The organism is Sagittula sp. (genome assembly GCF_052825245.1).
The window spans coordinates 1-43,999 of sequence record NZ_JBRBWD010000031.1; the positions used below are offsets into that span (position 1 = coordinate 1).

48 protein-coding genes and 3 pseudogenes are annotated in these 43,999 nt (G+C 59.9%); 37 read left to right on the top strand and 14 right to left on the bottom strand.

The window, feature by feature from the left end:
• The first annotated feature begins 4 nt into the window (after nt 1–4).
• Entirely contained in the window at nt 5–1,072 is a 1,068-nt protein-coding gene (locus ACU0DV_RS10740) for a hypothetical protein (RefSeq protein WP_008335981.1), read from the top strand.
• Between the two features lie 329 nt (nt 1,073–1,401).
• Here the strand turns inward: ACU0DV_RS10740 and ACU0DV_RS10745 are convergent, their stop codons facing one another.
• Nucleotides 1,402–1,803 (bottom strand): MerR family transcriptional regulator, encoded by a 402-nt coding sequence (locus tag ACU0DV_RS10745; RefSeq protein ID WP_008335980.1) that lies wholly within the window; start codon nt 1,801–1,803, stop codon nt 1,402–1,404.
• 96 nt (nt 1,804–1,899) lie between these two features.
• On the opposite strand from ACU0DV_RS10745, the gene ACU0DV_RS10750 reads away from it, so the two are divergent.
• From ACU0DV_RS10750 to merA, 6 genes are all read left to right on the top strand, one after another.
• Nucleotides 1,900–2,307, top strand: a complete 408-nt coding sequence (locus ACU0DV_RS10750) for a mercuric transporter MerT family protein (protein WP_176244179.1) — start codon at nt 1,900–1,902, stop codon at nt 2,305–2,307.
• Between the two features lie 12 nt (nt 2,308–2,319).
• A complete protein-coding gene (locus ACU0DV_RS10755; protein WP_009807473.1) occupies nt 2,320–2,625 on the top strand; it encodes a hypothetical protein in 306 nt (101 codons plus the stop codon).
• A gap of 16 nt (nt 2,626–2,641) precedes the next feature.
• Nucleotides 2,642–2,944: a hypothetical protein gene (locus ACU0DV_RS10760; RefSeq protein ID WP_008335977.1), complete on the top strand. Its 303-nt coding sequence runs from the start codon at nt 2,642–2,644 to the stop codon at nt 2,942–2,944.
• 97 nt (nt 2,945–3,041) lie between these two features.
• Nucleotides 3,042–3,272 carry a mercury resistance system transport protein MerF gene (gene merF / locus ACU0DV_RS10765; protein ID WP_050759304.1) on the top strand — a complete coding sequence of 77 codons (231 nt, stop codon included), beginning with the start codon at nt 3,042–3,044 and terminating at the stop codon, nt 3,270–3,272.
• Between the two features lie 63 nt (nt 3,273–3,335).
• Nucleotides 3,336–4,685, top strand: coding sequence for a dihydrolipoyl dehydrogenase family protein (locus tag ACU0DV_RS10770; protein WP_008335974.1), 1,350 nt, complete (start codon nt 3,336–3,338; stop codon nt 4,683–4,685).
• 57 nt (nt 4,686–4,742) lie between these two features.
• Entirely contained in the window at nt 4,743–6,194 is a 1,452-nt protein-coding gene (gene merA / locus ACU0DV_RS10775; RefSeq protein ID WP_009807474.1) for a mercury(II) reductase, read from the top strand.
• A gap of 249 nt (nt 6,195–6,443) precedes the next feature.
• Here merA and ACU0DV_RS10780 read toward each other — a convergent pair whose 3' ends face one another.
• On the bottom strand, nt 6,444–7,790 hold the full coding sequence (locus tag ACU0DV_RS10780; protein WP_127657319.1) for an IS5 family transposase: 1,347 nt from the start codon (nt 7,788–7,790) through the stop codon (nt 6,444–6,446).
• Between ACU0DV_RS10780 and ACU0DV_RS10785 the strand changes: the two are divergent.
• From ACU0DV_RS10785 to ACU0DV_RS10795, 3 genes and pseudogenes are all read left to right on the top strand, one after another.
• Nucleotides 7,729–8,001, top strand: a pseudogene (locus ACU0DV_RS10785) (hypothetical protein); the annotation flags it as partial. The gene ACU0DV_RS10780 and the pseudogene ACU0DV_RS10785 sit on opposite strands and share 62 nt — an antisense overlap.
• A gap of 198 nt (nt 8,002–8,199) precedes the next feature.
• Entirely contained in the window at nt 8,200–8,412 is a 213-nt protein-coding gene (locus tag ACU0DV_RS10790; protein WP_420837136.1) for a hypothetical protein, read from the top strand.
• Between the two features lie 24 nt (nt 8,413–8,436).
• Nucleotides 8,437–9,444, top strand: a complete 1,008-nt coding sequence (locus tag ACU0DV_RS10795; RefSeq protein ID WP_418789403.1) for a transposase — start codon at nt 8,437–8,439, stop codon at nt 9,442–9,444.
• Here ACU0DV_RS10795 and ACU0DV_RS10800 read toward each other — a convergent pair.
• The 5 genes from ACU0DV_RS10800 to ACU0DV_RS10820 all read right to left on the bottom strand — a co-directional run bounded on the left by ACU0DV_RS10800 (nt 9,421) and on the right by ACU0DV_RS10820 (nt 12,097).
• Nucleotides 9,421–9,819 (bottom strand): cation diffusion facilitator family transporter, encoded by a 399-nt coding sequence (locus ACU0DV_RS10800; RefSeq protein ID WP_425463158.1) that lies wholly within the window; start codon nt 9,817–9,819, stop codon nt 9,421–9,423. The genes ACU0DV_RS10795 and ACU0DV_RS10800 overlap by 24 nt on opposite strands.
• Before the next feature lies 1 nt (nt 9,820).
• Nucleotides 9,821–10,483, bottom strand: coding sequence for a TVP38/TMEM64 family protein (locus ACU0DV_RS10805; protein WP_446273544.1), 663 nt, complete (start codon nt 10,481–10,483; stop codon nt 9,821–9,823).
• 3 nt (nt 10,484–10,486) lie between these two features.
• Nucleotides 10,487–10,936, bottom strand: coding sequence for a DUF6010 family protein (locus ACU0DV_RS10810; RefSeq protein ID WP_008327267.1), 450 nt, complete (start codon nt 10,934–10,936; stop codon nt 10,487–10,489).
• A gap of 161 nt (nt 10,937–11,097) precedes the next feature.
• Nucleotides 11,098–11,535 (bottom strand): ion channel, encoded by a 438-nt coding sequence (locus tag ACU0DV_RS10815; protein WP_222481193.1) that lies wholly within the window; start codon nt 11,533–11,535, stop codon nt 11,098–11,100.
• Nucleotides 11,536–11,623: 88 nt separating this feature from the next.
• The gene (locus ACU0DV_RS10820) at nt 11,624–12,097 is read right to left on the bottom strand and encodes a rhodanese-like domain-containing protein (RefSeq protein ID WP_008327269.1); all 474 of its coding nucleotides are present in this window, start codon (nt 12,095–12,097) and stop codon (nt 11,624–11,626) included.
• Nucleotides 12,098–12,285: 188 nt separating this feature from the next.
• On the opposite strand from ACU0DV_RS10820, the gene ACU0DV_RS10825 reads away from it, so the two are divergent.
• The 7 genes from ACU0DV_RS10825 (at nt 12,286) to ccmI (ending at nt 18,974) form a co-directional block, all read left to right on the top strand.
• Nucleotides 12,286–13,008, top strand: coding sequence for a response regulator (locus ACU0DV_RS10825; RefSeq protein ID WP_007803380.1), 723 nt, complete (start codon nt 12,286–12,288; stop codon nt 13,006–13,008).
• Complete coding sequence (locus ACU0DV_RS10830; protein WP_446273545.1) at nt 13,008–14,474, top strand: ATP-binding protein; 1,467 nt, start codon at nt 13,008–13,010, stop codon at nt 14,472–14,474. The genes ACU0DV_RS10825 and ACU0DV_RS10830 overlap by 1 nt, the downstream gene beginning before the upstream one ends.
• Nucleotides 14,410–14,715, top strand: a complete 306-nt coding sequence (locus ACU0DV_RS10835; RefSeq protein WP_222481198.1) for an SHOCT domain-containing protein — start codon at nt 14,410–14,412, stop codon at nt 14,713–14,715. The genes ACU0DV_RS10830 and ACU0DV_RS10835 overlap by 65 nt, the downstream gene beginning before the upstream one ends.
• A 65-nt stretch (nt 14,716–14,780) precedes the next feature.
• Nucleotides 14,781–16,781 (top strand): heme lyase CcmF/NrfE family subunit, encoded by a 2,001-nt coding sequence (locus ACU0DV_RS10840; protein WP_127657318.1) that lies wholly within the window; start codon nt 14,781–14,783, stop codon nt 16,779–16,781.
• 8 nt (nt 16,782–16,789) lie between these two features.
• Nucleotides 16,790–17,356 (top strand): DsbE family thiol:disulfide interchange protein, encoded by a 567-nt coding sequence (locus ACU0DV_RS10845; RefSeq protein WP_375264045.1) that lies wholly within the window; start codon nt 16,790–16,792, stop codon nt 17,354–17,356.
• On the top strand, nt 17,353–17,826 hold the full coding sequence (locus ACU0DV_RS10850) for a cytochrome c-type biogenesis protein (protein ID WP_127657317.1): 474 nt from the start codon (nt 17,353–17,355) through the stop codon (nt 17,824–17,826). The genes ACU0DV_RS10845 and ACU0DV_RS10850 overlap by 4 nt, the downstream gene beginning before the upstream one ends.
• Nucleotides 17,823–18,974, top strand: a complete 1,152-nt coding sequence (ccmI, locus tag ACU0DV_RS10855) for a c-type cytochrome biogenesis protein CcmI (RefSeq protein ID WP_008327282.1) — start codon at nt 17,823–17,825, stop codon at nt 18,972–18,974. The genes ACU0DV_RS10850 and ccmI overlap by 4 nt, the downstream gene beginning before the upstream one ends.
• Nucleotides 18,975–19,002: 28 nt before the next feature.
• Here the strand turns inward: ccmI and ACU0DV_RS10860 are convergent, their stop codons facing one another.
• Nucleotides 19,003–21,132: a protein-disulfide reductase DsbD family protein gene (locus ACU0DV_RS10860; RefSeq protein ID WP_009807485.1), complete on the bottom strand. Its 2,130-nt coding sequence runs from the start codon at nt 21,130–21,132 to the stop codon at nt 19,003–19,005.
• Nucleotides 21,133–21,415: 283 nt separating this feature from the next.
• Nucleotides 21,416–21,718: a DUF2933 domain-containing protein gene (locus tag ACU0DV_RS10865; RefSeq protein WP_127657316.1), complete on the bottom strand. Its 303-nt coding sequence runs from the start codon at nt 21,716–21,718 to the stop codon at nt 21,416–21,418.
• A gap of 155 nt (nt 21,719–21,873) precedes the next feature.
• On the opposite strand from ACU0DV_RS10865, the gene ACU0DV_RS10870 reads away from it, so the two are divergent.
• From ACU0DV_RS10870 to ACU0DV_RS10900, 7 genes are all read left to right on the top strand, one after another.
• On the top strand, nt 21,874–22,434 hold the full coding sequence (locus tag ACU0DV_RS10870) for a L,D-transpeptidase (RefSeq protein ID WP_009807486.1): 561 nt from the start codon (nt 21,874–21,876) through the stop codon (nt 22,432–22,434).
• A gap of 28 nt (nt 22,435–22,462) precedes the next feature.
• Nucleotides 22,463–22,921 carry a c-type cytochrome gene (locus ACU0DV_RS10875; RefSeq protein ID WP_007803401.1) on the top strand — a complete coding sequence of 153 codons (459 nt, stop codon included), beginning with the start codon at nt 22,463–22,465 and terminating at the stop codon, nt 22,919–22,921.
• Between the two features lie 369 nt (nt 22,922–23,290).
• A complete protein-coding gene (locus tag ACU0DV_RS10880; protein WP_007803403.1) occupies nt 23,291–23,884 on the top strand; it encodes a c-type cytochrome in 594 nt (197 codons plus the stop codon).
• 2 nt (nt 23,885–23,886) lie between these two features.
• On the top strand, nt 23,887–24,804 hold the full coding sequence (locus ACU0DV_RS10885; protein ID WP_007803405.1) for a c-type cytochrome: 918 nt from the start codon (nt 23,887–23,889) through the stop codon (nt 24,802–24,804).
• A gap of 43 nt (nt 24,805–24,847) precedes the next feature.
• On the top strand, nt 24,848–26,242 hold the full coding sequence (locus ACU0DV_RS10890; protein WP_007803406.1) for a multicopper oxidase family protein: 1,395 nt from the start codon (nt 24,848–24,850) through the stop codon (nt 26,240–26,242).
• Nucleotides 26,239–26,721 carry a c-type cytochrome gene (locus tag ACU0DV_RS10895; RefSeq protein WP_007803408.1) on the top strand — a complete coding sequence of 161 codons (483 nt, stop codon included), beginning with the start codon at nt 26,239–26,241 and terminating at the stop codon, nt 26,719–26,721. Before ACU0DV_RS10890 ends, ACU0DV_RS10895 begins: the two co-directional genes overlap by 4 nt.
• A 1-nt stretch (nt 26,722) precedes the next feature.
• On the top strand, nt 26,723–27,454 hold the full coding sequence (locus ACU0DV_RS10900) for a DsbA family protein (protein WP_009807488.1): 732 nt from the start codon (nt 26,723–26,725) through the stop codon (nt 27,452–27,454).
• A gap of 42 nt (nt 27,455–27,496) precedes the next feature.
• On the opposite strand, the gene ACU0DV_RS10905 is transcribed toward ACU0DV_RS10900, so the two are convergent.
• The gene (locus tag ACU0DV_RS10905) at nt 27,497–27,697 is read right to left on the bottom strand and encodes a heavy-metal-associated domain-containing protein (protein WP_007803412.1); all 201 of its coding nucleotides are present in this window, start codon (nt 27,695–27,697) and stop codon (nt 27,497–27,499) included.
• 152 nt (nt 27,698–27,849) lie between these two features.
• Between ACU0DV_RS10905 and ACU0DV_RS10910 the strand changes: the two genes are divergently transcribed.
• Together ACU0DV_RS10910 and cueR are read left to right on the top strand one after the other, a co-directional pair.
• Nucleotides 27,850–30,360 (top strand): heavy metal translocating P-type ATPase, encoded by a 2,511-nt coding sequence (locus tag ACU0DV_RS10910; RefSeq protein ID WP_040182674.1) that lies wholly within the window; start codon nt 27,850–27,852, stop codon nt 30,358–30,360.
• A gap of 12 nt (nt 30,361–30,372) precedes the next feature.
• Entirely contained in the window at nt 30,373–30,771 is a 399-nt protein-coding gene (gene cueR, locus ACU0DV_RS10915) for a Cu(I)-responsive transcriptional regulator (protein WP_007803416.1), read from the top strand.
• Nucleotides 30,772–30,792: 21 nt separating this feature from the next.
• Here cueR and ACU0DV_RS10920 read toward each other — a convergent pair whose 3' ends face one another.
• Both ACU0DV_RS10920 and ACU0DV_RS10925 read right to left on the bottom strand, forming a co-directional pair.
• Nucleotides 30,793–31,557: a MauE/DoxX family redox-associated membrane protein gene (locus ACU0DV_RS10920; protein WP_012187037.1), complete on the bottom strand. Its 765-nt coding sequence runs from the start codon at nt 31,555–31,557 to the stop codon at nt 30,793–30,795.
• A 12-nt stretch (nt 31,558–31,569) separates the two neighbouring features.
• Nucleotides 31,570–32,406: a DUF305 domain-containing protein gene (locus ACU0DV_RS10925; RefSeq protein WP_012187184.1), complete on the bottom strand. Its 837-nt coding sequence runs from the start codon at nt 32,404–32,406 to the stop codon at nt 31,570–31,572.
• Between the two features lie 179 nt (nt 32,407–32,585).
• Here ACU0DV_RS10925 and ACU0DV_RS10930 point away from each other — a divergent pair, with 179 nt between their 5' ends.
• The 4 genes from ACU0DV_RS10930 to ACU0DV_RS10945 all read left to right on the top strand — a co-directional run bounded on the left by ACU0DV_RS10930 (nt 32,586) and on the right by ACU0DV_RS10945 (nt 35,889).
• Nucleotides 32,586–33,167, top strand: coding sequence for a L,D-transpeptidase (locus ACU0DV_RS10930; RefSeq protein WP_012187183.1), 582 nt, complete (start codon nt 32,586–32,588; stop codon nt 33,165–33,167).
• Nucleotides 33,168–33,292: 125 nt separating this feature from the next.
• Nucleotides 33,293–34,555 (top strand): multicopper oxidase family protein, encoded by a 1,263-nt coding sequence (locus tag ACU0DV_RS10935; protein ID WP_007803424.1) that lies wholly within the window; start codon nt 33,293–33,295, stop codon nt 34,553–34,555.
• 113 nt (nt 34,556–34,668) lie between these two features.
• Nucleotides 34,669–35,181 (top strand): disulfide bond formation protein B, encoded by a 513-nt coding sequence (locus tag ACU0DV_RS10940; protein ID WP_012187181.1) that lies wholly within the window; start codon nt 34,669–34,671, stop codon nt 35,179–35,181.
• A gap of 42 nt (nt 35,182–35,223) precedes the next feature.
• Nucleotides 35,224–35,889: a L,D-transpeptidase gene (locus tag ACU0DV_RS10945; RefSeq protein WP_012187180.1), complete on the top strand. Its 666-nt coding sequence runs from the start codon at nt 35,224–35,226 to the stop codon at nt 35,887–35,889.
• Nucleotides 35,890–35,965: 76 nt separating this feature from the next.
• Here ACU0DV_RS10945 and ACU0DV_RS10950 read toward each other — a convergent pair whose 3' ends face one another.
• Nucleotides 35,966–36,523, bottom strand: a complete 558-nt coding sequence (locus ACU0DV_RS10950; RefSeq protein WP_012187179.1) for a hypothetical protein — start codon at nt 36,521–36,523, stop codon at nt 35,966–35,968.
• Nucleotides 36,524–36,920: 397 nt separating this feature from the next.
• On the opposite strand from ACU0DV_RS10950, the gene ACU0DV_RS10955 reads away from it, so the two are divergent.
• The 5 genes from ACU0DV_RS10955 (at nt 36,921) to ACU0DV_RS10975 (ending at nt 42,892) form a co-directional block, all read left to right on the top strand.
• Complete coding sequence (locus tag ACU0DV_RS10955; protein WP_012187178.1) at nt 36,921–37,529, top strand: EF-hand domain-containing protein; 609 nt, start codon at nt 36,921–36,923, stop codon at nt 37,527–37,529.
• 140 nt (nt 37,530–37,669) lie between these two features.
• Nucleotides 37,670–38,056 carry a DUF302 domain-containing protein gene (locus tag ACU0DV_RS10960; RefSeq protein WP_007803435.1) on the top strand — a complete coding sequence of 129 codons (387 nt, stop codon included), beginning with the start codon at nt 37,670–37,672 and terminating at the stop codon, nt 38,054–38,056.
• A gap of 105 nt (nt 38,057–38,161) precedes the next feature.
• On the top strand, nt 38,162–39,082 hold the full coding sequence (gene lgt, locus ACU0DV_RS10965) for a prolipoprotein diacylglyceryl transferase (RefSeq protein ID WP_007803438.1): 921 nt from the start codon (nt 38,162–38,164) through the stop codon (nt 39,080–39,082).
• Nucleotides 39,083–39,160: 78 nt separating this feature from the next.
• Nucleotides 39,161–41,506 (top strand): copper-transporting P-type ATPase, encoded by a 2,346-nt coding sequence (locus ACU0DV_RS10970; RefSeq protein WP_188129277.1) that lies wholly within the window; start codon nt 39,161–39,163, stop codon nt 41,504–41,506.
• A 48-nt stretch (nt 41,507–41,554) separates the two neighbouring features.
• Nucleotides 41,555–42,892: an APC family permease gene (locus ACU0DV_RS10975; RefSeq protein WP_007803442.1), complete on the top strand. Its 1,338-nt coding sequence runs from the start codon at nt 41,555–41,557 to the stop codon at nt 42,890–42,892.
• 7 nt (nt 42,893–42,899) lie between these two features.
• Here the strand turns inward: ACU0DV_RS10975 and ACU0DV_RS10980 are convergent, their stop codons facing one another.
• The gene (locus ACU0DV_RS10980; RefSeq protein WP_007803445.1) at nt 42,900–43,544 is read right to left on the bottom strand and encodes a hypothetical protein; all 645 of its coding nucleotides are present in this window, start codon (nt 43,542–43,544) and stop codon (nt 42,900–42,902) included.
• Nucleotides 43,545–43,653: 109 nt separating this feature from the next.
• On the opposite strand from ACU0DV_RS10980, the pseudogene ACU0DV_RS10985 reads away from it, so the two are divergent.
• Nucleotides 43,654–43,773, top strand: a pseudogene (locus ACU0DV_RS10985) (IS5/IS1182 family transposase); the annotation flags it as partial.
• Nucleotides 43,773–43,856 (top strand): annotated as a pseudogene (locus ACU0DV_RS10990) (cytochrome c biogenesis protein CcdA); the annotation flags it as partial. The pseudogenes ACU0DV_RS10985 and ACU0DV_RS10990, both read left to right, overlap by 1 nt.
• Nucleotides 43,857–43,999 lie beyond the last annotated feature (143 nt).

A 43,999-nucleotide genomic window follows, 5' to 3' on the forward strand; every position in this document is an offset into this window, starting at 1 on the left:
ACATATGAAGCCGCAAGCATCTACTTTTCCTGATGATTTTGACGACCCCCTCATCACCACCGAGGGGGATGTGGGGGCTCACGAGGACGACCTCTGGTTCCTGCCGGGGCCGCTCGAAGAAGAACCGGATGATTTGCCGCCCGGGCCACGGGCAGAACCGTCCGACATTGCTGTCATCGACGACTGGGCAAAGGCGGAAGCGGCTCAGGCTGCGCGGCTGGCAAAGGTGGCTGGACGCCTGGGTGCGCTGGATGACCGCTTGCTGCGTGGCCCGGATGGCTGGCGACACAGACTGGCACTGATCGAGGCGGCAGACCTCAGCTGGCTTGCAGGGGATCGGGTGAGTTCTGACCGCCTCGCTCTTTGGATATCAATGCGATTGTCTGGCGCACAGGATGACCCGAATGCCTTGGCAAGAGTTGGCTGGGCTGTTCGCCGCCTGATGGGTGGTCCGGGTCCAATGGTCGATCTGGCGGCCTTTCTGGACCGCCGCGATCCCGAGAACATCGAGGATGCCACCGAGCGGCTAGAGGAGCGCGCGGGCGGATGGCTGGAGGTGATGAAATCAGCTGTTCATCTACACCCGATCACGCGGGCTTGCATGGGGTTTCACCTCTGGAGCTTGGCGGGTCTCGGGCAACAAGGCGACCAGATCGAAGCAGCCGTTACCGCGGCAAGGATCACGGCCAGCGACGGAAAGGGAGCGAACTTTGCACCACTAGCTATGGGTGGGGCAGGGGGGTTGCGCGCGTCGGGCTTACCACCGGAGCGTCTTGCTCGCTGGCTGGATGGGATGGAGACTGCCTGCCTGACCGCGATGCGGCACTTGGACTATATCGAGACATGGTCAGCGAGGACAGAAGCAGAGATGAGCTCGCTCTCAGGCAAAACTCCACCGGCTTTGCGTGCCGTGCTGACCGAATGGCCGCTCCTCTCCGCACCGATGGCCGAGGCCCTGACCGGCACTAGCCGAGCGGCGGTCCAGCGGAACCTGACCTGGATGGAAGAAAGGGGATTGGTCCGTGAGGTAACAGGGCAGGGAAAGTTTCGAATGTGGCGGACAGCAAATTAGAATTTGCCTAAATGAGAACAAGAACATGCCCAAGCGGGATTTCAGCCATTCAGTTTCCAGTAAAATACGCGACCTTCAGGAGAGGCGCGAGCACCTCGAAGCCGCGGTGCCGGATCGAGCGATAAATCTTGCGGTAACTCTGTGCCTGCACCTGTCCGAGTTGATCAGCTTGGCCGGCTACGGCCTGATTCGTGGAAGCGGATGTCTAGGAAACTAGGGGCACCTCAGAGCGCGGTTTCTTCGCTGCCCGCGATATTGGTCACGGTGTTCCTAGCGCGGAAGCCAAGGACTGTCCGGTTTGATTGCCGCGGATTTCCTCAAGAAACCTTTTAGGCCTCCTCCCTCAGCGCATCTATGACGGGGCATTCGGGCACATCGTCTCCGCTACATTGCGCCACGGTGGACGACAGGACGTGCTCAATGCGCTTGAGATCCGCGATCTTGGCGCGGACTGAAGCGAGATGCGCATTTGCCAGACCCTGCACCTCGCCGCAGGTCTGGGCCCCGCCATCGACCAATGCGAGCAGATCGCGAACCTCGTCGAGCGTGAACCCCAACTCGCGCGCGCGCATGATGAAGCGCAGACGCGCGACATGTCTGTCATCGTAGACGCGATAATTTTTGCTGGAGCGCGGCGGCTCGGGCATGACGCCGATGTTCTCGTAGTAGCGAATAGTTTCGAGATTGCAGCCGGTCAGCTTGGCCAGATCTCCGCGCCTGAGGACCTTCACCGATCTGTGATGATTATTCACACCAAACCCCCTTGAGCCTGTACCAGCTACAGACCCTAGATTGAGATCATCACTGAGGCAAGGATGATTCGAACCATGACTGAAACCACATCCGCCGGCCGCCAGTCGGCAATGGGCGAAACCCCGGCAGCTGACAAAAAGGCATGGGCGACAACCGGGCTCGGCGTACTCGGCGCGCTGGCCATGACCTCCTGTTGCATCCTGCCGCTGGTGCTGGTGAGCTTCGGCGTCACCGGCGTGTTCATCGCCCAGTTGGGCGCGTTCTATCAATATAAGTGGATCACCTTCGCACTGAGTGCCGCTTTCATCGGATACGGCTTTTACAAGGCGTATAGCCCGATCCCGGCCGAAGCCTGCGTTGATGGCACCTGCGCGCGACCGATGAACCGAACACTCATGCGGTCCATTCTCTGGATTGCCAGCGGGATCGTCGCCGTGGCGATGATCTTCCCCTACCTGACCCCCTACATCCTGTCCTACTGAAAGGCGTAACCGATGAAACATCTCTCTCTCGCACTCGCAACTCTCGGCATTCTGGCCGCAATGCCCGCCAGTGCCGAAGAACAGCGCATCAATGTCGGTGTCGCCGAACTGACATGCCCGACCTGCTCGTTCACCGTCGCGGCGGCGATGCGCGGCGTGCCCACGGTCGAAATCGTCGACTTCCAGGAAGGCGAGGAGTTTGGCACGGGCACTTACGTCGTGGCCTTCGACGATCAGGCGGCCAACCCAGACATGATCATCGAGGCGGTTCTGGCCAATGGCTATCCGGCCGAGGTGCTCCAGGCGGGGGAGTCCTGAGCACGGAAGGACGGGTATGGCCATGGATGACAAACATTTGGGCGGGCTTCTGGCCTTCATCATTGCCGCGCCGATCATGGTGATCTGCTGCGGCGGCGGTGGCGTCATCCTAGCCACCATTCTCGGCGGGATTGGCGGGTGGTTGATGGGGCTCGGCGGAATAGCCGCTGTCGTCGCGGCAATTGGCGCGGCGCTGGTTGTTCGCGAGATCAGGCGCAGGGGATCAGCAGGTGTCGATGGCGCACCGGATGAGACTTGCACCAAAACCCGGGCCGCCGGTGAGAGTATCCACCGCCCGGCCGATTTCGCGGCCGAGTAGAGCAACGCACCGGCACAGGTCTTTGGGCTGTTCGGGTCGATCCCGGATCCGGTGGCACCACGCAATTGATGCACCAGACATGAGGAAACAAATTACGATGCCTTCAGACGACACATCTTCGAACGGCCTTTTGAAAGTGGGCATCATCGGCACCATCATTGTGGCGCTCTGCTGCTTTACGCCCATTTTGGTGATCCTCTTCGGCGCGGTCGGCCTGGCCGCCGTCGTCGGATATCTCGACCTCGTGCTGTTTCCGGCACTGGGCATCTTTATCCTGCTGACCATTTACGCGCTCTGGCGCAAGAACGCGCGCGGCTCGGCGTCCTGAGGGAAACTGGGCTGACATCCATCCAAATAGCGCCTCAGACAAAGCATTGAAGAGAAAAACCTTATGACGAAGAGCTACGACCTTATCGTGATCGGCGGTGGAACCGGTGGCAATGGCGTCGCCCGGATGGCGGCGAATGCCGGCTGGAGCGTCGCCAGCATCGACAGCGAGCCCCATGGCGGCACCTGCGCCCTGCGCGGTTGCGATCCCAAGAAGATGCTGATCGCCGTCACCGAGGGCGTCGAGTGGGCGGAAAACATGAAGGGCAAGGGGCTGGAGGCGCAGCCTTCGGTCAACTGGTCCGACATGATCGCCTTCAAGCGCAGCTTCACCGACGCGATGCCACCGCGCATCGAGGCCGGGCTGGAAAAGGCCGGGATCGACGTCTTGCACGGAGAGGTACGGTTTACCGGCCCCGATGCGATCGAGTTGAACGGCGAGACCCTGAGGGCGAAGCATTTCCACATCGCCACCGGTGCCCGACCGATGACGCTGAACATCCCGGGCGAGGAGTATCTCGCCACCTCGACCGATTTCCTGGAACTGCCCGAGCGTCCCGACCGCATCGCCTTTGTCGGCGGCGGGTTCATCGCGATGGAATTCGCCCATGTGGCCAAGCGCGCGGGCGCGCGCGAGGTGACCGTGCTGGAGATGATGGACCGCCCCCTGGGCAACTTTGATCCCGATCTGGTCGCGATGCTGGTCGAGGCGACCGCAGAGCTGGGCGTCGATCTGCGCACCAAAGCGAAGGTGGCGAAGATCGAGAAACAGGGCGACGAAGTCGTGGTCACCGTGGAACGTCACGACGGCACCGAAACGATCACTTGCGATCTGGTGGTGCATGGCACCGGCCGCGTGCCCAACATAGACGGGCTGAACCTCGAGGCCGCTGGAGTCGAATACTCACGCCGTGGCATCAAGGTGAGCGACGCGATGCGCGCCACCAACCCGGCCATTTTCGCGGCCGGCGACTGCGCTGATAGCGGGTTGAATCTGACCCCGGTCTCGGCGGCAGAGGGACGCATCGCGGGGAAGAACATTCTGGGCGGCAAGGACGCGCGGGAGATCAAGTATCCGCCGATCCCGTCAGTGGTCTTCACCCTGCCCATGGTTGCTACCGTGGGCTTGTCGGAAGCGGCGGCCAGGGAGCAGGGGCTGAAGTTCGATGTGCATTTCGAGAAGACGGAGGGCTGGTATTCGTCGCTGCGCGTCGGCGCGAAACACACCGGATTCAAGGTTCTTGTCGAACGGGGCAGCGGGCAAATACTCGGCGCGCACCTGATCGGACCAGGAGCCGAGGAGCAGATCAATCTTTTCGCCATGGCCATGGGTGCCGGGCAGACCGCAAATCAGATCAAGGCGATGATTTTCGCTTATCCCAGTTACGCCTCCGACATCGGGTCGATGGTGTGAATTGAAATTTGACCGCCGCCAAGATGGTGGCGCCCGGTTCAAGTAAAGGAAATGAAAATGGATCAAACCGTCAAGGAACATGATTGCTGCTCTTCGAAGGATGTCGGCGCCGACAGTTATGACCTGATCGTCGTCGGTGCGGGCTCTGCCGGGTTCTCGGCTTCGATCACTGCAGCTGAAGCCGGAAAGCGGGTGGCGCTTGTCGGGCACGGCACCATCGGCGGCACCTGCGTGAACGTCGGCTGCGTTCCGTCCAAGGCGATGATCCGCGCCGCAGAGGCGGCCCATGGTGGCGCGTCCGCTGCCCGGTTCCCGGGCATTGCGTCCTGCGAACATGCGGTGGATTGGCCAGCCGTTGTGAAAGGCACGACCGATCTGGTCGCGGAGATGCGGCACAAGAAATATATCGACCTGCTGCCCGCCTATGAGAACGTCACCTATATCGAGGACGGCCCGGCGCGATTGGTCGAGGGTGGCGTCGCTGTCGGCGGGCGGGTGATATCCGCCCCGCGCATCCTGATCGCCACCGGCTCGCGCCCCCATCAACCTGCCATCAAAGGCATCGACACCGTGGAGACCCTCGATTCCACCGGTCTGCTGACCCTGCCCGACCGGCCCGAAAGCATCATTGTGCTGGGCGGCGGCTATATCGGCTGCGAGTTGGCGCAGATGGCCTCAAGGCTGGGGGTGAAAGTCACGCTTGTGACCCGCTCGCGCCTTCTGCCCGGCGCCGAGCCGGAGGTGGCCCAGGCGCTGACGCAAGCGCTGAAGACCGAAGGCATCGCGGTCGAGACCGGTCTTGCTTACGTCTCGGCCGCGAAAGCTGCGGGCGGCGTCATTCTGACTGTCGAACGCGATGGAAAGACCGAGGTTTTGTCCGCCGAACGGCTGGTTGTGACCACCGGACGGGTGGCCAATTCCGAGAACCTCGGGTTGGAAGACCTCGGGATAGAGACCGACGCGCGCGGCTCGATCAAGGTCGGTCCTGACATGGCCACGACGCGGGCCGGCGTCTGGGCGGCGGGCGATGTCACCGACCGTGACCAGTTCGTCTACATGGCCGCCTACGGTGCCAAGGTGGCAATCAACAATGCCCTTGGACTGGAGCCAATGCGCTATGAGAATGCGGCGATGCCATGGGTCGTGTTCACCGACCCGCAAGTGGCCGGTGTCGGCGTTTCAGAGGCTGGGGCCAAGGCGGCGGGGCACGAGGTCAAGATCAGCGTGATCACGCTCGACAACGTCCCGCGCGCCGCCGCGGCCCGCAACACCCGCGGCGTGATCAAGCTGGTGGCCGACGCCAAGACCGACCGCCTGCTGGGCGGCCAGATCGTGGCGCCCGAAGGCTCGGACACGATCCAGACGCTGGCAATGGCGCTCAAGTTCGGCATGACCTCCAAGGCCCTCGGCGAAACGATTTTCCCATATCTGACCACGGTTGAAGGGCTGAAACTTGCGGCCCAGACTTTCGACAAGGATGTGGCCAAACTCAGCTGCTGCGCGGGGTAATGCCATGGTGCTGAAGGAAAGGACCGATCTTCTGTCGACACTTCCCGGTGCGTTGATCGCGTCGCGTAGCCCTTAATTGGGCTCTGCCTCACTTTGTGTGGCGCAACTATCCTGAAACTGGAAAATTCAGGAGGGATAGTTGTGAGTTCGAAGAAGCACTGGTCGCCGGGCAGCGATGTTGCAGTTCAAAGCGTTGAACGAAGTGAATCCGGCGGGTGGATTGTATCTGGTCCGCCCTGAACAATTCGCTCAGACGGCGACAGCTCGGTTTCCGTGAGGGTGTCCCGCTGCGAACGCGCTGAGAATGGTGCGGATTAAGAGCGCCAAAAGCGCCCTGAGGTGGGCGAGGATCTTACGGATGTTGTGGCCGCAGGCGCAGAGGACGGCGAAGAGCGCGTCGCCGGTGGTGCCCATGAGCGGACAGCGCGTCAGCCGCCCGTCGGTTTTCATGTGGCCGATCTCCGGCTCGATGGCGCTGCGGCGACGCAGGAGCTTGGTCAGTGTTGGCGTCATCCCTTTCCGAGTGCCGCTGATCAGCACCCGCGTCGTCTCGACGCCGTGCCCGCGGTAGCCGCGGTCGACGAGCGCGAGAGCCGGGCGGTGGTCGGTCAACACCTCGACTTGCTCGAGGGCCTCGGCGAGGGTGTGGCCGTCATAGGGGTTGCCGGGCAGCGCCCGCATGCCGACGATGAAGCCCTCGTCGATGGTGGCGGCGACAGTGACCTTGGTCCCGAACTCGTAGCGCACCCTCGCCTTGCCCTTGGAGATGCAGTCTACCTCCGGCTCGTGCAGGCTGAAGATCTTGCCCTTGTCCTTCGGCTGCTGGCGCAGCAGCCGCGAAGTCAGAACCAGCATGTCGAGAATACGCTCCCGTAGCGGGCCTGCCGGCACGCTGTCGAGCTGGCGGCGCAGGTCACGCATGACGCGGCCCGTGTAGCCTTTCAGCGTCCGCAGCGCCTTGCGCATCCGCTTGAACTGGCGAGCGTGGGCATAACGTCCGACCTTGATCGCCAGGCGCGGCGCCAGGCGCGCGTAGCTCTGGCGAAGCTCGATGCCGGCCTCGGCAGACAGCGCCACCAGCTTCTGCCGCGCCGTCTCGTAGAGCCGGGCGTCGGTCGGATGCGCAATGTTCTTCTCCATGACCGTCGTGTCGACCGACACCCGCTCCAAGCTCTTCTCCTCAACCGTTCCTGAGGCGCGGCCAGCCTCGATGGTCTTGGTCAGCAGCCATTCGACGCCCTCTTCACCGATGCGCTTGCGCCAGCGGGTGAGTGAGGACGGGTCGATCGGCGGGCGGTGCTGGAAAAAGATCTCGCCGCAGAAGTGCTGGTAATACGGGTTCTCTACCCAGCGGGCGACGACAGCCTCGTCCGACAGGTCGAAGGCGTGCTGGAGATAGAGAAGCCCTGCGATGAGCCGCGGCGGCGTTGCTGGCCTTCCCACGGAGGAGGGGAAAAACCCGGCCCACTCCCGCTCGAAGAACTCCCAGTCGATCAGCTCCGCCAGTTTCGCCAGTTCGTGGCGCAGATCGATCATGTCGGTCAGGCGGGGACGCAGGAGGTCGTCCTGCTCTTCAGCGCGGGGACGAGGCTTCATCACGGCTCCGGAAATCGCAAGGTTTCAAGACGCAGCTTACGAAAGCCTGCGATTCCACGCCATCAATTTCATCAGATCAGCAAGCAAAGTCAGGTGCTTGGGAGTTGTTCAGGGCGAACTATCTGGCGTCTTGGCACCCAACGGCATTTGCCCAGACTGTGGATTGCATTCACGCCGACGTCATGGCTGGCGGCGTCGGTGGCTGCAGGATTATCCCGCGCATGGAGACGCGGTAACGGTTGATCTCGCAGTTTGCCGTTGGCGATGTTTGGCGCCTGCTTGCCCGCGCCGGACTTTCTCGGACCAGATCAGCTCGATTGCGCGTCCATTTGCACGTCGTACTTCGCGTGTAGGGGAGATTGTCGGCCATCTTGGGCATGCGACAGGCGGACGGCCTGCGGAGCGGTTGTTGCATCGTTTGGGCCTTGGGGTCAGCGATGACACGGTGCTCAGGCAGCTGAAAAGGTGTGCTCAAGGCACCACCGAGGCGCCGACAATCATCGGGATCGACGATTGGAGCTGGCGGAAATCGCAAACCTACGGCACGATCATCGTGGATCTGGAGCGTCGCGTGGTCATCGACATCCTCGAGGATCGAGATGTCGTCACCTGCACCAACTGACTAAAGCGACACCCCGAGGTGGAAGTGATCAGCAGAGATCGGTGCGGTCTCTACGCCAAGGCTGCCCGGCAAGGGGCACCGCAGGCAAAGCAGGTCGCCGACCGGTTCCATATCGTGCAAAACCTGCGGCAGGCCATTGAGGAACAGATGAACCTTCACGGCCGTGCCACCGGCAGGGCGCTGCTGTCCGACGCCGACAACATCACCGCAGCCGGAAGCCTTCTGAAGTCCCGCCTTGCGCACAGGACGTCCCGGGAAGAGATTTTCACCACCATCCATGCGCTCCGAAATCAGGGACTTTCCTGCAGCGAGATCGGGCGGCGAACAGGGTTTCCGCGTCGCAGCATCGCGAAATGGCTGCAGTTCGAAACACCACCGGACCGCAGGCGGGCCGCTTTGAAGCCGAGTTCGCCATGGTATTTTGAAGAGTTCCTGAGCCAAAGCTGGAAGGAGGGCATTCGAACTGGCAGCGCCCTTTTCAGTCTGATCCAAGAGCGTGGTTACGAGGGGAGCCAGTCGCATTTGCAGCGGCTGCTGGCGGGTTGGCGCAGAGCCGAACAGCAAGCGAGCGATCCCAAGGTAGAACACAAGATCCTGGAGCCGGTTCGGGACCCGGAAACGGGGCACGCGATCTCCCCGGTCATCGCGGCCGCGCTGTGCATCAAACCGCGCGGCAAGCTCACCTCGGATCAGGCGCGTAAAGTCGATGCGCTCAAGACCCGCTCTCCCGCCTTCGTATCGATGCGCAGCCTCGCCATGCGGTTCAATGGTATCCTGCGCGGCCGCGTGGCAGACCCGCTCCCTGCATGGATCGACGACGCGATCGAAACCGACCTGGCGCCCATCGTGCGCTTTGCCCGCACAGTGAACCGGGACTACGAAGCCGTCAAAAACGCCATCGAGATGCCCTGGAGCAACGGCCAAGCAGAAGGTCAGATCAATCGCCTGAAGACCCTCAAACGCGCCATGTACGGCCGAGCCGGTCCAGAATTGTTGCGGGCGAGAATGCTACCGTTCCACCACACAGATTGAGGCAGAGCCGATTAAAGGGCAACGCGACACCAGGTGAATCGGATTCCCGAGCCGCATCGCGCCCATCCAGATCACCAGAAGCGCCATACCGAGAAGAAAGCCGCCATTCACCAGTGCCCCGATGATCTCGGCGCGGTACCAGCCGAAACTCCGCGCCGAATCCGCCGGGCGGCGCGCAATGCGCTGCGCGATGATGGCCACCAGAACGCCGCCAACCGCCGACAGGGTGTGAAACGCATCCGACAGGACGGCAATCGAGCCAGTCCAGAGCCCGACGGCCAGTTCAATCACGAAGTAGACGCCGGTGAGCCAGGCCGAAATCACAAGGGCCTTGCCGGAACTCGGCATATGCCCGGCGTGGGAATGACTGGCCATATCAGCTCTCCTTCCGTTTCGTACCGGTCTTTCGCGTCGCGGCGAAGAGAACCGACAGGCCGGTAAAGCCACCCAGCGCAAGTGCGGTCCATGTGGCAGTGCGGGCATCGCCGTTCATCGCCTGGCTGCCCATGTGAGCGAGCAAGAAACTCGCTGGAATAATCCCGGCCATCGTGGCCAGCGCGAACCTCCAAAGATGCAGCTTGCTCAGACCTGCGGCGTAACTGATCATATCGAAGGACAGAAACGGCAGCAGGCGACTGCCGAAGACCAGGAAGGTCAGAGTGTTCTGGGACCCGAACAGGCCTGCGTTAATCTTCTGACCGAGATGACGCTCAACGAAGGGACGACCCAAGCCGCGGGCCAGACCAAAGGCGGCAAGCGCACCGAGTTCCGCACCTAGAACGACGAAGAGCGTCCCGTACGTGTGTCCATAAGCCGCTCCGGCGGCGAGTGCGATTGGCGCCGAGGGCAGGGGGCTTGCGACAATAGCGATTGTCATGAGCGCCACGATGACAATTGGTCCGGCAAGACCTGCCGCCTCGATCCAGCGGTCAATTTCCGCGCGATCCGGCAGGCGAATGTCAACGCCAAGGACGTCCGGGAAGGCCAATGCGACGACTCCCATCAGGAACACCGCCATAAAAAGGATGCGCATCATCATGGATCAAAACACGGCATAGAGCAGAACGAAGAACGTCGCTGCCAAAAGGTCAAAGGCCACGCAGAATGGAATATACCAGTTCGGAATCCGGGCGAGACGATAAGAATTGTGGTGTGACATGTCCCAAAGGGCGTGAAGGGCCAAGCCCAAGGGGAGGAAGGCCCACTGCCATATCAGCCCCAGGAACGCTGCTAAGCCGAACAAAAGGGCGACCGCGAGCTCTGCCCAGAACACGCGCGCTCTGCCGTCCGCAGCGCCAAAGCCGATATAGGCACCGCCAATCAAAGCAAGCGTGATCGAAGCAAGAGCTATCGAGCTTTGCTCATCCAAAAAAAGGTGAGCCGGCAATGTGAGAACGACAAGCAACACGCCAACCCATACGGGAGATTTCAAGATATCCCCGTGTCGATGGTGCGATACGTGATCGCCTGTCTTTTCGAAAATCTGTGCCATGGCTTTGTACCTAGGGATTCCAGCAACTGGAAGGTCAAGGGCTATTCATCCACGCGCGCAACGCAGCGCTCACTCAACCGTTCCACGGTGAGGTCAAAGGACCGATATCAGGACGTATTTGACGCTGACGCCAAGCTCATGTCCGACGCGCGTGGCGATTTTCAGTCATCTTTCGCCTTCTGCCAGACTTGCTGGCAGGCTGAGTAAAGAAACGTCGCTGACCAGGTCAGCAACATGAAGCCCAAAAGCGATTGCAGCATCAGCAATAGTCGAAAGGGTCCGACCACCTCTATGGACGAATAGCCAAGGGTCGAGAACGAGATGCCCGTAACATAGAGAACATCCTGAAACATCGGAGGGCTGTTGCTGAACGATTGCGGCAGAACGCTTGCCACCACCATCGTGTTGAACACGGCGAGCGTCACAAGTTCCAAGACATGCAGCAACAGCAACGTGGAAAACGTCAGGATGATCCGAAAGCCGGAGCCATCCGACCGCTGCGGGGAAAACTTCAGAATGCCCGACAACGCATAATGATGGACAATTCCCATCACGATCGCCGCGCATATTCCGACAAACATAGCCATCAACTCGGTCATACACCCAAACCCGTCTTCCTGTTCAAACAGGTCAATTTGACCATACATCAGGCTTTTAGCACAACGGGACCAATTGATTCTTCACTGGTCAGGCCAACGCGGGGGGCAACCCGTTCAGGGCGACATCCACCGGAACGGTCGGCAAGTTCGATGCGATCCAGCCAGGCCCTTCGCCTGATCCCAACATCCCTTCCGAGATATCGGCGTAGCCCGAATAACCAGCTTGTCTCAACGCTCGAAGCAGCGATGCGGAGCGTCCGCCAGTGGCGCAGATCAGTCCAACAGTGCGATCACCGCTCAGTTCCTTGGCCCTGAACAATCGGTCCGGAAAACCGGACGCGTGCATGCTTATCGGCCATACACCAGCACCTACGCCGGTTTCTTGCCACTCTTTGTGCGTTCTGACATCGATGATCCGCGCCGTATCCGATAGAAGCGCGTCAAAGGCATTCTCTGCCGACCAGACAGATCGGCTCTGCGCCAACAGCGGTGACGCCGCGACGGTCAGCACCGTCATATGAGCACCCAGAACGAAACGGCGCCGGTTCAAATCAAGAGCCATATTCGAAAACCTCATCCTTTGATCGGTTGCGATCCCAAAGGTCACATAACATACGCGCGACGCTACCCGGGAGCACGACACGGTGCAGGCACAGATTTGTATCCATCTGTAGCAAGGGACTGACCTGATACAAACGGCTACAATTCTGCCCATGAAACAGAATGCAACGATGATCTAGGAAGGACGCCATGGGACCGCCACCTCATATCCTTATCGTGGACGACCACGCTCAGATACGCGAAAGCGTCGCGCGCTTCCTGGAGAAGAACGGAATGCGCACGACCGTCGCCAGGGATGCCGTGGAGATGGATGCCAAGCTGGCCACTGGTCACTTCGACCTCCTCGTGCTCGATGTCATGATGCCGGGCGAGGACGGTTTGTCGGTTTGCCGCAGACTTGCGCCAGAGGGTGATCTTCCGATCATCATGCTGACGGCGCTTGGTGAGGAAACGGATCGGATCGTGGGTCTGGAAATCGGTGCGGACGATTATCTCGCCAAGCCGTTCAATCCACGAGAACTGCTCGCCCGCATCAAGTCGGTTCTTCGGAGAAGCAACCGCGACGAACCTGTGGCCGGAAGCCTCGCTGGGAGGAAAGTCTCTTTTGCGCACTGGATACTGGATACCGACCGGCAGGTGCTGATTGACGAGTCCACCACCGAGACCCCATTGACGACCTCCGAGTTCAAATTGCTGGCGGTCCTGCTGGAACGCGCGAGGATGGTGCTCAGCCGTGACCAGTTGCTTGACCTGACCGCTGGTCGGACGGCAGGCCCGATGGATCGCACCATCGACAATCAGATCAGCCGTCTCCGCCGCAAAATCGAGCCGGATGTACTTAGGCCCAGTGTCATCAAAACGGTGCGGAACGGCGGATACTGTCTGGCTGCCGATGTCGAGGATGCGCCGTGATGCGCCGTGCGATGAGATCTCTGAGCGGCCAATTGATCCTGCTTGTGGTCGCGGCACTTGTCGTGGCCCAGGTGATCAGCCTGTTCCTGTTCGCCGACGAGCGCAGCCTTGCGATCCGTGCAGCTTTAGGATTCGAGGCCGCGGGTCGCGCAGCGAATGTCGCGCGGTTGATCGAAGAGGCCCCGCTGGATCTGCAGGACTCGATCCTTCGCGCGGCAAATTCGCCTCTGATCCGGTTCGATCTGTCGGACGCTCCGATCGTGGATCACACCGGTCATTCGGACGGCGGCATCGTGGAAGCGCGCATACGCGCCCTGATGGATGACAGCTACAGCCGGGATATTCGCGTTGAATTGCACGAGGTCGAGGGCGAGTTGCGGCCTCTTCCCAATCTCTCGGACGAGATGACAGAAATGCATCTCGCGATGATGCGCGGAGAGTTGACAGCGGTTGAAATGAACCTGTCCATCGCCATCAAGGGAGCGCGTTGGCTGAATGTCGGAACGCGGTTCGAGCGACCGCCGATCCAATGGCCTTTCTATTCGATGCTGACCTTCGGGATTTCCGCCGGACTGCTTCTGGTGGCGATCTTCTGGTTTGTAATGAAGCGCCTGACGCGTCCTTTGCGGCACCTGTCGAAGGCCGCGGACCATCTTGGCCGGGGCGAAGATGTGGGCGAATTGGCGGTCACAGGGCCGACCGAGGTCAGAGATCTGACCGTCGCATTCAACCGCATGCAACGACGGCTGACCCGGTTTGTCAGTGATCGTACACGTATGCTCGCAGCCCTTGGCCACGATTTACGCTCGCCGTTGACTGCCATGCGTGTCCGCGCGGAGCTGGTTGACGAAGAAGAGACGCGGGACAGCCTCATCGCATCGGTCGAAGAGATGCAGAGTATGGTCGAAGCGACGCTCACCTTTGCACGCGGCCTTACCGGATCCGAAGGTGCCGAAGTGGTCGATCTGCGCAATTTTCTGGACAGCTTGTGCAGCGATATGGCGGCACACTGCACCTTTGCCCCGAGTGATGATGTTGCCGTGCGGCTTCGACCCAACGCGTTCCGAAGGGCACTGAGGAACTTGCTTGAGAACGCCGTTCGCTACGGTGGTGCCGCAAAAGTCAGCTGGGCGACCCACGGTTCGAACCTCGTACTCAACATCGATGACAATGGGCCCGGCATTCCCGTCGACCAGTTGGAAAAGGTCTTCGATCCGTTCTATCGCCTCGAGCAATCGAGGTCTCTGGAAACGGGCGGTTATGGGCTTGGGCTCTCAATCGCGAGGACAATCGTCCAATCCCATGGCGGCGATATCCAGCTGGTCAATCAGAACAGCGCGGGTTTGCGCGCTGTTGTCACCATCCCGTTGGATGAAACCGAACTGATCGAAGGAGAAACAGATGAAACTGAACGCGTTGATCCTGCCGTTGCTGGCCAGCTTGCCCGCCAGCATGGCGCAGGCTGATGGACCAGGCTCCTGGACGGGGCACATGTGGGGCAGTGGCTATGGCTTTATGGGCGGCTTCATGATGCTCGCCTTCTGGGGTGCGCTGATCGCATTGGTGGTGTTTCTGGTGTTCAGGCTGCGGGACAATGGCACCCGTCCCCCGGACTCGGACGCGCAGGAAGCGCTCAGGCGCCGCTTTGCAAATGGGGAAATCGACGAAGAAGAGTTCCGTCGCCGCAAAGCAACGCTCGACGAATAGACCCCGCCGCGGACGCCAAAGCCGTCCGACGCGACGCCCACCGACGCTGAATAGGAAAGAACGCCATGGTCCCGGAAATTGGTCACTTCGCACTGGCCCTCGCACTGGCGCTTGCGCTTGTTCAGAGTGTTCTACCGATTGCAGGTGCGTCGCGTAGAAATGCCGTCTGGATGAAATCCGCCCAGGCGACGGCAATAGGACAAGTGCTGTTTGTGGCCATCGCCTTCGCAGCGCTGATGCAGGCTTTCATCGTCAGCGATTTTACCGTCAGGAACGTCGTCGAGAACTCCCATTCGCTCAAGCCAATGCTCTACAAGGTGGCCGGGACCTGGGGCAGCCATGAGGGTTCGCTGCTGCTCTGGATCCTGATACTCGCGGTGTTCGGCGCGGGCGTCGCCTGGTTCGGATCGAACATCCCCGCCGAGACCAAGGCGCGCACCTTGTCGGTGCAGGCGTGGATCAGCGTCGGCTTCCTGTCCTTCCTGCTGCTGACGTCGAACCCCTTCGAGCGGGTGTTTCCGCCGCCGCTCGACGGCAATGACCTCAACCCGTTGCTTCAGGACATGGGTCTCGCCATGCACCCGCCGCTCTTGTATTTCGGGTATGTCGGCTTCTCCATCGTGTTTTCCTTTGCCGTTGCGGCTCTTCTGGAAGGGCGCGTCGATCCGGCCTGGGCCAGATGGGTCCGCCCGTGGACATTGGCCGCGTGGGTCAGCCTTACGGCAGGTATCGCTCTTGGATCGTGGTGGGCCTATTATGAACTGGGCTGGGGCGGCTGGTGGTTCTGGGACCCGGTCGAGAACGTGAGCTTCATGCCCTGGCTTCTGGGCACGGCGCTGCTGCATTCCGCCATCGTCACCGAAAAGCGCGACGCGTTCAAAAGCTGGACCATCCTACTTGCCATCCTGACTTTCTCGCTTTCGCTGCTCGGGACGTTCATCGTCCGGTCAGGCCTGCTTACATCCGTGCATGCCTTCGCCGTCGATCCAGAGCGCGGGCTTTACATTCTGGGTCTGCTGGCCGTGTCCATCGGTGGGTCGCTGGCGCTCTACGCCTGGCGGGCGCCCGAAATGGAGCCGGGTGGTCTGTTTCGCCCGATCAGCCGCGAGGCCGGGCTGCTCGTGAACAACCTCATTCTGGCCGCCGCTACGGGAACGGTCCTGTTCGGGACGCTTTATCCGCTGATCCTCGAGGCTATCACGGGGGACAAGATCTCGGTGGGTCCACCTTTCTTCAATGCGGCTTTCATTCCGATGATGCTGGCGCTGGTCGTGTTCATGGGTCTTGGTCCATTCCTGTCGTGGAAGCGGGCTGATATCGCCGGGTTGCTCGATCGCATTCGGTTCGTGGTCGTTCTGGCGTTCATCGCAGTTTTGGCCGCATGGTATCTTCTGAACGGTGGGCCGATCATGGCCTATCTTGCCATCCTTGGCGCAGCGTGGCTGCTTTTTGCAACCCTACGGGAATGGGCGCTACGCATCCGCCTGTTCGAGGTTCCCCTTGCAGAGAGCGCGAGACGCGCGCGCAATCTGCCACGCGCCTCTCACGGTATGACACTCGCCCATGCCGGCGTCGCTGTGTTGATGATGGGGATGATCGGCTCGACCGGATGGAAGAGTGAGGAGATCGTCTTTGCCGCCCCCGGGACCGAAGTCACGATCGCGGGGTTCGACATCACCTTCGAAGGGGCCACACAGGTTCAAGGGCCGAACTACATCGCGGATCGCGGCACCCTTGTGGTCCGTCGGGATGGCGAGCTGGTCACGACGCTTTTCCCAGAACGCCGGTATTACCCGGTCGCGGAAAGCCAGACGACGGAGTCGGCCATCCGCTCTACATTGGCGGGTGATCTCTATACGTCGATTGCAACGCCAGCCTCCGATCAAGTGAACAACGCCGGAGCATGGACCCTTCGGATCCTCTATGAACCGCTCGTCAACCTGATCTGGATCGGCTCGATCCTGCTGGTGATCGGTGGCTGTTTGTCCTTGTCGGATCGCCGTTTGAGGGTCGGGGCGCCGCGCCGCGCCAAACAGCCAGCCAGCGATGCTGTTCCTGCCGAGTAGGAGAGAAGATGAAACGTCTCATTGCCGGGCTGCCGTTTATTGCGGCGGTCATATTCGGGGGTTTTTTTCTCTGGGGGCTCAATCCCGACCGGGATCCCAACGAGATCCCTTCCGTCCTGATCTCGCAACCGGCCCCGGCGTTCGACCTCGATCCCGTGCCGGGGTTGGAGACACCCGGCCTGGCCCGAAGCGATCTTCTAGGCAACGAACGACCGGTCGTGGTCAATGTCTTTGCGTCCTGGTGCGTGCCCTGCCGCGCGGAACATGCCGTGTTGACACGCTTTGTCGAACGCGAGGGCATGCGGTTGTTCGGCATCAACTACAAAGACAAACCAGAAGATGCCGTGAAGTGGCTCAATGACCTCGGCAATCCCTACGAACGGATCGGGTCCGACCTTTCAGGCCGGACAGGGATCGAATGGGGCCTTTCAGGCGTGCCGGAAACCTTCATCGTCGATGGCGATGGTACTGTTCTGTTTCGCTATGTCGGGCCGGTCGTGGGTCCGGACGCCGTCGAACGGTTCACGCAAGCCCTGAAGCAGGCAGGCGCACTGCCAAAGGGAGCAGCATCATGAGACAGTTGATTTTCGCGTTTTGCATCGGGCTCTTTCCCTTTGCCGCCAATGCGGTCGAACCAGACGAAATGCTGACCGACCCGGTATTGGAACAGCGTGCGCGGGAGATTTCCAAGGATCTACGATGCGTCGTCTGTCAGAACCAGGACATCGACAGTTCGAACGCGGGTGTGGCGCGGGACTTGCGTCTGCTCGTACGCGAGCGCCTGGTCGTTGGAGACAGCGACGCGGAGGTGATCGAATACATACGGGCGCGGTACGGGGATTACGTGCTGCTGAAACCGCCTCTGGAGCCTGCGACCTACGCGCTTTGGTTCGCTCCGATCGCTTTCGTTCTGATCGGGGTTTTCGTTGGTGGCGGGCTACTGATGAGTCGGCGAAAGCAAGAGGCATTTGAAGACTTGGGCTCGGAGGATGAGAACACCGTGTCCGAAATTCTCAGGCAAAACGAAGCGAGGGATGCGTCATGATCTGGGGTATTTTCGTTCTTTTGACGCTGGTCGCAATCGGAATTGTCCTCTACCCGCTGCTGCTGTCCAAATCGAACACTCTCACCAGAGGGGATGCGGTACCGGCGATCCTCGCCGATCAGATGCGGGAAATCCAACGAGACATGGACCGCGGTTTGATTTCTGAACAGGAAGCTCAAGCGGCCAGACTCGAGATCAAGAAACGGATCCTCGCGACGACCCGCAATTCGGAAGAAAAAGCCGGATCATCCCGTAATGGTGGCAGAGTCACTCTCGTTGTCGCGGCGGTCCTCGCGCCGGTTATTGCCGCGGGCTACTATCTGACGATGGGATCGCCGGAGGTTCCTTCAATGGCCTTCGCTGCCCGTGCAGAGGAGCGGGCACAGACTGATGAAGTGACGGCGCTGGCAATACAACTTCGCGAAAGGCTTGTATCCGATCCGACCGGCGGCCCTAGCGAAGGGTGGATGCTGTTGGGCCAGACCTATCAGCGCATGGGCAGAGCAGCCGATGCCGTCGAAGCCTTCGAAGTCGTTGCCGAACGGGAGGATGCCACCTCCGCGACATTCTCCATGCTGGCAGAGGCTGTCGCGGTTGCCAATGACGGCGTTGTTATTCCACGGGCGAAATTGGCCATTGATCGCGCTTTGGACCTTGACCCATCCAATCCTGCGGCAACCTACTTCGAGTCTCTGTATTACTTTCAGCAAGAAGAGACGCGTAAGGCCTACGATCTGCTTGTTTCACGACTGAATCAGGAAGAGGCTTACGTTCCCTGGATGGAGACCTATGCAGCGCAGATCAACCGGATTGCAGCGGCAGCTGACCTTCCGGTCGTCAATCTACCCAGCGGGCCGACGTCGCAACCAGGCCCGAGTGCCGCAGATGTCGCGGCGGCGTCGGAGATGAATGACGCGGATCGCGCGGAGTTCATCCGATCGATGGTCTCGCGGCTGGCCGAGCGTCTTGAGGATGAACCGGACGATCTGGATGGTTGGATGCGGCTGGCAAATGCCTATACCGTCCTTCAGGAGCCCGATCGCGCCGTTGAGGCCTACCGCAAGGCTGAAGCGCTGTTGGAGCAGCAGCCCGCCAGTGATCCTCGGCGTGCGGCGGTCCGTGCCGCGCTTGAGCGGCTCGGCGGCTGACTACTGCTCGGTGTCCCGGTCGAGCAGGTCACTCCTGTCCGGCAACCTTTGCGGAAACATCCCGACCACTGGCTTGCGCCAAGGCGTTCATCACGTCCTCGGTTTTTAGCAATTCGGACAGCACAATGCCGTTCGGTGCCGATGGTCCGTAGACGGCATTGAAGGGGATGCCGTATCTGCCGAAACTCTCAAGGTAGCGGGAAATGCGCGTGTCCGGGCGTGTCCAATCTGCCTGCATCGCCGTGACCCCAGGCGCTTCAAGCGCGCTCCGGACTGGCTCCCGATCGATGATAAGTGTCTTGTTCGCTTTGCAAGTCAGACACCAGTCAGCGGTCACATCGACAAAAACGACCTCTCCTGCGGACACGCGTTTCGCTATTTCCGAACGATCAAATGCGATCCAAGCCATTGCCAACTGCGGCGTCGAACGCGCAGGTGCTGATTGCTGCAAGAGAGGACCTGCGGCAATGGCCAGGACAAGGCTGGCTATGGCAATAGACCACCTGAATTGGGACTGCACATTCGGGAGAGATAGTATCAGAACGGCGAGACCGGACAACGCCGCGACCGCGATGACAGACGCAAGCCCGGCGACACCGTCGAGCACCCAGAACAGCCACACGGCGGTTGCAAGCAACAAAACCCCCATGACGCTTTTGATGATCAGCATCCATCGACCAGGCTTGGGCATGAATGCGACCAGACGCGGGAACGCGGCGATGACGAGATAGGGCAGGGCGAGGCCGAGCCCGAGGCTCGTAAAGACGATGAGGATGTCCACGCCACGCCCGGCCAAAGCAAAGGCCACCGCGGTGCCGAGGAACGGTGCCGAACAAGGCGTCGCCATGACGGCACCGAACATGCCAGTGAAAAAGTCGGCGGAATACCCGTTGCGTCCTCCGGCCCCTGCAAGCCGCGTCTGCATGCCGTGTGGAAGGGCGAACTCGAACGCTCCGAACAGATTTGCCGAAAAGACGAGCAGGACAGCGATCATCGCCGCAAGAAACAGCGGGCTTTGAAACTGCAAACCCCACCCGACGCTGAGGCCTGCCGTCTGGAGCGCCCAGAGGACGAGCGCCAGACCCCACATGAACGTCATGATGCCGGCGCTGGCAGCGACGAAACCGAACCGGACACGGGTTGTGTCGTGATCGGTGTGTTTGAGCACAGACGACACCTTGATGGACAGCACCGGCAGCACGCAGGGCATCACATTCAGGATCAATCCGCCCAGCAGCGCGATCGCGGCAATCCAGATCAGTTCCATCATGTCCGGTGTCGTGGCGGCCAGTTCAAAGGGTGGTGCTATTCCTTGCGCCACGCGATCCGCGATGATCGTGAAGGCCCGGTTCTCGCCGTCGGTGACGGTAATCGACGGAGCCACTGTCACATCCGTATTCGACGAGAGGATCGGCAAGCGCGCCCAAAGCAAACGATCCTCTTCTCCCAAACGGATATCGGGTTTGCCAAGCGCAACACCCATACCCAGTTCGGGAAACACATCCGGCGACTGGAGTGGTTCATCGACGCGAAGGCTGACGATCAACTCCGTGAGGTCTTCGTCGATGAAGGCATTTGCCTCGCTGACGCCGCTCGTCTTGGCCCCTTCGGGGACGCGCTCGGAAAACGTACCGATCAGCCCAGCCGAAGTGCTGTCGATGACGTTGCCCCGTCCGAGGCGAAGTGACAGGTCAAACTCTTCCGGGACACAGACATTGGAGCACACCAGCAGTTTGACCTGCGCGGAAAGAGTCACAGGTGCGCCGGGATCTTTGAGCGTTATGCGCAGCGGAAAGACGACTTCACCCGCATAACCAAAATTTTCGATGCCGAAGGCGGTGAAGCGCGTCGGGGCGGGCCACATGAATTCGACATCTGCGACGTTTTCGGAACCGCTCCATTCGACCGAAGGCGGTATTCCCACCTCGCCCGCCGACCGCCAATAGGTCTTCCAGTTTTCGTTCAGTTGAAGGTGAAGCCCGGCTGACAGAGTCTGTGTGTTCTCGGGAACGCCGTCCTGTACACTAATGAGATGCGCGGTGAGTGGCGCGCTCTGGTATTCAGCAGAGGTTGCTGCCGCGACACTTCCAGAGACAACGGCCAGGAGCACGAAGGGAATAAGCAAAACCCGTCGCAGGATCAAAAGGCAATCGATCAAGATACCTGCTTCCTTCCCATATTTTCCGCAGATTTCGCCAGGACGGCGGAAATTGCGTCAAAGTCCACCTGTGGCAAAACCCTGACGACCGTCCGCACAGACAATTCGCGCAACGCCAGTCGCAGAAGATGAAAGGGTTCGACACCCATCCGGCAGAAGGTCTGACGCTTGCTTCGTGGACACGATAGCCTTCAGATCTAGGCAGTCTGCAAGGCTTCCCGCGCAACCTCCAAGTAATGTAACCATCAACAGCAATACGAATACCTTTGCTTTCCCTCGCACATCACTGCCTGTTGCGGGCGACGCTAGGAATCACGGAACTTATGGGCTCGGGCGCTTCCTCGATAGTATCGTTTGCCTTGTCGGAATGGCACGATTTCCCCATGAATCTATGCATCACAAGATGCGCTCCAACGCACAACAGGAGCGGGGCGAAAGCCGATGCATTGCCCCACATACCCGCAAGCGTTCCGCCAGCGAGAAAAAAACCGATCACGGGCAACAGCATCACAATGCAACACGCCATCATTCCGTAATGCATGAGCCTGTCTGTAATCGGCTTATTCTTGGGATTTTCGTCGTCCATGACACCCTCTTTGTCTCGTTCCTGGCGTCATTTGCGACCCTCCAGCAGGGTAAGGTCAAGGATACAAATGGATACACTTCTCGCGGCCTTGTCAGGTTGCCTGATGCCGGGTCTCCCGTAAAAGACATGTACAAACCGTAGGCTAGGAGTGTGTCATGACGACATCGCGAAACAACAAGATCAATCGACGAAGCCTGTTGGGGTATGCGGCTGTCGCTTTGGTTGCACCAAGCGTGGTTCGAGCCGAAACCATTCGCCGCAACATTTCTTCTTTCCGAGTTCATGACTGGCAAGACCATTTCGACACGCTCGGCAAAGGGATCATCATCTCAGACACCGTGACGATGGCGCTACAGCACTGGACAGCGGACGGCGAGATGCGGATTTACCCGACATCCGTTCCGCTGACCGACGAACTCACCAAACGCGGTTACACTGAAGTGGTGGAAAAACGCAAAAACCCCAGTTGGGCGCCGACGCCCTCCATGCGGGAACGCAATCCGGAATGGCCGGCACGTATCGAGGGGGGTGATCCGGACAACCCCTTGGGTACTCGCGCACTGTACCTGTCGTGGCAGTACTACCGTATTCACGGGACACAGGACACGCGCAAGATCGGCCGCCGGTCGTCAAACGGCTGCATCGGTTTGTTCAACGAACAGATCGAGGAAGTCTACGAGCGAGCGCCTGTCGGCACTCAAGTCAAACTCATCTGACCCAACGGGCAAGGCGGAAGATACAGGCATGGACAAATTAACTGCGCTGATTGGTGCCGTTTTTGTTATCGGCGGGGGTTTTGCCGTTTGGCAGTTCGTTGGAGCCGAAGATTTAGCGGTTGGCCACTCCATGACGCCACCTGACACAAGCGAGATTGCCGAAGGCGATCCGATCGTCCAGGTCCAGCTGCCTGACGCACTCTCGCAGCAGGCGGCGCTTGGGAAGAACATATTCGAGGCAAAATGTTCCGAGTGTCACGGCGAAAATGCCGCCGGTCGCAACGGTGTTGCGCCGCCTCTCGTGCACAAGATCTACGAACCGAGCCACCATTCGGACATGGCTTTTGTTCTGGCAGCTCAAAACGGCGTCCGTGCACATCACTGGAATTTCGGTAATATGCCTAAGATCGAGGGATTGACCCAAGGAGACGTCAAGATGGTGGCCGCCTATGTCCGCGAATTGCAGCGGGCCAACGGGATCAACTGATGCGTTGGTCGAAGACGAACCGATGGATTCTGTCGGCCGTTTTCGGCCTTTTCCTTGTAGTACTCGGGGTGCCAGAGGCGCCGGTATATCATGGTGAAACGTCGTTGGGGCAGGAATACCATGGTCACGAAGACGCAGGGCCATCGACCGAGGCCTCTGGCCACTGCCATCCAGGCCTCGATTGTTCTGTCCCGGCAGCGTTATTGCTTCAGCCGAACATGGCGTACGAGCCTTCTTTTCTGAAAGCCGTCATGCAAGACGGCGCGATCCAACGAACCGAATTGCGCCCGATCAGCGATCCTCCACCGCCCCGACGGTGGGTCTGATTTCACATCGCTCGAAAAGCAGACCCAAAGAAGGATCGAAGACATGAAAAAGACGACTATCGTAGCGGCAGTGTTGATTGCAGGTACTGCGGTCACGGCATTCGCGCATAGCGGTGCCACCGGCATCGTGAAAGAGCGCATGGATGCCATGCTTGCAATGGGGAAGGCGGTCAAGACCGTGGCCCCGATGATGCGGGGCGAAACGGCCTATGACGCAGAAACAGTGCGCGATGCCGCGCGCCTGTTCCAGCAGCACGCCGGTGAGAGCATGACAAAGCTGTTCCCAGAGGGCACAGGGGGCATGCCCTCGGAAGCCAAGGACGAGGTGTGGACCGACTGGGAGCGCTTCGCGGCATTGGCAAGTCAGCTGGAAGAATACTCTGAGGGCCTGGAACGCGCAGCCGACAATGGATTGGGCGGCATGAGCGGCAATACCTCCATGGATGGCGCCTCGATGATGGGCGGCGGGTCAATGATGGGAGGCGATACAACCATGATGGGCGGGAGCACGATGATGGGCCGAGGCGACATGATGGATGCGGCCGCCATTGCCGAAATGCCCGCCGACGCAGCATTCGCGATGACGACCCAGGTCTGTTCCGCATGCCATGAACGCTTCCGGGCGGAAGAAGACTGACCATGCGCCGGTTCTTGACACTCGTCAGCGGGGCCGCCGTGCTGGGCGCGGCCAGCCTCGGCGTCGTGATTGCATGGCCTGTCGGCAGTGCAGTGACTCCGATTGCAATAGAGGGCAATGTCGACCGGGGCGCATATCTGGCGCGCGCCAGTGGGTGCATTGCCTGTCATACCAATTTTGAAGCGGGCGGCGCACCACTTGCCGGAGGGGCGCCGCTCGAAACCCCGTTCGGAACGTTCTACCCGCCCAACCTGACGACAGACCCGGAACATGGCATGGGCGAATGGACGGCAGAACAGTTCGCAAAAGCCGTGCGGCAAGGCATCGGCCCCGATGGAACGCCGTACTATCCGTCTTTCCCGTACACCTTCTATGCGGATTTTTCTGATCAGGATATCGCTGACCTCTGGGCGGCGTTTCAAACCGTGCCGCCCGTGGACGAGCCTGCACCAGAAAATGATGTCAGCTTCCCATTCGACCAACGATGGGGGCTGAAGCTCTGGCGAGCGGCGTTCTTCTACGATCCGGATACCGAACCGATTGAAGGGCGAAGCGACGCATGGAATCGAGGACGGGAATTGGTGCGCGGTGCGGCACATTGCGGAGCCTGCCATACGCCGCGCAATCTTGCGGGAGGCCGCGATATCGGTGCTTCCTTTGCAGGCAACGCCCAGCTTCCCGGTGGCAGCAAGGCCCCCGCGATACGGCCAAAAGACCTGGTCAAAAATGACTGGACGGTTTCAAACCTCGCTTATGCGCTCCAGACCGGCATCACCCCTTCGGGCGATGCTTTCGGCGGCAGCATGGCGGAAGTGGTTCGCGAGGGAACTCGGTTTCTGACACCTGCCGATCGCGAAGCGATGGCGCTTTTCCTGCTGAACAAGGACACGGTCGAGGCGGAGAACCCCGCGTCGAACTAACACCACGCGGGGGCAACACGCCCCCGCTTTCTCGAGGATCGAAATGAGACAAACACGTCGGGATTTCTTGCGCCATGCAACACTGGCGGCCTGCGCGGCGGCCATCCCGCAGTCGGCTTTTGCCGCGACCCCGTTCGAGGACCTGATTGCCAAGGTTGCACGTCGACAGCTTCTTCCGGACACCTACCCGGAAACAGAGATCTGGGGCTATGACGGCCTCGTTCCGGCCCCGGAAATCAGGGTCACACAAGGCGATCGGGTGCGTCGCAGGTTTCGCAACGAGGTACCCGATCCCAGTTCGGTTCACTGGCACGGAATCCGGATCGACAACGCGATGGATGGCGTTTCAGGGCTGACCCAAGAGGCCGTAGCGCCGGGTGGAACCTTTGACTACGACTTCGTCGTACCGGACGCGGGCACCTATTGGTATCACGCGCATAATCGCTCATACGAGCAAGTCGCGCGTGGTCTGCGCGGTGCCTTGATCGTCGAAGAGGTCGATGGACCGGACATCGACCGCGAGGAAGTCATCGTTCTGGAGGACTGGTTGCTCGACCCTGAGAGCGGGCAGCTGTTCGACAATTTCGAACAGCCCATGATGATGAGCCACGGTGGACGTACCGGCAACTTTATCACGACCAACGGGCGCTATGACCTGACCTTGCCCGCGCAGCGCAACGAGCGCATTCGCTTGCGGATCATCAACGCAGCAAGCGCTCGAATTTTCCCGCTGAGGCTCTCTGGATTCAGTGGCTGGACGGTGGCCGTGGATGGAATGCCAACCGGCCAACCCCAGTCGGTTGACGGCGAGTTGATCCTCGGCCCGGCACAGCGCGTCGACTTAATTGTGGATGTGACCGAAGACGAAGGCGGCACCGCCCAATTGCTTCGCATCGGCGATGATGATCAATTGACCCCGTTGGTGAGTTTTCTGGTCAACGGCACAGCCAGTTCAGTACCAAGAGGCAAGCCACTGCCGTTGCCGCCGAACCCCGCGGCACACGCCCCGGACCTTGCCGATGCGCGTGATTTGCGACTGGTCATGTCCGGCGGGGCAATGGGGCGAATGCAGTCCGCATTGCTTGGCGGGGAACGTCTTGGATTCCGTCAGCTTGCCCAAGCGGGCAAATTCTGGGCCCTGAATGATGTCGCCGAAATGACCTACACGCCACTGGCCGATCTATCCCTGAACGAGCCGGTGCGCCTGAAGATCGAGAACCAGACCGTTTTCCCACATGCGATGCACCTGCACGGGATGCATTTCCGCGAGCTGCGCCCCGACGGCGCGTTCGGGCCGATGCGGGACACGATCCTGTTGGCCGGCAACGAGTCCCGGGAGATCGCCTTTACGGCAGACAATCCCGGCAAGTGGCTGTTCCATTGCCACATGCTCAGCCACGCCGCATCTGGCATGACAACCTGGATACGGGTCACATGAGATATCTCGTTTGGTCCCTTCCGATCACTGTCGCAGCAGCCGCCTTCACGTATTGGCTCTCGACCAGTGCATCCTCGGATGTCGGCAGCGCGTCCAGGGCGGAGAGCTACGACATCGAAGAAGGCGCGTTGCTCTACGCAGAAAACTGTGCGTCTTGTCATGGCGCGGGTCTGGAAGGCCAGCCGGAATGGCGAACGCCCGGCGCGGATGGGCGCCTGCCAGCACCACCACATGATGAGACGGGTCACACCTGGCATCATCCTGACAGCCTGCTCTTCGATTACACAAAACTGGGGGGTGCGGCGCTTCTGGCGCGTCAGGGCGTCGAATTCGACAGTGGCATGCCCGGTTTCGCAGACGTGCTGACCGACCAGCAAATTCACAACATCCTGGCCTTCATCCGGTCCACCTGGCCAGACCGCATCCGCGAAGTCCAGGCCGCGCGGACAGAAGCCGACGAACAACGGGGAGAGAACTAAAATGCGTTTCAGACAAGCCTTCACGACGGTCGCGATAGCTGCCTTGCTTCCGATACCGGCACTCGCGGACGAACTGTCAGAGTCCCGGGTCAAGGAACTTGTGCTCGAGGCAATCCGCGAGAACCCGGAGATTGTCATGGAGGCCGTGGCGATCCTCGAACAAAGGCAGGCGCAAGCGCAGGAGCTCAGTCAGGCCCAAGTTCTGAATGACCAGCGCGATCTAATCGAGAACGATCCGAATGCGCCGGTTCTCGGCAACCTGGAAGGGGACGTCACTGTTGTGGAATTTTTCGACTACAACTGTCCCTATTGTCGGCGGGTCAAACCCGAGGTGCGGGCTTTGATCGAAGACGATCCCAACATTCGCCTCGTCTATCGTGAATGGCCCATTCTCGGAGACGGATCGGTGTTTGCCGCGAAAGCGGCCTTGGCAGCGCGCAAGCAGGACAAATACGAAGAGTTTCACTGGGCAATGATGGGGCTGGAAGGCCGCGCGGAAGAGGCCTCCGTGCTGCGCGTGGCCGAGGAGATCGGCCTGGATATCGCGCAGTTGCGCAAGGACATGGAGGCCCCCGAGGTCGAAGAGCACATTGCGACCTCCATGCAACTGACCCAAGCTCTGGGCTTTAACGGCACGCCGTCTTTCGTGATCGGGGATGCGCTGGTCCCGGGCTTCGTCGAAAAGGCGCAGCTTGCCGACTTGGTCGAGGAAGCCCGCAAAGTCGAAGACTGAAATTCTGTGCCCGGACCACCCTTGGGTGGTCCAGGCACTGCATCAAGCGGCCGCAGGTTCCACGTTGTAGCCCGCATCCCGAATGATCGCTTGGACCTGATCGGCTGGTAACACGCTGTCGACATGCACCTGTCGGGCAGAAAGGTCACATTCTACGCCTGCATTCGGATCTGCGCTCTTCACCGCGCTTTCGATTGCTGCGGTGCAATGCCCACAGCTCATGTCCGGAACGCTGAACTTCATCGGAACCACTCCTTGATCTGATTTCTATCGGTGACATGGGGCTTCCCCCCGCTGGAAGGTCAAGTGAAGAAATTTATTTGGCGCCCTCCCATTGACCCTCCAGTAACTGGAAGCCTCATATTCCACTTCGAATGGAAAAACAGGTGACACATATGCCCGAACCCAAACAGATCAGCCTGCCGATCGAAGGCATGTCATGCGCGTCCTGCGTTGGCAGGGTCGATCGCGCATTGAATGCAATCGACGGCGTAGAGGATGTGTCGGTGAACCTTGCCTCGGAAACTGCTCGCATGAGCGTGGACGCGCTCAAGCGCATTCCCGACATCATCGAATCCCTTCGCGAGCTGGGCTACCCCGCGCGGAAGGCCAGGGCCGAACTCACGATTGCAGCGATGTCCTGTGCCTCTTGCGTCGGGCGGGTCGATAAGGCGCTTGCCGCGGTGCCCGGGGTGGTCGAGGTGAACGTCAACCTCGCCTCAGAGACGGCGACGGTCGTTTACGTCGAAGGTCTTGTCACGACATCCGATCTGATCGAATCAAGCGGCGCGGCAGGGTATCCAGCAACCGTGGCAACGGCCCAGGCCGGTGACGACAGAGTTGCGCGCAAGGAGGAAGAGGCTCAGGCGCTTGCCAAACGGGTCACCTTTGCGGCCATCCTCGCCTTGCCGGTCTTCCTGATCGAAATGGGTGGCCACGTCATTCCGGCCGTTCATATGCTGATCGAGACCACGATTGGCCAGCAGACGAGTTGGCTTCTTCAGTTCGTGCTGACGACAATCGTTCTCTTCGGCCCGGGCCGGACGTTTTACACCAAGGGTTTCCCGGCCTTGTTCCGGGGTGCCCCCGACATGAACAGCCTCGTCGCGGTCGGCACCGGGGCGGCTTACCTTTATTCCGTGGTTGCGACATTCGTACCGTCGGTCCTGCCTGACACGCTGCGCACCGTCTATTTCGAGGCGGCAGCGGTCATCGTCGTTCTGATCCTTCTGGGGCGGTTTCTTGAAGCGCGCGCCAAGGGGAGAACGGGCGCGGCCATCCAGAAGCTATTAGGGCTTCAGGCGCGGACTGCACGCGTGATGCGGGACGGAGAAAGCGTCGAGATCGAGATCGATGCGCTGGTTCAGGGTGACATCGTCATCGTGCGCCCTGGTGAACGCATCGCGGTCGATGGCGAGGTCATCGAGGGGACCAGCCGCGTCGACGAAAGCATGCTGACAGGCGAGCCGATCCCCGCTGAAAAAGGTGCCGGAGATACGGTGACCGGCGGGACGGTCAACGGCGCCGGAAGCCTGCAGTTCCTCGCCACGCGGGTCGGCGCCGACACGACCCTGGCGCAGATTATTCGCATGGTCGAAGAGGCCCAGGGCGCCAAACTGCCGATCCAGGGATTGGTCGACCGGATCACCTTGTGGTTCGTGCCTGCCGTGATGGCGATCGCGGCGGCGACCGTGCTGGTCTGGCTGTTTTTCGGGCCTGATCCGGCCCTGACGATGGCGCTGGTCGCCGGTGTGTCGGTGCTCATCATCGCGTGCCCCTGCGCGATGGGGCTTGCGACGCCGACCTCGATCATGGTCGGGACGGGACGTGCTGCGGAAATGGGTGTCCTGTTCCGTAAAGGTGACGCCTTGCAGCAACTTGATTCCGTTGATGTGGTCGCCCTCGACAAAACAGGCACGGTGACCGAGGGGCGACCCGCACTGACTGACCTTGTGCTGGCGGAAGGGTTCGATCGCCCAACAACGCTCTCGAAGATCGCTGCCGTGGAGTCGCTCTCCGAGCATCCTGTCGCGGACGCCATCGTGCGGGCCGCGCGGGCCGAGGGCGCACCTCTTGTGGCGGCCGAAGGTTTTCAATCGGTCACAGGTTACGGCGTGCGCGCCGTGGTCGAAGACGTGGAGGTGTTGGTTGGGGCCGACCGCTACATGGCGCGCGAAGGCATTGACGTCTCGGCATTGGCTCCAGAGGAAACGAAGATCGCAAGCAAGGGTCGCACGGCGCTTTACGCTGCCATAGATGGGCGTGTCGCCGCCGTGATCGGCGTGGCCGATCCGGTCAAACCGGCAAGCCGCGCAGCCATCGCAGCGCTGCACGAAAAGGGTCTTGCGGTTGCGATGATCACCGGCGACAAACGCGAAACCGCCGAAGCCATCGCCCGCGAAACCGGTATCGACCACGTCATCGCCGGCGTCCTGCCGGACGGCAAGGTTGCGGCGCTCGACAGTTTGCGCCAAGGGAACAAGCGCATCGCCTTTGTCGGCGACGGGATCAACGACGCCCCGGCGCTGGCGCATGCCGATGTGGGCATCGCCATTGGAACCGGCACCGATGTGGCCATCGAATCTGCGGATGTCGTCCTGATGTCGGGCGATTTGCGCGGCGTGGTGAACGCCTTCGAAGTATCGCGGCGGACCATGCGCAACATCCGGCAGAACCTGTTCTGGGCCTTTGCCTACAACGTGGCACTTATTCCGGTCGCTGCCGGGGTGCTTTATCCCGCCTTTGGGTTGCTCCTGTCACCAATCCTTGCGGCGGGTGCGATGGCGTTGTCCTCGGTGTTTGTCCTGACCAATGCCCTGCGGCTGCGGCGCATCGCGCCTGCGATGGACGAGCAGCGCGCAATCCCGGCAGAGCTGGCAGCCGCCACTCCTGCTCCAGCAGAATAACGGAGGTTCGACATGAACATCGGAGACGTTGCCCGACAATCGGGTGTGCCCCCAAAAACAATCCGCTACTACGAGGACATCGGGCTGATCCGCCCGAACCGTAGCGAGAACGGCTACCGCGCGTTCACCGAGAGCCACATTCACAAGCTGGCGTTTCTGGGTCGCGCACGGGCCTTGGGGTTCACCATCGAAGATTGCAGGACGCTCCTGTCGCTCTACGAGGATGAAAACCGCGAAAGCATGCAAGTGAAGGCGGTTGCGGAAGACCATCTGCGCCAGATCGAGGAAAAGATCGCGAAACTGCAATCCATGCGCGCGACGCTCGCCGAACTGGTGGAAAAATGTGCCGGGGATCACCGGCCCGACTGCCCCATCATCGAGGATCTGTCGCCGGAGCGGTTGGCCAAGTGACAGGCAAGAAGGGGCTGTACCTCAGAACCAGATCGCGCGGACCGGCATCCAGATACCCATGAAGATCATCATCAGGTTTTCCGTCAGCGAAATGAACCCCAGCGGGACGGAACTGTCACCGCCGACGCAGGCGCATTTCAGCTCTCTCTTGTCGATATAAACAGCCTTGAACACGCTGACAGCGCCGACCGTGCCGATAAACAGGGCGACAGGCGCCGAGAGCCACAGCAGCGCGCCGGCAGTCATCAGGACACCTGCCAACGCTTCGCCGAACGGGTAGACCTTGCCGTATCGCACCCATTTGCGCGCCAGCAGATCGTAGTTGAGGAACATCGTCGAAAACCCTTCGACATCCTGCAATTTCTGGATCGCGAGAATGGTCATGGACAGCGAAATGAACCATTCGAACCCCCGCAAGGTAAGGACCGACCCGTACTGGTGCCAAGACAGGCCCAATGCCAACAGCGCGGCAACGGAAAAGATCGCGATGACCGGCTGGTAGGTCGTGTCGCTTTGCTCTTCCTCGGGTGGGTCAATGTCGAAAAACACCCTGAGATCATCGTAACCGCCGATCCGTTCGTCCCCGATGAAAGTCTGCGGCGTCGTCTCGACCCCGTGCTTCTCCATGAAAGCATCGGTGTCTTCACGGGTGTCAAGCGGATGGTCTTCCACCTCGAAGCCTTGCCGCTCCAGCAGGTCTTTCGATTTCAGACCGTAGGGGCAGACATGGCCCGGCATGACCATGCGATAAAGCTGCGCGGATTTACTGTCTGTGTCGCGGGGCATGTCCTTTCCTCCTTATCCGCTGCACGTAAGTTGACCACGGAACCCGGCTTCGTAGTCGGTTCCCGCGCTGACGATCAGATCGGTCAGGTCACCGTTCGTCTCTGCGATCTCGGCCGACAGCGGGCCTTCAGAAAATGCATTTTCGCCCTGCGCATTCAGGCGCACCAGATCACCGCTGATCTTCATTGCGGCGGCAGACCCTTCGCCGGTTTCACCAGTCACCAGTACAGCCGGACTGTCCGAGGTGTAAGCAAAGCGGCAATTTCCGCCATTCGGGAACACCGCAGCGATTTCGTCTTCCGTCAGAAACTCAGGATCGACCTTCGACACGACCTCCGTTTGAAGCGCCTGTTGCGCATCCACAACCTGCGCCGGCGTTTCGCTTCGCGTGGCCGATGCTTCGCCGTTTGCTCCAATGTCAGCAATAAGGTAGCGCATTTCGGCGATTTCCTTGTCCTGCGCATAGATAATGTCGTCTGCGAGCCCCCGGACGCGCGGGTCGGTGATCTCGGCACGAGTCGACGTCATGATGGCGATCGAGTGGTGCGGGATCATGGCGCGCATGTAGGACCTGTCCTGTACCGTGAATTGCCCGCGAACCAGCCAGAGGCTCGCCGCGAAAAGGACTATTGCGCCAACGAAAATCGCGATGTTGGCTTTGGTGTTCTGATACATGGACAACATGTACGCCAACATGATCACGGCCATGGTCGCCCCCATCAGGATGGCCATGTAAAGGCGTGTCTCCGAAAAGAAGATATGGCCCCAAAGATAGGTGTTCAGGTACATCAGAACGAACATGACCACGGTCGATGTTCCGATCATCATAAAGAATCGTGAGTAGTGCATTTCCAGTCACCTCCTTGCAGTTCTCTGTAAAACAACAACATTCCAGCGCTGGAGAGTTCCAAAAGCACGAATTTTCGTAGTTTCAAGGCAACAAAGGCGCGTCGTTTGCCCCGGTTCACGGCTTCTTTTCTTTGCCCCTGACGCGCACTGAATTTTCATGGGTCCGAGGAGATCGCGCCATGCAGAATTTCACGAGACGAGAATTGATTTGTGCCGGAGCGATGGGTTGCTTTCTGCCCACAACTGCCTGGGCCCACAAAGTCAAATTGCCCGAACGGTTCGAACCACAATTGGTAAACACCCGTCGTGGTGACTGGGTTAAAGGCGATGTCCACGTCGTTCCCGACGATTTTTTCCTTTATTTCATGCTCGAGGACGGGATGGCGATCCGCTACGGGGTCGGGGTAGGGCGCAAAGGTTTGTACGAACCCGGAGAGTTCACGGTAGCGCGCAAGGCCAAATGGCCATGGTGGCGGCCAACAAACGCCATGATCCGGCGCGAGCCACGCAAATACGCAAAGTACAAGGATGGACTGAAAGGCGGGCCAAACAACCCGCTCGGGGCCCGCGCGCTCTATCTCTACGATGCCGAGGGACGCGATACCTATCTTCGCATTCATGGAACGAACGCCCCGGAGACAATTGGGTCTGCCGTGTCGAATGGATGCGCGCGGTTGACGAATGAACATGTGAAGGATCTGTACGAACGCGTTGAAATCGGCGCCCGCGTCTTCCTGTATCCCAAAGTGACAACGGCGTGAGGAGTGTTCTGTCGCCTTGAAGTTCCTCTTCCGGAAATGGCACAAGTGCGGCAGTTGGCGAAAGCCAGTCTATCATTCATGAGGTGACGGAATTGTCTTTGAGCCGGAGGTCTTTCCTTGGCGGGATGACCGTTGCGCTGGCTGGTACCCGCTTGCCAGCAGCGACACACGAGTTGATCCTCGCGCCCCAATCGATCAAGGCGCACCTTGCTGGGTACGACGTGTCGATGTTGGGCTTCAACGGTGGTCTGCCGGGCCCAGAAGTCAGAATGCGACAAGGACAAACCGCCCGCATTACCCTCGATAACCGATTGGAGGAGGGCGCTCTCGTTCACTGGCATGGGTTGCGGGTTCCAAATCGGATGGATGGTGTCAACGTCCTCACTCAGGATGTGGTCATTCCGGGCGACTCGTATCGTTATCAATTCGGCGTCCCGGATGCCGGCACGTATTGGTATCACTCGCATTACCTGTCTTACGATCAGGTCAGCCGCGGTCTTTTCGGCGCCTTCATCGTCGAGGAGCAAAATGCGCCGGCTGTCGACCATGACATCGTTGTTCAGTTCTTCGATGTCTTGCTAGATCAGTCCGGGCAGTACGACGAAGCGTTCAACCCGGCCCACTTCGCAACCGAGGGCCGTATCGGCAATACGGTCACGGCACTTGTTTTCAATGGAACCGGCAAGACCGTGAAACGAGGCGACCGTCTGCGACTGCGTCTCATAAATCCCTCTATCGACAGGGTGTACCGTGTCGGCCTGGATGGTTTGATAGGCAAGATCGTTGCACTGGATGGCATGCCTCTGGCGCATCCTCGGACGCTCGAACCGATCCTTCTCGCTCCGGGGCAAAGATGCGATGTGATTGGTGATGCGACCGGGCCTATTAGATTCGACGACAGCTTTGGAGAACAGACGTTGAGCCTTGGCGAAATCGCTGTTTCCGGTTCCCGTGAGCCCGCGAAAGCGCCCATCACCGCATTGCCCGCCAACCGAATGCCCGCCCCGAAAGACCCCGGCCAAACCGCGGAGCTGGTGCTCCAGGGAGGTGCGGGAAGCGCGTCCCACAACGGCACAGGGACATGGGCGCTCAATGACGTATCCGGCCTGCCTCGAAGGCCTTTCCTATCCGCCGCGCAGGGGACGACCGCGCGCATTTCGATCCGCAACGAAACCGGGTTCCCACACGTCATGCATCTGCATGGCCACCATTTCTGGGAACTCGATGCGGCGGGTGAAGCCGGTCCATACCGGGACTCGACCTATCTGGATACCGGCGAGACGCGGGATATTCTCGTCGTCCTGGACAATCCGGGATCGTGGATGCTGCATTGCCACATGTTGAGCCACCAAGCCGACGGTATGGCAACGTGGATCAGAGTCGGCTGAGGGTCGAGACGGATACATACCGTTACAAATCTCTGAATGATAACAGGCCTTTCGCCGTCTACGTAACCTGACAAGCGAGAAACAGGTCCATCGACTGCCAATGGGAGCGTTCATTGACCCTGACACCAAAATCTCTCGGCATGACTGCGGCGGCAGGATCAGCCGCCTTGCTGTTGGGGGCCTTCGTTTTCCAGGCTCTTGGGTACGCGCCGTGCGCAATGTGCATCTGGCAACGCTACCCACACGCAATCGCCATTGGAATGGGCGCTCTGTTGCTCTTTGCTCTGCCGATTTTGCCAATCCTGATAATCGGTGCCCTGTCGGTACTCAGCACATCCGCGTTGGGAGTGTTTCATACCGGTGTCGAGCGCGGCTGGTGGGAGGGACCGACTTCTTGCACGGGATCCGGCCTCGATGTTTCCCAAATGTCGGTATCGGAATTGCTGCCCTCTGCCAGTTCAAATACGTCCAATCTTGTTCTGTGCAGTGAGGTTGTCTGGGAATTTCTGACGTTGTCCATGGCCAGTTGGAACGCGATCCTAAGCGGTGTCCTTGCTTGCCTCTGGTTGGTCGCGATCGCAAGACATCAAAAGGTTCGGTGGCATGGGGTCGCGGACGTTTCTTGAATCGTCCCGCATTCATCGAAAACAAACAAAGGGCTTCGCTTCATGGTTACAAGACGACACTTCCTTGCACTTTCCGGCTCGCTGTTTTCAGCGTCTCTGAGTTCGCCAGCATTCGCTAAGACCTGGCCGTCAACAGCCGAAAAAGCAGCTTGGGATGCGCAGATCACGCCCGCCAACTATGACCCGGCAACAACCAACCCATGGGGGCTGCATCCCAGGCTGCTGCCGCAACGCGTTTTGGCGAATGACGGTTTGCGCCCGGGTGACATTCACGTCGATGCGATCGCGCGCTATCTGTACCATATCGAGGAAGGTGGCACCGCGATGCGATACGGGGTGGCGATTGCCAAGGGCGATCTCTATGAACCCGGCACCTATACGATCCGCCGAAAGGTCGAATGGCCGCACTGGACGCCAACGCAGTCAATGATCGAACGCGATCCGGAGGCTTACGAGCGGTTTGCCGACGGTATGGAGCCCGGCCCCAACAATGCCTTGGGCAGCAGGGCTTTGTATCTATTCGTCGGAGATCGGGATACGTACCTTCGAATTCACGGAACGCCGAGCCCTCGCAGCATTGGCGGCCGGGCCAGTTCGGGATGCGTGCGCATGGTGATGGCCCACATCAATGATCTCTATCCGAATGTCGCTGTCGGATCGACGGCGTTCCTTTACTCGGCCGAAGACAGCGTTACCGCTCGAAGCTAACCTATTGCATCTTTGGCTCACACGCCGAGGACTGCGTCGTGCAGGGACATCTTCCAATGAATTGTTGGACGAACACTCACGGCTGTGTCGCAAGTGAACTTTCGAACTGTGCGATCGCTACGGATTTGTCGTCCTCATCGTTCTCGAACAGCTTTGTGGTTCGCACGCCCGGCAACTTGCCAAAATCCGCCATCAGGCGCTTTGGAAAAAATGTGCGTCCGATGGATTCAAATCCTGGTAATTGTCTGAGTACCGCGGAGGTACTGGCACTACAAAAACCGGAAGCGGCTGGGCCGCTGGCAATTGCAAGGCGCAAAGCCTGCTCCGCGACTTCGGGAGACACATCGATCTCTTGTATGACGACATGGTAGGTCTCGCGAGCATGAGCCCGCGCATAAAAATCGGCCACTTGTGGAGTAATGCCATAAAGCACATCTCCCCGTTCCGGTACAGCGCTCAGCCGGACCGTTCCTGCCGGATCGAAGATAACACGCTGCGACCCATTAATCATGACGCTGCTATGCGCACCCGCCCCGGACCTGTTGTTGATCATGGTGTACAACGTCAGCGCGGCCGGTCCATCGTGACGGTAGGATGCGCTACTGATGACTTCGGCTGAAGCATCCGGGCGCATGTCGTTTCCTGCACCGCACCCCGCCAAAATTACCAAGGTTAGAACTGAGAAAATGCGGTTCAAAAAGAGCACCCTGCAGCCTCCTGCCATGGGTTGAATGATTGAATTTTCGGGATATTCAGGGCCTCTAGCAATCTCGACATCAACTCTTCCGGATTTCACCTCTACCGAAACATGGGTTCGGTTTCGGTTGGTATACGGATCCTCGACACCTTTTTTTCTGGATATCGCATGTTTCAGATGAAGAGGAGCGTTCGCCCCGAATTGATTTGTCGCAATTTGTAACAGACCCCGCCTTTGTGACCTCGCGATACAAAACACCGGCTCGCGTGGCATTCCGCATCTGCAGGTGCCCCCCATATGCTGGGTATCGCAACACTGACACGAGGTGATCGAAATGAAACGCAACACTTTACTCGCTGCAATGACCCTGGCTGCAACCGCCCTTGGCGGTGCCGCATTCGCGGACGCCAACCACGGGCGTGGGGGACAATTTGGCGCCCAGAGCGGACCAGGCATGATGCAGAACGGTGGTCCCGGTATGATGGGGAACATGGGCGGAATGATGGACATGATGAAGCGCATGCACGGAAACATGATGGGCGCAGGCATGATGGGCGCAGGCATGGGCAGTGGTATGATGAGCCCAGGCATGGCTGGCGGCATGATGCAAATGTTCGACACTGATGGAGACGGCACAACGACGCCGGAAGAAATGCGCACGCAGCTGCAGGCCAAGCTTTCCGAGTTTGACAGCGACGGGGATGGAAGCCTCTCGATTACCGAGTTTGAAGCTCTCCACAGCGCGATGATCCGCGAAATGATGGTGGATCGCTTCCAACACCTCGATGCCGATGGCGACGGCGCGGTGACGCCGGAAGAGATGGCCGCTCCTGCCGATAGGATGGAGCGGATGCAGATGATGCGGTCGAATATGGCAGATGCGCCTGCGCGGCCTGGCAACGGTCAGGGCATGGGCAACGGCTCCATGATGCAGGACAACTGAGCCAATGGGTGCCGGTTTTTTTCCGGCACCCGTCCTCACAACCCCAAAACCATTCGCGGTCGGGACATTGAACCGAACCGCGACCTGAACCGTTTAGCCTCGGTATGCCAACAAATAGAGACACGGAAAGGAAAATTCCCATGGCCTATACCTATGATCGCGTCCTGAAAGACACCAAAATCGATGACGCAGAGATGCGTGTTCGGGATGCTTTGGCAGACAAGGGCTTCGGCGTTCTGACTGAGATTGACGTCAAAGCGACGATGAAAAAGAAACTTGATGCGGACATGCCGCCTTACCGCATCTTGGGGGCCTGTAATCCGGGCATGGCGCACAAAGCCATCGAGATCGAGCCTCGCATCGGTGCGATGCTTCCCTGCAATGTTATCCTGCGGCAACTGGACGGCGACACCGAGGTCAGCGCGGTCGATCCTGTCGCTTCGATGCAGGCGGTGCAGAACCAAGACCTGGACGCGGTCGCCGGCGAAGTCCGCGATCTCCTTCGGGACGCCCTCGACACCGCGTGATGGCGGGATGGGCGTTGGATGCCCTGTCGCAGATCGAGCGCCTTTAGCGGTGCTCGATCAATGCCATCTAATCCCCACGTAAATTCCTGATGAGGAACTCACCCAGTGCTGCCAGCGGGATTGCCATTTCCGGATATTGGAACCGACCTCTTCTCCTTCGACATCGGGGGGGTCACATTCGCACTCCGCTGGTACGCGCTAGCCTATATCTTCGGTATCCTGATTGGCTGGCGCATTTGTTCGAGTGCCATAAGCCGTCCCGCGCTCTGGACGTCAGCTGGACCGCCGCTTGACCGAACGCAGATCGAAGATCTTCTGACGTGGATCATCATCGGCGTGATTGCTGGTGGTCGCCTGGGCTTTGTACTGTTCTACCAGCCCGCATATTATCTCGCCAATCCCTTGGAAATTCTGATGGTCTGGCAAGGCGGCATGTCTTTCCACGGGGGGTTCGCGGGAGTTGTCATCGCGGCCTTGCTGTTCTGCCTTAGACAGAACGCGTCATTGCTCAGCACTGGCGACTTGCTGGCTTTGGCAACACCACCAGGCTTGTTTCTTGGAAGGCTGGCGAACTTCACCAACAATGAGTTGTGGGGGCGTCCAACGGACGTTCCCTGGGCGGTGATCTTTCCCGGCGAAGTCGCGCAGGCCTGCCCAGGGGTTAGCGGCCTCTGCGCCCGACACCCGTCCCAGCTGTACGAGGCGGTATTGGAGGGGCTCATTCTTGGAATACTGCTCATTTATCTCGCTTGGGGCCGGGGCTGGCTGAAAATGCCCGGTGCCTTGGCTGGCGTGTTTCTGACCGGCTATGGTCTTGCCCGAAGTTTCGTCGAGATGTTCCGGCAACCGGACCAACAATTTGTGACGGCGGACAACCCGATCGGCCATGCGCTTCATTTTGGTGAGTGGGGTTTGACCATGGGCCAGTTGCTCTCCATGCCAATGGCGCTGGTCGGGCTGGCGTTGATCGTGTTCGCCCGGCGGGAACGGGGCCGGACAGCGCCACCCCGCAGAGCCGCAATGTAATCGCCGTACTGATCTCTCTTGACCCTCCCGCGGATGGAAGCCCTAGGCAAGAGAAGCATTCTCGGAAAGGACCGCAAAATGAGCACTCCCGACAGTTCTGAAACCACAGCAGCTTCTTCGGTATTCGTTTGCCCCATGCACCCTGAGGTGCGGCAGGACGAGCCCGGCAATTGTCCGAAATGCGGGATGCACCTCGTGCCGGAATCGGAGCTCGAGGTCCATTCAGCACATGATCATCACGAACACCACGCGGGTGCCACGCCGGCCGATGGCCGATATGATCTGGTTCCTACAGGACATGATGGTCCCATTTTCACCTGCCCGATGCACCCTCAGGTGCGGCAGCCTGATCCGGGCGCGTGTCCGATCTGTGGTATGGGATTGGAACTGGAATCCGGTGTGCCGGGCGATGAAGGTCCAAATCCCGAACTGGTGGATTTCACACGGCGGTTCTGGGTCGGCACAGTCCTGACGATCCCGCTCCTTGTCCTCACGATGGGGCCATTCGTCGGTTTCCCCGCAGTCCGGACTTTTTTTGGCGAAAGCACCACACAATGGATCGAATTGATCCTGGCAACGCCAGTGGTCTTGTGGTGCGGCTGGCCGTTTCTGGAACGCGGATGGATTTCGTTCCGCACATTGAACCTCAACATGTTCTCCCTGATCGGCATGGGCGTTCTTGCCGCCTGGCTCTTCAGCGTCGTTGCCGTTCTCGCACCGGACATATTCCCTGATGGGTTCCGAGACTCCGAAGGCCATGTCGGCGTCTATTTCGAGGCGGCGGCGGTGATCGTGACGCTGGTGCTGCTCGGCCAGGTGATGGAACTACGCGCCCGCGAGGGGACCGGCAAGGCGATCCGCGCGCTTCTCGACATGGCGGCAAAGACCGCGCGGGTCATCCGGGACGACGGATCCGAGGAGGAAATCCCGCTGGAGGACGTGCAAGTCGGGGACCGGCTGCGCGTGCGGCCCGGTGACAAGGTGCCGGTCGATGGCGTGGTTCTGGACGGCCGGTCCTCGGTCGACGAAAGCATGATCTCCGGTGAACCCGTGCCGGTCGAGAAGACCGAGGGCGACCCGCTGACCGGCGCGACGATCAATGGCACCGGCAGTCTGGTGATGGAGACGACGCGTGTCGGGTCCGACACGATGCTGGCTCAAATTGTCGAGATGGTGTCGAACGCGCAGCGCTCGCGCGCCCCGATCCAGAAATACGCCGACAAGGTGGCGGGATATTTCGTTCCGGCCGTCATCGGTATCGCGGTCCTGTCCTTCATCGCCTGGGCGATCTGGGGGCCCGCGCCTGCGCTTTCCTACGCATTGATTTCGGCGGTGGCGGTTCTGATCATCGCCTGTCCTTGTGCGCTTGGCCTGGCGACACCGATGTCGATCATGACAGCGACAGGACGGGGCGCTCAGGCAGGGGTGCTGATCAAGAACGCCGAGGCGCTGGAGCGGTTCGAGAAAGTCGATACCCTGATCGTCGACAAGACCGGCACGTTGACCGAAGGCAAGCCGCGGCTTGTCGACGTACTCCCGCAACCCGGCCACGACGAAGCCGAGGTCTTGCGTCTCGCCGCATCGCTTGAGCGCGGATCGGAGCACCCCTTGGCCGAAGCGATCGTCAGGGGTGCGGAGGAGCGAGATGTCAAAATGGACGAGGCACGGGACTTCGAGGCGGTCACTGGCAAGGGCGTCAAGGGGGTCGTTGACGGCAAAGCGGTCGCGCTCGGCAATTTGGCGATGATCCGCGAATTGGGGCTCGAGGCGGGCGCGTTGACCGCCAAGGCCAATGCCCGCCGCGACGAAGGCGAGACGGTCATGTTCGTTGTGCTGGATGGCGAGATCGCCGGTCTAGTTGCTGTCGCCGACCCAGTGAAGGAGACCACGCCAGAAGCCATCGAGGATCTGCATGAACTGGGGTTCCGCGTCATCATGGCGACCGGCGACAACGAACGCACGGCCAAGGCCATCGGCACGCGGCTCGGAATCGATGAGATCCGGGCCGACGTGCTGCCGGAGGACAAGGCGCGGATCATCCTTGAGTTGCAAGAGGCGGGCCACAAGGTCGCCATGGCCGGGGATGGCGTCAACGACGCCCCCGCGCTCGCGCAGGCCGATGTCGGCATCGCCATGGGCACCGGCGCCGATGTGGCCATCGAAAGCGCGGGCGTCACGCTGGTCAAGGGCAACCTTGATGGTATCGTGCGTGCGCGGCGGCTCGCCCGGGCCACGATGCGCAACATCCGCCAGAACCTGTTCTTCGCGCTGATCTACAACGCCTCCGGCGTGCCGGTCGCGGCGGGAGTTCTGTTTCCCTTCTTTGGCATCCTCATCAGTCCGATGTTTGCTGCCTTCGCCATGAGCGCGTCGTCAATCTCGGTGGTGCTCAATTCGCTGCGCCTTCGCGGCGTTCGTATCTAGAAGCGCGCAACAGCGTTCGGATGAACCAAAATTAAAAGGGGGCCATTTATGCAGAGCGAAAAAGAAACGTACCGCGAAAATTCCATCAGTCTGGGCGGAGCCGTTGCGATGGGGACAGGCGTGATGATCGGCGCTGGAATCTTTGCGTTGACGGGGCAAATCGCGCAGCTCGCCGGCCCGCTTTTCCCGCTTGCATTCATCGCCGGCGCGGTCGTCACAAGCTTCAGCGCCTACAGCTACATCAGGATGTCGAACAAATGGCCGTCCTCGGGTGGCATCGCCATGATCCTGCAGAAATGCTATGGCCCCGGAGCCATCGCGGGCGGGGCCGCACTGCTGATGGCGCTCAGCATGGTGATCGCGGAAAGCCTCGTCGCGCGAACCTTCGCCACCTATGTCCTGCGCCCTTTCGATATCGAAGGTGGCCCATTGGTCCCCGCTCTGGCTGTGGCCGTGATCGTTTTCGCCTTTTTGGTGAACATGGCCGGAAACCGCTCGGTCGGGCTGTTCTCGTTGATCATGGCCGCGATCAAGATCGGAGGCATAGCTCTGTTTGGCATCGCGGCCCTGTGGTCCAGTGGTTTTGCGTTCGCCGCGGCGTCCGAGACCTCACAATCCTACGGGCTCACGGGGTTCATCGCCTCTACGGCGCTGGCCATCCTTGCGTTCAAGGGATTCACCACGATCACCAACAGCGGAGCCGAGATCACTGAACCAAATCGCAATGTTGGCCGAGCGATCATGTTCTCTATCGGAATCTGCGTCGTCGTCTACCTGTTGGTCGCCTACGGGGTCGGTTCGAGTCTCACGATCGAGGAGATCATCTCAGCGCGTGACTATTCGCTGGCACAAGCGGCGCAGCCCGCCCTTGGACAAACCGGCTTCATACTCACGGTGATCCTGGCCGCTGTCGCAACGGCGTCCGGCGTTCTGGCCAGCGTCTTCGCGGTGTCGCGTATGCTGGCGATGCTGACCGACATGGAAATGATCCCGCACAGCCACTTCGGTATGCCAGGTCCCATCCAACGCCACACCCTGGTCTATACTGTCGTCATCGCCGCGACGTTGGCCGTGCTCTTTGATTTAGGCCGGATCGCATCCCTCGGTGCTTTCTTTTACCTCGTCATGGACATGATCATACATTGGGGCGTGTTCCGCTATCGTCGAGCAGACGTCGGCGCCTTCGGTATCGTGCTTTTGACTGCCCTGGCGCTCGATGCGATAGTACTGGCAGCTTTCACCGTGATGAAGCTTCAAAGCGACCCGATGATCGTTCTCTACGCCGCTGTCGGGATGATCGCTGTGTTCGCCTTCGAGCGCGTTTACTTGTCGCAATGGGTGGCACCGCAAGTCGCCCCCGCCCCCGCCCACGCCCACGGTGATTAGCCTGCCATCACCTGGCCTGAAGAGATGCGATGCCTTGTGCGCCGATCGTGATCAGCCCGACCGACAAGGCAAACGCAGCCAGGGCAAGCAGCATCACGCCCGTGTTCATGGGCAAGCGACGTACAACCGGTCCAAGAAATTCCGACCGCCCGAAAGCCGAGACGTAGAGCGGCAACGCGCTTATCATAGTCGCATAGAGGTAAACGCCGGAGATGTTCTCGAAAAACGCCGAACGCGCAAGAGTCGGGGATACAACCGCCAAAGCGGTTGAACGATTGCCGCCGAATGACCCGAACCAGTCGGCAGATAGAACGTATATCAGCACGTGGAGACCTGGAAAGAGAAGGGCTCTGAGCAAGACATCGACCAGCACGAAAAACGCCGTGTCTCTTGAGCCCGCCTTAGGTTGCTTTGTCATAGCGAAAAGGAAAAAACTGACATAGTTGACGGCAAAAACCACGGGCAAACCGTTGGTCGCAACCTGCCTTAGTAAGCGCATGAGTGCCGGTCCGCCGGCAGCAAGAGCCGGAGCAAAGCCCGGAGCCAGTAAGACGTAGAACAACAGGACCGGCAGTAATGCAGCGAAGCTGAACAGCAGGACATTTCTAACAAACTGAGCCGCGGGCATACTGATAGAGAAAAATCTATCCATTGAAATAGCCTGCCATGTGGGCACCACTAGGTCGATGATACGGGGCGTTGTTGCACAAGTCTGACGCCTCAGGATTCCCTTCGCGAACCCATGCTGTTAGCCGCATTCCATGAGCAACCCATCTCCCGCCCGCTATCGTACGACCAACTGGTCCAGCTACAACGCATCGCTGCGCAAGCGGGGGTCCCTGCTGATCTGGGTCGACGAAGACATCACTTGGCGCGCGCCCTCACCGCCGCCCTCCTAGCCGGCACGATATCATTTCTGTCCCCCTGCGTGCTACCTCTTGTGCCAGGTTATGTCTCCTACGTAACCGTGAACCGCGCCGGGTTTGCCGGAGGCTCCAACTCATGAGTAGGATGGAGCATCATGACAAAGACAACGAACAAGTATTCACCAGAAGTGCGCGAGCGCGCCGTGCGGATGGTAATGGATGGCACCGGGCAGCATGAAAG

Excerpts from the sequence above, each read along its gene's own strand:
- ACU0DV_RS10740 (WP_008335981.1), top strand. The coding sequence starts at position 5 with ATGAAGCCGCAAGCATCTACTTTTCCTGATGATTTTGACGACCCCCTC.
- ACU0DV_RS10750 (WP_176244179.1), top strand. The coding sequence starts at position 1,900 with ATGACTGAAACCACATCCGCCGGCCGCCAGTCGGCAATGGGCGAAACC.
- ACU0DV_RS10755 (WP_009807473.1), top strand. The coding sequence starts at position 2,320 with ATGAAACATCTCTCTCTCGCACTCGCAACTCTCGGCATTCTGGCCGCA.
- ACU0DV_RS10760 (WP_008335977.1), top strand. The coding sequence starts at position 2,642 with ATGGCCATGGATGACAAACATTTGGGCGGGCTTCTGGCCTTCATCATT.
- merF (WP_050759304.1), top strand. The coding sequence starts at position 3,042 with ATGCCTTCAGACGACACATCTTCGAACGGCCTTTTGAAAGTGGGCATC.
- ACU0DV_RS10770 (WP_008335974.1), top strand. The coding sequence starts at position 3,336 with ATGACGAAGAGCTACGACCTTATCGTGATCGGCGGTGGAACCGGTGGC.
- merA (WP_009807474.1), top strand. The coding sequence starts at position 4,743 with ATGGATCAAACCGTCAAGGAACATGATTGCTGCTCTTCGAAGGATGTC.
- ACU0DV_RS10780 (WP_127657319.1), bottom strand. The coding sequence starts at position 7,790 with ATGAAGCCTCGTCCCCGCGCTGAAGAGCAGGACGACCTCCTGCGTCCC.
- ACU0DV_RS10800 (WP_425463158.1), bottom strand. The coding sequence starts at position 9,819 with ATGGCCAGTCATTCCCACGCCGGGCATATGCCGAGTTCCGGCAAGGCC.
- ACU0DV_RS10805 (WP_446273544.1), bottom strand. The coding sequence starts at position 10,483 with ATGATGATGCGCATCCTTTTTATGGCGGTGTTCCTGATGGGAGTCGTC.
- ACU0DV_RS10810 (WP_008327267.1), bottom strand. The coding sequence starts at position 10,936 with ATGGCACAGATTTTCGAAAAGACAGGCGATCACGTATCGCACCATCGA.
- ACU0DV_RS10815 (WP_222481193.1), bottom strand. The coding sequence starts at position 11,535 with ATGACCGAGTTGATGGCTATGTTTGTCGGAATATGCGCGGCGATCGTG.
- ACU0DV_RS10820 (WP_008327269.1), bottom strand. The coding sequence starts at position 12,097 with ATGGCTCTTGATTTGAACCGGCGCCGTTTCGTTCTGGGTGCTCATATG.
- ACU0DV_RS10825 (WP_007803380.1), top strand. The coding sequence starts at position 12,286 with ATGGGACCGCCACCTCATATCCTTATCGTGGACGACCACGCTCAGATA.
- ACU0DV_RS10830 (WP_446273545.1), top strand. The coding sequence starts at position 13,008 with ATGCGCCGTGCGATGAGATCTCTGAGCGGCCAATTGATCCTGCTTGTG.
- ACU0DV_RS10835 (WP_222481198.1), top strand. The coding sequence starts at position 14,410 with ATGAAACTGAACGCGTTGATCCTGCCGTTGCTGGCCAGCTTGCCCGCC.
- ACU0DV_RS10840 (WP_127657318.1), top strand. The coding sequence starts at position 14,781 with ATGGTCCCGGAAATTGGTCACTTCGCACTGGCCCTCGCACTGGCGCTT.
- ACU0DV_RS10845 (WP_375264045.1), top strand. The coding sequence starts at position 16,790 with ATGAAACGTCTCATTGCCGGGCTGCCGTTTATTGCGGCGGTCATATTC.
- ACU0DV_RS10850 (WP_127657317.1), top strand. The coding sequence starts at position 17,353 with ATGAGACAGTTGATTTTCGCGTTTTGCATCGGGCTCTTTCCCTTTGCC.
- ccmI (WP_008327282.1), top strand. The coding sequence starts at position 17,823 with ATGATCTGGGGTATTTTCGTTCTTTTGACGCTGGTCGCAATCGGAATT.
- ACU0DV_RS10865 (WP_127657316.1), bottom strand. The coding sequence starts at position 21,718 with ATGGACGACGAAAATCCCAAGAATAAGCCGATTACAGACAGGCTCATG.
- ACU0DV_RS10870 (WP_009807486.1), top strand. The coding sequence starts at position 21,874 with ATGACGACATCGCGAAACAACAAGATCAATCGACGAAGCCTGTTGGGG.
- ACU0DV_RS10875 (WP_007803401.1), top strand. The coding sequence starts at position 22,463 with ATGGACAAATTAACTGCGCTGATTGGTGCCGTTTTTGTTATCGGCGGG.
- ACU0DV_RS10880 (WP_007803403.1), top strand. The coding sequence starts at position 23,291 with ATGAAAAAGACGACTATCGTAGCGGCAGTGTTGATTGCAGGTACTGCG.
- ACU0DV_RS10885 (WP_007803405.1), top strand. The coding sequence starts at position 23,887 with ATGCGCCGGTTCTTGACACTCGTCAGCGGGGCCGCCGTGCTGGGCGCG.
- ACU0DV_RS10890 (WP_007803406.1), top strand. The coding sequence starts at position 24,848 with ATGAGACAAACACGTCGGGATTTCTTGCGCCATGCAACACTGGCGGCC.
- ACU0DV_RS10895 (WP_007803408.1), top strand. The coding sequence starts at position 26,239 with ATGAGATATCTCGTTTGGTCCCTTCCGATCACTGTCGCAGCAGCCGCC.
- ACU0DV_RS10900 (WP_009807488.1), top strand. The coding sequence starts at position 26,723 with ATGCGTTTCAGACAAGCCTTCACGACGGTCGCGATAGCTGCCTTGCTT.
- ACU0DV_RS10905 (WP_007803412.1), bottom strand. The coding sequence starts at position 27,697 with ATGAAGTTCAGCGTTCCGGACATGAGCTGTGGGCATTGCACCGCAGCA.
- ACU0DV_RS10910 (WP_040182674.1), top strand. The coding sequence starts at position 27,850 with ATGCCCGAACCCAAACAGATCAGCCTGCCGATCGAAGGCATGTCATGC.
- cueR (WP_007803416.1), top strand. The coding sequence starts at position 30,373 with ATGAACATCGGAGACGTTGCCCGACAATCGGGTGTGCCCCCAAAAACA.
- ACU0DV_RS10920 (WP_012187037.1), bottom strand. The coding sequence starts at position 31,557 with ATGCCCCGCGACACAGACAGTAAATCCGCGCAGCTTTATCGCATGGTC.
- ACU0DV_RS10925 (WP_012187184.1), bottom strand. The coding sequence starts at position 32,406 with ATGCACTACTCACGATTCTTTATGATGATCGGAACATCGACCGTGGTC.
- ACU0DV_RS10930 (WP_012187183.1), top strand. The coding sequence starts at position 32,586 with ATGCAGAATTTCACGAGACGAGAATTGATTTGTGCCGGAGCGATGGGT.
- ACU0DV_RS10935 (WP_007803424.1), top strand. The coding sequence starts at position 33,293 with ATGACCGTTGCGCTGGCTGGTACCCGCTTGCCAGCAGCGACACACGAG.
- ACU0DV_RS10945 (WP_012187180.1), top strand. The coding sequence starts at position 35,224 with ATGGTTACAAGACGACACTTCCTTGCACTTTCCGGCTCGCTGTTTTCA.
- ACU0DV_RS10950 (WP_012187179.1), bottom strand. The coding sequence starts at position 36,523 with ATGCGCCCGGATGCTTCAGCCGAAGTCATCAGTAGCGCATCCTACCGT.
- ACU0DV_RS10955 (WP_012187178.1), top strand. The coding sequence starts at position 36,921 with ATGAAACGCAACACTTTACTCGCTGCAATGACCCTGGCTGCAACCGCC.
- ACU0DV_RS10960 (WP_007803435.1), top strand. The coding sequence starts at position 37,670 with ATGGCCTATACCTATGATCGCGTCCTGAAAGACACCAAAATCGATGAC.
- ACU0DV_RS10970 (WP_188129277.1), top strand. The coding sequence starts at position 39,161 with ATGAGCACTCCCGACAGTTCTGAAACCACAGCAGCTTCTTCGGTATTC.
- ACU0DV_RS10975 (WP_007803442.1), top strand. The coding sequence starts at position 41,555 with ATGCAGAGCGAAAAAGAAACGTACCGCGAAAATTCCATCAGTCTGGGC.
- ACU0DV_RS10980 (WP_007803445.1), bottom strand. The coding sequence starts at position 43,544 with ATGGATAGATTTTTCTCTATCAGTATGCCCGCGGCTCAGTTTGTTAGA.